The following is a 57,671-nucleotide window of genomic DNA, read 5'->3' as shown; positions in this document are numbered from 1 at the left end:
CGATTAAAACATGAGTTTAATGCAGCCTCCCAATTGCTTAGTGAAATGAGTAACATGCTACCCAATAGACAAAAACAGGGGCTTGTTGACAAACTAAAAAGTGCAATTACTTATTTTAAAAATCAAAGGCAACGAATGGATTATAACTTTTATCAAATGAACAATTTGCCCATTGGCTCGGGGGTTACCGAAGCGGCTTGCAAGACTCTCATTAAACAACGCCTCTGCCAATCAGGAATGAAGTGGAAAAATCAGGGTATTTCAATGGTTCTGCATTTAAGAGCGCTAATATCAACCAAAGGTCGGTGGGAACAATTTTGGGAGCGTATTAATCAAGCAGGTTTGATCGGTCTGGCAGAAATTTGCTAATTATTTATAAGAAACAAAACAGTACATTAATTCGAGGTCATACCCAACTGAGTTAAAATCTCATCTTCTGGAATCCACTGAAAGTCTCACTTTCAACCCCCTTTACAATTTGGCTTATCACATCAACGAAGGGGCGGCGATAATTTCTTTAGTTTCCTTCATTATTCTCATTTATGCCGAAAAAACGAAGGCAAAATGGACTCAGATCATCCCAGCACCCATTGTTGTGGTAGCAGCCGGCATTTTAATCAACGAAGTATTTTTACTCAGCAACTCTTCACTGGCACAGAACAATCCGCATTTGGTTAATATTCCTCAACATGATGGTTTTTCAGATTTCTTCAGCCAACTGCAATTTCCAAACTGGAGTGCCTGGCAAAATCCAAAAATTTATGTCTATGCCTTAATCATTGGCATCGTAGCCTCACTGGAGACCTTGCTGAATGTAAAGGCGGGTGAAAAATTAGATAAGAAACGCCGAATTTGTTCTAAAGACCGTGAGTTAATGGCTCAAGGTTTCGGTAATACCATCGCTGGCTTGATTGGCGGCATTCCCATCACCTCCGTTATCGTAAGGACCTCTGTTAACATTCAATCAGGGGCGAAAACAAAAATGTCGGCCGTTTTGCATGGTATCTATATCTTTCTTGCAGTTTTCCTTATAGCAAACTGGTTAAACAAGATTCCTCTCTCCACCTTGGCCAGCATATTGATTTTTACCGGTTATAAATTAACAAAACCTTCAATTTACAAAACGATCTATTCGCAGGGACTCGATCGCTTCATTCCCTTCCTGGCCACTGTAATCAGCATTGTAGCCTTTAATTTACTGGCAGGTATCCTCATTGGCCTCGCCATAAGCTTGTTCTATATTTTAAAATCCAATAGCCAATCTCGTCTGGATATTGTGAAAGAAATTTATCCCACTGGTGTGACTCAGCGCTTGATCCTTCCTCAGCAAATCACGTTTTTAAACAAAGCTTCCCTGATTGCTGAGCTGGATGCCATACCTAAACATTCACAATTGATTATTGATGCCCGTCACAGCACCTATATTGATAAAGAGATTATTGAACTGCTCAAAGAATTTAAAGACGAACAAGCTCCGTTAAAGCAAATTGCTTTAAATTTAATTGGCTTTAAAGAATCCTATGACATTCATAATTATATTGATTTTATCAATGTCACCACTTATGACGTCCTGGCAACTCTTGCCCCTTATCAGGTTTTAAGTTTATTAAAAGAGGGTAATCAGCGTTTCCTAGAAGACACCCGTATTCATCGAAGCTCGCAAATTGACATTAAATACACCTCGGAAACTCAACATCCGATCGCGGTGGTATTGGGCTGCATCGATTCGCGAGTTCCAGTTGAAACCATTTTTGACATGAGCTTTGGTGATTTATTCTGCGTTCGCATAGCCGGTAACGTAGTGAATGAAGACATTCTTGCCAGCATTGAATACGCTTGTAACGTGGTGGGGGCCAAACTCATTGTGGTTTTGGGACACACCCGTTGTGGAGCAATTCAAGCTGCTTGCGATGGTGTGGAGAAGGGCCATATTACTCAACTTCTTGAAAAAATTCAGCCAGCGATTCTGGCAGAAACCAAAACCGAAACCAATCGCAACAGTAAAAACAGTGATTTTGTGAAAAATGTCACCGAATTAAATGTAGTAAATACTTTGATTCAAATTTACCGAGGCAGCGAAATTCTGAGACAGATGATTGATCATGACAGCATTGGAATTGTGGGCGCGGTATATGATGTAACCAGCGGAAAAGTTAATTTTGATGACTACACCTCTGTACTTGAAAAACAGGAAGAGTTAACTCAAGGCAAGTTAAAGTTAAAGATGAAAAAGGTAGTGGAGCAGGCTAAAAGACTCCCTACTGTCGTAGTAAACGAATCCGTCTAGGATGGGGTGCTTGCTGGCTTAAACTACATGAAGGGTTTTAAGCCAGTACTCATTGCTTCTACCCACACCCGGATTTTCGGTTGCAAAAAGCGGGCAGGATGATAAAAAAGAAACAGTGGAATGATTGGCATGGGCAAATCTTTAAATAACTCCACCAATTCCCCCTTCGCCAGAGCATCAGCAACTTGATAATGATGCAAGGCTACAATACCTAATCCATGAATGGCACAACTTGCAAGTGTTGCTGCGTCATTAAGGTAGAGTGCTGGTTTTAAAACAACAACTTCTCCCGTCGGAAAAGTCCATTTGTCATTTGGGGAGCGCATGCTATGAGTTAAATAATTATGTTGTTGGAGATCCGTAGGTTTTTTGGGCATTCCAGCTTCTTGCAAATAGGCAGGCGAAGCACAAAATACATAGCGGGTCGTACTGATTTTTTTCTGAATGGAATTGGATGCAACCGACATGGACATTCCATACACGACATCGAGATTTTCTTCCAGTAAATGAGGGACTTCCTCTGCAATTGACAAATCCAGCTCCAATTTAGGGTACTTTTGCCTAAACATTAACATGCGCGGCAAAATTACATTTTCTGCAAAAAACCTTGAACTTTTTACCCTTAGCAATCCAGTTGGCTCAGCTTGAGCTGCAGCGACTACGGTTTTGGCATGTTCCAAAGCTTGAAGAACCTGCTCTATTTCTCGAAAATAGGCTTGGCCAATTGTTGTTAAACTCAACCTTCGCGTAGTTCGTTCTAGCAGACTAACTCCCAGCTCCATTTCCAAAGCACGCATTTGCTTGCTGACAGCAGCCACGGAAATCCCAAGTTGTTTGGCAGCGGCCGTAAAACTTCGTAATTGCACCACTTTGTAAAAGGTCTGAATATATGTCAATGTGTTCATGCGATTTGGCAAAGGCCCAGCTTTAACTCTTGTTTGTTCATCGCTGCAGTATATAATAATTGCTTTTGTATTTTTAGCAGGAGCAAGCATGCGTGCATCTCAGTGGTTAATGGCTACTCTCAAAGAAACTCCAAATGATGCTGAAATCGTATCGCATCAGCTGATGTTGAGAGCTGGAATGATTCGCAAACTTGGCTCAGGCTTATACAGCTGGTTGCCTTTGGGGCTCAAGGTCTTACGAAAAGTGGAGCAAATCGTTAGAGAAGAAATGAACCGTACAGGAGCTATGGAAGTGCTCATGCCAGCAGTTCAGCCTGCTGAGCTTTGGCAGGAAACAGGGCGTTGGGAAACGTTTGGCGGTTTACTATTAACCATGAAAGACAGCAATGGTCGCGATTATTGCTTTGGCCCTACCCATGAGGAAGTGATTACGGATTTAATGCGTAATGAGTTACAATCGTATAAACAGCTTCCTGTTAATTTATATCAAATTCAAACTAAATTCAGGGACGAGATTCGCCCCCGTTTTGGCGTTATGCGAGCCCGTGAATTTATTATGAAAGATTCTTACTCCTTTCATTTAAGTCAAGAATCCTTGCAGGCAACTTATGATGGGATGTATCAAGCATACTGCCGAATTTTCGATAGATTAGGTTTGCGTTATCGTGCTGTTGAAGCAGACAGCGGTGCCATAGGTGGTTCAGCATCTCATGAATTCCAGGTTTTGGCAGAATCTGGAGAAGATTTGATCTTCTATAGCGATGGAAGCAACTACGCAGCCAACATTGAGCAAGCCACCTCCATGCTGCCACCCAAAGCCGAATCGTTGCCAAAAGAGCAACTGGTGATGGTTAACACCCCTGGTCAGAAAACCATTGTGGATGTAGCCAATTTCTTGCAAGTGAATGCAGCAGACACGGTAAAAACCTTAATCGTTGTCGGCAAAGAACATCCCTTAATCGCTCTGGTGCTTAAAGGCGATGATGAACTCAATGAGATCAAGGCTTCCAAGCATCCTTTAGTTAAATCCCCCTTGGAATTTGCGGATGATGAGACTATCTTAAAACTATTGAAAGCTCCTGCCGGCTCCTTAGGACCTGTTAACCTGCAAATTCCCGTTATTGCTGACCATCATGCTTTGGCGATGACCTCTTTCATATGTGGAGCCAACCAAGCAGACAAACATTATCTGCATGCAGCCTGGGGACGAGATGCCCAGTATCAGGATGCATATGATTTGCGTAATGTGAAAGAAGGAGATCCAAGTCCCGATGGCCAGGGGAGACTCTCATCTTGTCGTGGGATTGAAGTGGGGCATGTATTCCAATTGGGTGATAAATACGCCAAATCCATGAATGCCCAGGTCATTAATGAGCAAGGCCAACTGCAAACCATGATCATGGGTTGTTATGGAATAGGCATTAGCCGTGTCGTTGCTGCTGCCATTGAACAACACCATGACGAGCGCGGGATTATGTGGCCGCAAAGCCTGGCTCCGTTTCAGGTGGTCATTATTCCAATCAATGGTCATCGTTCGGCCATTGTTAAACAAACTGCAGAATCCATATATACGCAACTCATTGAGCAAGGTTATGACGTGTTGCTCGACGATCGGAATGAACGCCCCGGAGTTTTGTTTGCTGATAGCGATTTAATAGGGATTCCACATCGTCTGGTGGTCAGCGAACGCAACTTGGAGCAAAACTTGATTGAATACAAAGCTCGCGATAAAGCTGAGATTAATTCTATCCCTTTAGCGGAAATCAATTGCTTTATTAAAAACTTATTCAATCAACCTAATTAGGTTGGATGAGGATTTTGAAGTCTCAAGGGCTGTTCATTAAATGAATAGCCCCACTGAAGCCAGTCGCAAACGCTCATACACGATTAGCAAACCCTGCAATCCCCAGGTTAATTTTAAATCTTAAGTGCTTCCTGATTTAACATGCATGCTTGCTGCTTTTACTGCTCACTAAGGTTTCAACCTTCTTAATTCAACAGTAATCCCTGAATGCTTTTGTTTGCTAATCAGGGCTTCTAGTGCTCAATTCGGTTGTGTATAATCAAGCGCTTAGTGCAATTAGCATTAACTCCTAACGCAACCAACAAGAAGAAACTATGTTCAGGAAAATGATTGTCGTAGGCATGATGATGATTTCATGTCTTGTGCAGGGAAAAGGCAACTCTCTTTACCAAATTGACCTTATTGTCTTTACGCATCAAAATGCTTCTTCGGTGAGCGACAATCTCCAGGGGGGATTACCCTCTTCCTTGCATGCGATGCCTCTTCGTAAGGAAGGAAAAGGAGCCTACCGTTTGCTGCCCGTATCCAATTCTAAATTACGCGCAGAATACTGGGCTTTGAATCGTAGCCCTAAATACCATGTATTACTTCATTACAGTTGGTTACAACCGGCAAACAATCAACAAGCTGTACTCATTCCCAAGCAAAATCGCGATGGCTGGCAAGTTGAGGGAACCATACGTGTGCGCCGTTCCAATTACTATTTATTAGACAGCAACCTGTTTTTCTCCACCGCAGATGGCAAAGGGGCTTTCCTCTTGGCCCAAAAACAACGATTGAAAGGCGGGGATGTCTATTATCTGGACCATCCACAAGCAGGCATTTTAATTAAAGTTCATCAAATTGCTTAAGTTTGCAAAAGTAAAGTGTTTTTATTAAGTACCTTTTTCATCTCGGATCTAATAAGCGCTGCTAAAGATTCCAAAAAATTCACCTTTGCCGTTCCAGGACGCCAGAATAATGCAATGCTTCGCGTGGGAACTGGCGAAGTAAAAGGGATTATTTCTAAACCTTGTTGGTTTCCATAGAGCGATAAAGCCGGTAACAACGTAACTCCCATCCCAGCTTGCACCATAAAACGAAGAGTTTCCAGGCTCGTGGCAGTAAAATCAGCCCGAGGCTTTCCTTTAGCCATTTTGCAAATGGCCATGGCTTGTTCGCGAAGGCAGTGCCCCTCTTCTAGAAGCATTACGTGCTCATCAGCCAAATCCTGAACGGACATCTGCTTTTTGCCTCCTTGAGCATTGGGGGCACAAACAAAATAGAACGGCTCTTCAAACAGCTCTTCATGAGCAAAATACCCTGCAACAGGTGTGGCCATAATGGCTGCATCCAATTGGCCTTTGGCTAATTTTTCCGCTAACTGTTCGGTTTTCTCCTCTACCAACCATACGCGCAATTTTGGAAATGCCTTTTGAACAGGTCGCATGATGTGAGGGAATAAATAAGGCGCCACGGTTGGAATGGCACCTAAACGCAACTCGCCCATATAAGGGTTTGAAAATTGACGGGCTAGCTCTTTCATTTCAGAAACTTCAGTTAAAATACCTTGGGCTCGGGAGAGAAGAGCCTTGCCAGCTTCCGTCAGCATAACCTGTTTATGCTGGCGTTCAAACAGTACAACCCCCAGCTCTTCTTCAAGTTTTTTAATTTGCATGCTTAAAGTGGGCTGACTAACATGGCAACGCTTGGCAGTTTCCCCAAAGTGCATGGCATCAGCAAGAGTGACAAAATAGTGGAGATCGCGTAGGTTCATTTTGCCTCACAGTAAAGATTAGTGCAGAGATATACCCAATTGGATTAAAGTTGTGTATAGTCAGGCACTTTTTATCCATAGACCAGAATTAATGGCTTCAATCAGCGTTCCCATGATCACTACAGTCAGGCGATATGGCATCTGGCTCATTAGCGTTTCCTTTGTATTGTTTCAATTTTTTTTGCAATTGTCATCCGGTGTCATTATTGGTGCAATTATGCAAGAACAGCATTTTTCTGCTCTTGCAGCCGGAATATTGAGCAGTTCGTTTTATTATGTTTATACCAGCATGCAAATCCCAGTAGGAATGCTATTTGATAGAAAAAATACACGTTATCTTTTGGCAATGAATGCTCTTATATGCAGCCTAGGTTGTTTTTATTTTGCCCACAGTAACAATCTTTTTTCCTTAATGATCGGCCGCATGATGATAGGCGCTGGCTCGGCCTTTGCTTTCGTAGGTCTTTCCCATTTGTTGCGTCAACATTTCCCATTAAAACATTTCGGGTTCATGATTGGCCTGTCAGAAACCTTAGGGTTTTTGGCCACCATGTTGGGCATGCTCAGCATGGGTTCTTTTATTGCCCATTGGGGATGGCGAAGCATAATGAATGCAGCAGTGGTGCTTGGGCTTCTCATCGCCCTGCTGAGTTGGCAATTCATCCCGTCCAGCAAAAATTCAAGACTTGGTTTTAATTATCGCCAGCAGTTGCTGCCCATCTTGTTAAACCGCCAGGCCTGGATCAATGGTATCTTCGTCGGCTTGAGTTTCACTGTCATCACTGTTTTTGGCGCCATGTGGGCTGTGCCTTTCATCCAAATTAAACTCGGCTGCAGTTTGAAAATGGCAAGCATCATTGATTCAATGATCTTCCTTGGAGCAGCAGTCAGCTGTCCCCTTTTTGGTTATTTGGCCAATTTGTTCCCTAAGCGCAAACCTTTGATGCTGGCTTCTTGTCTAGGCACCGCTTTGCTCATCGTTGCAATGCTTTATTTGCCTTTTACCCACCCTCTTCTTCTCGCCCTGTTTATGTTTATGATAGGAGCTGCTTGTGGTGCCTATATGCTTGCTTTTTCCATCGCGAACGAATTAGCACCTGCAGAGGCACTCTCCACCTGCACTGGATTTACAAATACCCTGGCGATGTTAAGTGCGCCTCTCATGCAGCCTTTAGTAGGTTTAATCCTCGATTATTTGGAAACCGATACAACCAGTTTAATCGCCTATCAAGTCGCATTGTTGGTTATTCCAGGTTGTTTGTTAATTGCCGCAGCCCTGGTGTTTTTGCTCCCAGAGAAGTAAGCCATTTGAGGTTTGCTGGCACGGTAAAATGACAGCAAAGGTTAAGTTGTTTTCTCAGGGCTTTCAATTTCTCCTTGCCCAATTCAACTGAGTACAATCAAGCGTGCTCAGTGATCGCAGTCGACTGCCCTATTTCAGCTGTACTGATGCTACAAAACCCCGGCCAAAGATGGCTGGTAACGCCGACAATTAACTGACTTTTCGCAACTTCTTTTGCCAAAGCATTTTCAAGAACCAATTCTACTTTCGGAGATGCGATGTTAATGTTCCAAAGCCCCTCTTTCGCTTCTTTAACAGTGACGAATTGCGACATGGACAATGGCACCCCTTGAGGGTCCCGCCAACCTGCTGTAGCCCCTCTTAAGGCATCCGTTTCTTGCAAATGAACTGCATAAAATCCGCTGCCGTCATTGAATTCACATAGAACACTGGTGAAGGGATGCAAACTATCTTGTTGCTTGCTTATCCAGATTTGTCTAAACCAGGCCTTTTGTCCAGTCACAAATTCATCTGCGCCAGTGCCGGTCTGGATGTGGCCATTAAGCCGACCTGTTTGGTTGACAAGAAGCTCCACTCCTGAGCGCAGATCCTGGGCATTAGCGTGATGTTCACTTGTACTTAACATATCGGCTTTGAAATTAAAGCCCTTTTTATCTTTTGTTTTCACGCCAAAAATCCAACTGTTATTGATTGGATTAAACTGCAGAAAGGCGTGGCCAACATGCCAGTTGTTTGGATCCGGCTTTTCAATCGTGGCGTTGCTTTCATCAAAAATGACAATGGATTTGCTTTGATAGTTAAGCAAAGTCGCGACAGCATGAAACTGTTGGTTATTACGATGAATTTGAAAGTAATAATTATAAAGCTCACCACTTTCATTGCTTACAATCCCCGAAAAAACCCAATCCCCCTGCAGGGCATCAAGCGAGACTTTTTTGCTTTCAAGTTCTAAGGAGGGAGGTTCGTTAGCGGCAAAGGCGAAAAAACTTCCTGTCAAGAATGCAAAGCCCAGAAAAAACTTCTGCAATTTTAATCTCATTGATGCTTGCCTTGTATTTGTTGATTGGAGAATTCAGAATTTCCAATTATCACGAACGGTTATTTATTAGCACAATGCACATTTACATTATTCCGTTCACCAATATTTTGTTCTAATCTCTGCATCAGTGCCGGGTGAGACCATAATGCCTCCCAAAACGATTCACTCAGTTTCGCCTCAATAGCCAAGTAATACCAGGAGTCGGATGCAAAAGGACGGCACTTCACTGCATCTTTTTCAGTCATAACCACTATTTTTTCATCAAATTGTAATTCTTGTGGTTGAAACTGGTGATGATCAGGGAATGGGTACTTTTTAAATGAAATTCCAAGATTATGCAAGGTCATAAAAAAACGTTTTGGATTGCCAATTCCTGCTACTGCAGCCAAAGGTTCACCAATATTAGTTGCATCAATTTCTTCATCCGTGAGAATACGCTTGATTTTTCCAGGAGCCATTTCCATGGAATAAGCCTGAGGCCATTCGCCACCATTCACGACGATAAAATCGACATTCTTCAACCGGCTTATCCCTTCTCTTAGCGGGCCTGCAGGCAAACATAGGCCATTGCCAAAATGGCGAATCCCATCGATGACTGCTATTTCGATTGCTCGCCCCATCGCATAGTGTTGCAGGCCATCATCACTTACGATCACTTGGCAACCCCTTTTTTCAACAAGGTATCGCACTGCATCAGCTCTTCTAGGCGCAATAACAACAGGGCACTTGGTTTTTTGAGCCATAAGCAAAGGCTCATCACCAACCCTATTCGCCGAATCCCCGGAAGAGACTTCATAAGGAAATTGCTTGATTTGAGCACCATAACCTCGGCTGACAATACCCACTCGCAGGCCTTTCATCTGGAGTTTCTTTGCCAAAGCAATAACCAGAGGCGTTTTACCCACTCCTCCAACGGTTAAATTACCTACCACAATTACCGGAATAGGAAAATTCTTTTGACAGAACAATTGAAGGTAAGAACGACGCAGGGGCAAGAGCGCCTTATAAATGAGCGAGAAAGGCCACAAAAGCCAGCGCAGTGGATGCTGGCCATACCATAGCTTTTCAGGGTTAATCATCATAGCAGTATTGGCTCGGCTTCCATCTCTACACCTGTTTTTTGCGCTTTATACAACTGTGCATAATAACCATCCAGGGCTAACAAGTCCTGATGAGTCCCTTGCTCGACAACACGGCCTTTGCTCATTACGATGATTTTATTGGCCCGCTTGATGGTTGATAACCGATGGGCAATCACGATGGTGGTGCGGTTTTGCATGACTTGCTCTAAAGCGGCCTGGATGTAACGCTCTGACTCATTATCCAAAGCCGAAGTGGCCTCATCAAGAATTAAAATGGGGGCATCTTTCAAAATGGCTCTGGCAATCGCTAAACGCTGTCTTTGACCGCCGGACAGCAACACACCATTTTCACCAATTTTGGTATCGTAACCTTGTGGCAGACAGCGAATGAACTCATCCGCAAACGCCATGCGAGCGGCTTCTATGATTTTCTCACGCGAGGCATCGAAACAACCATAAGCAATGTTGTTGGCTAAGCTGTCATTAAACAGCGTGACATGTTGGCTCACTAAAGCAATTTTTGAACGAAGACTGCTTAATGAAATATCGGCGATGGATTCACCGTCTAAGCGAATGCAGCCTTGCTGGACCTCATAAAACCGTGGCAGCAAACTGGCAATAGTCGTCTTGCCACTACCGGAATGGCCAACCAAAGCCACCGTTTCACCGGGAGCGATGTGAAAACTCACGTTATGCAATACCGTTTGCCCCTGGCGATAGGCATAGCTTACCTGTTCAAAATCAATGGCCCCCCTAATTCTTGCGGGTAAATTTTTACCTGCGCTGACTTCAATGGGTTTGTCCAATAAGGAGAAAATGCTTTCCGCTCCTGCCAAACCTCGCTGAATGGTTGCATTTAATGTGGTTAGGGTTTTCATGGGCTTAATCAGTTGAAGCATAGCTGCGATGATGGCGAGAAAAGAGCCGGCAGTAATGGTGATCACGGTGGCCAATTGAATGGCAGAAAAAATAATAACCGCAATGCCAATCGCAATCACAAATTGCACGCCTGAAACATTGATGGCCTTACTAATCGCCACTTTCATATCATTGCGCCGTGAAGCTTCTGTGGCTTGATTAAACTTATTAATCTCATAATCTGTACCGCCAAAAATGCGGACCACCTGATAACCTTCAATCGCTTCACCAGCAATCTCGGTTACCTCCCCCATGGTTTTCTGCACCTTATGGCTAATTCGACGCACGCGTTTATTGGTGTAATTAACGATTAGCCCGACAAAAGGGATGGTCAATAAAAACATTAAAGACAATTGCCAACTGATGACCATCATGACCATGAGCAAACCAATAACCAAGCATGTGTTTTGCACAAAATCAGTTAAGGCATCCGCACTCACTTGAGCTACTTGCTCCACATCGTAGAGTATTTTAGAGAGTAATTGCCCAGAGGTCGCTTCATCGTAATAATCAGCGGGGAGGCAGATGATGTGGGCAAATACTTTTTGGCGGAGCATTTTCACCACCGAGCGAGCCACCCAGGTCATGCAATAACTGCCAGCGGAGCTGACCAAACCTCGAATGGTAATTCCCAATAACACAATAATGGGTATTTTTTTTACAAATTCCATATCAATGTTGATGAAGCTTTTGTCCAAAAAGGGGCGCATCAGATAGGTAAAGCTCGCATCAATGGCGGAATATAAGATGTTAGCTGCTATTCCCAGCAATAAAATAGGCCAAAACGGCTTAGTATAAGACAGCAATCGTCGGTAAAGAGGCCCTGTTTTGCCATGGAATTTTGTTTTCATTCAAAGCGGTGGGTTGGATTGATTATCGGGAGGCCAATTGTACTCCGAAATGAGCAAGAGGCCAACTGTGAGCAGTTGGCCTAAGATCCCCATTGCACAGGATAACAAAAGGAGAATACCGCCTTAAGCGGCTGGGGAAGCAGCGCACGCAACCTCGCTCTGCAACTTATTAACTCGATTGGTGGAATCTGTGTTGAACTGAAATACTGAGTATCTCTTCAAGGCGCAGGCTGCAACTCCATAACCGACAAACGCGGTAGCAACTAACGCAATCAGATTAACGAGGACTTCAGCAATTTTTTTCGTTTTTAGATAACGAAACGTTTGCAGCTCATCCACGTCCGCTTGTTTAAACACACGTTCGCAGGCTTGTCTATAAGCTTCCCTCGTCAAGTTTCCATCAATGAACTGCTGGTTGACGGTTGAAATTCCTGTGTGTATAAATTGTAAGGCCTTCGCTGCATCCCCGTATTTATCGTCATTTAATTGTTCAATCTTTAGCTGCAGTTGCTCAAGTTGCCTAATAACCTTGGTTAACTGCATTTCCCGAACATGAGCCATATTATTTGGCTTCACCAATGTTTGGGATAACTCCTCGCCAAAAAGGGAAGAGCCGGTTACCAAGACCTGAGTTTCATTTTTGTCGTCTTTAGACATTGCACTTGGTTGTTGGCTTAAGTGAGGAACACTGTCTAGGCCTTGTGAAGGAATAGCAACTGGTGAGCTGACAGTAACTTCAGGTTCTGAGAGTTTTGTTGCTGCAGATAAATCTGCTCGTTTTTCCTCTAATTGAGCTTTAATTTCTTCTTCGACATTAAAAATTTGCTTACTGAATAGCCAATCACAATTATTTTTTATTTTTAACATTTCTTGCATGCAAGTGGAAGATAATGCTTCCAGTTCCTGTAAATTGCTTATCACCTGGAGCTGCATTCCGGTTTGAAATTTCACTCTTAATGCTTGAACCAGAGTGCTGATGTTCGCATCACGTTTTTTTACATCGGCTGGAAGTTCGAAGTTATTTGGCCAACGGATTTTAAGCTTATTGATTTCGCTTAAATGTTTTTCATAGATTTCTTCTAACCTGCTGAGCGCTTCGACCTTCGCCAATTGCTTTTCGGTAGTTTCTAAACGAGTGGTGTATGCGGTAACGTGTGGTTGTCCCTTATTTTTAGGCATGAAAATCCCCTTTATCAAGATAGGAGCTAAATCCTATCTCAGTTTATGATTGAAGAATGATAAGAATATGCAAAAAAGAATTGCATAATTGTAATTTTTTTTTCAGACTGCGTCCATTAAAACCTATTGAAAAGAAAATGATATTAAGGGCTGAGTAAAGAATGAATCAGTCGCGGACCTTCATAAATCAATCCGGTGTACACTTGCAATAACGAGGCACCAGCCTTAAGTTTTTCTTGCGCGGAAGCGTAATCGTCTATGCCTCCGACACCGATTAGGCTGACTTCATTGCCTACCCTTTCTTTTAATAACCGCAAACATTCCGTTGAACGGCTTCTCAGTGGTTTACCGCTTAAACCACCCTGTTCTGTGCCATAGGGAAATTGGCTCACGGCTTCTCGTGAACAAGTTGTATTGGTGGCGATAATGCCTGACAGTTTCTTTTGCACAACAATATCGGCAATTTGCTTCAAAGTCTCATCGCTTTCATCCGGGGAAATTTTAACAACCAAAGGAACCCAACGTTTAAATTCCTGAGACAACCGTTGTTGCTCATCGCATAATTGGCCTAACAGATCAGCAAAGAATTTATCCTGCTGCAACAAGCGCAAATCCGGGGTATTCGGTGAAGACACATTAATGGTGATGTAGGACGCGAAGGCATAAACCTTTTTTAGGCAATAAAGATAATCCTCCGCTGCTCGCGTTAAAGATGTTTCCTTATTTTTGCCGATGTTAATTCCCAAAATGCCCTGGTATTTCGCCTTCTTAACGTTTGCAATCAACGCATCCACACCCTGATTATTAAATCCCATCCGATTAATAATCGCCCTGGCTTTTGGCAAACGAAACAATCTTGGTTTTGGATTGCCCTGCTGGGCTCGCGGAGTGACTGTGCCAATTTCAATAAAGGAAAAACCAATTTTACTCAACGCATCTAAATATTCGCCATTTTTATCCAGTCCCGCTGCAAGCCCTACAGGATGGGGGAAATCAAGACCCATTGCTGAAACAGGCTGGGCCAGGGAGTGCTTAAAACAAATTTTTGGTATCCACTTTAGTGCTTTCAGGCTTAACTCATGGGCTTTCTCAGCGTCCATTTGAAATAAAATCGGACGAACAAGGGAATACATCAAATAACTCCTGAAAATGACAAGTAACCAGAAGCAAGCAAGCTCGAAGTCCCAATTAGGAAAGAATATATTTTGGACAGCAAAAGTCTATAAAACACATTCCCTTGCCCAAACTCTGAGCATGGCATTGCCGCTTGGCTGCAAATGATAACTGACTTCTTTCACTTCGACACCAAAATTTTTTTCTTGCAAGCCAAGGAGAACCGGCCCCAGGAAAGGCGAGGGTTGGTGGTAGCGATCAATGAGTGGGAAAATTCGGACTTCTTTGGCCACCCTTGCCAATTCCTGAATAACTTCAAGGTGATAGTCAACGTCCTGATCATCTAAGTCGGCAAATAAATAATGTGAGCTTAAAGCAAAATCAAAGGAAAAATTGTCAAAGGGCAAACTCAGGCTATTGATGGGGAGATAGCGCTTCTCCTGCTTGCCCTTTTCATAATCTGCAAAAAATTGGCCCATCCCCCCTCTTCTTTTCTCAATGAGGGCATCTGGAGTACCATAAAGACTGAAATCAAACTTGTCCTGCTCTTTGAGGACGCGTCTTTCCATATCGTGGAAAATCAGCTCTACCTTGCTAAATAAAGTGTCTTTGTCGAGATTAAACAAAGGGTCTACACTGACCACACGCGTTCCCTTTTGACTTAACTCAGCATTTACCGCGCTGGGACCGCAACAGTACTCAAGGATACTGCCTTGAAAATTGTCTTTAGCTAATGCAAACATTTCTTGGTATTCATCCGCATGATGTCCCCATAACACTAATTTTCGCATGAATACCTCCCTATTTTGTTTTTGCAGTCGCTTACAAATTGATATTGCAAGTTGAATCTGATTGGGTATAGTCTAGCCTATTTGCTTAAGTAACAGGAAGTCAATCCATGCATAGCCTACAATATCATCTGGGTGAAACTTACGATCTTTTACGAGACACGGTCTATCAATTTGCCAAAAAGGAAATTGCCCCCTTGGCCGCTCAAATTGATGCAGACAATAGCTTTCCCAATCATCTTTGGCAACAACTTGGAACAATGGGTTTATTGGGAATTACTGTGAGTGAAGAATACGGAGGGGCAAATATGGGCTATCTGGCCCATGTGATCGCCATGGAAGAAATTTCCCGTGCTTCAGCCTCAGTCGGGTTGAGTTATGGGGCCCATTCCAACTTATGCGTTAATCAAATTTATTTAAATGGCGATAAGAGGCAAAAACAACAATATTTGCCTAAACTAATAAGTGGTGAACACGTCGGTGCTTTGGCCATGAGTGAATCCAACTCGGGTTCTGATGTGGTCAGCATGCAACTTCAGGCCCGCGCTGAAGGCGACAACTATATTCTTGATGGAACCAAAATGTGGATCACCAATGGTCCGGACGCCGATGTATTAGTAGTGTATGCAAAAACGGATAAACAAGCTGGCAGCAAGGGAATCACCGCCTTTATCATTGAGAAAGGATTTAAGGGTTTTCGCAGCGCGCAAAAGCTTGATAAACTGGGAATGCGCGGTTCCAATACCTGTGAATTGGTCTTTGAGCATTGCGAAGTTCCCGCCGAAAATGTTTTGGGAGAAGTCAATCAAGGCGTGAAAGTATTGATGAGTGGATTGGATTATGAGCGGACAGTCCTTGCAGCAGGTCCGGTTGGAATCATGCAAGCCTGTCTGGATGTGGTACTTCCATACGTTCATGAACGTAAACAGTTCAACCAGCCCATTGGCGAATTTCAATTTATCCAGGGAAAACTAGCCGATATGTATACGGAATTAAGTGCTTGTAGGGCTTATCTATATGCTGTGGCTAAAGCGTGCGACATGGGAGGCATTAGCCGTAAAGATGCCGCTGGCGTGATTTTGCAAGCCTCCGAAAAAGCCACACAAATGGCATTGCAAGCCATACAAATATTGGGTGGCAATGGTTACATCAATGAGTATCCAACAGGTCGTCTGCTCAGGGACGCTAAATTATATGAAATTGGCGCAGGCACCTCTGAAATCAGACGTATGCTAATCGGACGTGAACTTTTTAATGAAACTGCATAAGGAAAACATATCATGGAACAGAATGACATTGTTATTGTAGCTGCGAAAAGGACGCCTATGGGCGGTTTGCTTGGCAGCTTATCGAGTTTATCCGCCCCTGAGCTGGGAGCCGTTGCTCATCGTGCGGCCATTGAACAAGCCGGACTTTCACCTTCAGACATCGATGAAGTCATTGGGGGCTGTGTATTACAGGCAGGTATTGGGCAAGCCCCTGCTAGGCAAGCAGCCATTGCAGCCGGCATTCCAAACTCTGCTGGAGCAACTACTGTAAACAAAATGTGTGGCTCCGGCATGAAAGCAGTCATGCTCGGCCACGATTTATTGAAAGCAGGATCAGCCAATGTGGTTTTGGCAGGGGGGATGGAGAGCATGAGTAATGCCCCTTATCTGCTTTCTAAAGCACGAGCAGGTTATCGTTTAGGGCATGGTGAACTTAAGGATCACATGTTTTTAGATGGTCTTGAGGATGCTTATGATCGGGGACAATTGATGGGCTGTTTTGCGGAAGCAACAGCCAGCCATTTCAATTTTGATCGCAAACAACAGGACGATTATGCCATCCGCTCAATGACTCGCGCTTTACGAGCCCAAGAAAATAACTCCTTTGCCGAGGAAATTGCAGCAGTCACCATTCCGGGTCGAAAAGGGGATATTGTCGTTGACAAAGATGAAGGACCTGATGAAAGCAAACTGTCTAAGGTACCCCAGCTTCGTCCAGCTTTTAAAGCAGATGGTACTGTTACTGCCGCAAATTCAAGCTCCATTTCAGACGGTGCAGCCAGTTTAATTCTGATGACTGCAGCCAATGCAAAAAAACGTGGGCTTACTCCTCTGGCTCGCATTGTCGCCCATGCCAGTCATGCTCAAGCACCACAATGGTTTACTACAGCCCCGGTTGATGCTATCCGCAAAGTATTAAATAAAGCTGGGTGGCATCCAGGCGATGTTGATCTGTATGAAATCAACGAAGCATTCGCAGTGGTAGCCATGGCGGCCATCCACCAGCTGGAACTCAATGAGGAGCTGGTTAATGTTCATGGCGGTGCTTGTGCTTTAGGACACCCAATTGGTGCTTCAGGTGCACGAATTTTAGTAACCCTAATGCATGCCCTGAAACAACGCCAAAAAACCCGCGGTGTAGCTGCTCTTTGCATCGGCGGTGGAGAAGCTACGGCGATGGCCATTGAGATGTTGTAATTGTCAGACTCTTTTTGTAACCTTGGTGCCTGGCACTAAGGTTACAATGCGAAACCGATAAATTTCCGAATCGCCATACAGCGAACAATAATTATAATCATGCGCGAAGGATGTACATGCTCAGACAAGCTCTCATTTACCTGGTTTTAAGTATACTGGTTGTTGTGTTCGCCCGTTTTGCTCACATGCTCATTGTTTATATTGATATGGTTTATGCCTTTATCAATATGAAATTAACTCCCATTTTTAGCCACACTGGTTTAGGACTGGCTATTAGAAAAATTATACTTCTAGTATGCATTCCGGTGATTATTGCAGCGATTCCCGGTTTAACTTATCGTCTGGTTAAGGGCAATGATATGCCCTATTTTTTTGAACTAACCTGGTGTCTTTGGTTGGTCATTGTTCTTAGTAATATTTTGATTCGTTGAGTATTTACCATGACCAAAATCATCAGCCGTTTAAATCCTGCCAGTAATGAATTCAAAGAAAATCAGGCAGCAATGACAGAATTAGTCAATCAGTTGCAACAAACCGTTGAAAAAATAGCACAAGGTGGCGATGAAAAGGCTCGGCAGAGGCACTTAAACCATGGCAAATTATTACCTCGTGAGCGTTTACAACAACTGTTAGATCCAGGCAGTCCTTTTCTCGAGCTCTCGCAACTTGCCGCTTATCAGGTTTATGAAGATCATGTACCTGCAGCAGGAATAATCACTGGCATTGGCCGAATTTCCGGAACCGAATGCATGGTTGTGGTCAATGATGCAACGGTTAAAGGAGGCACTTATTATCCTTTAACGGTTAAGAAACATTTGCGTGCCCAGGAAATTGCTGCAGCCAATCACTTGCCTTGCGTCTACTTAGTGGATTCGGGTGGTGCTTTTTTGCCGCAGCAAGATGAGGTTTTCCCCGATCGCGATCATTTCGGTCGTATTTTTTATAATCAGGCCAATTTATCAGCAGCCAACATTCCACAAATTGCCGTTGTCATGGGCTCTTGCACCGCAGGCGGTGCTTATGTTCCTGCCATGGCTGATGAATCCATTATGGTTCGCAACCAAGCCACTATTTTTTTAGGTGGTCCACCTTTAGTGAAAGCCGCCACAGGTGAAGTCATTAGTGCAGAAGAACTGGGCGGCGCTGAAGTGCATTGCCGCCATTCTGGGGTTGCTGATTATTATGCAGAAAATGATGCGCATGCCCTGCATTTGGCAAGAACTGCCATTGCGAATCTTAACCGTCAAAAATCATTGAACTTACAGCGCATCGAAAGCCGTGAACCTCTATATGATCCGAAGGAGATCAATGGCATTGTTCCGGTTGATCCGCGCAAACCCTTTGATATACGGGAAATCATTGCCCGCATTGTTGATGCCTCAGAATTGGATGAATTCAAGGCCTTGTACGGGACGAGTTTGGTTTGTGGTTTTGCCCATCTGTTTGGCTACCCCATTGGAGTCATTGCCAACAATGGCATTTTATTTAGCGAAAGTGCCTTAAAAGGGGCGCATTTTATTGAACTGTGTTGCCAAAGAAAAATACCATTGTTTTTCTTGCAAAATATTACTGGCTTTATGGTGGGCAGCAAGTATGAGGCCAGTGGCATCGCCAAACATGGAGCAAAGATGGTAACTGCGGTAGCGAATGCCCGGGTTCCCAAGTTCACAATGATAGTAGGCGGCAGCTTCGGAGCTGGTAACTATGCCATGTGTGGACGCGCTTATGGCCCCCGCTTTTTATGGTCATGGCCAAATTCAAGAATTTCAGTGATGGGTGGTGAGCAGGCGGCTAATGTGTTGGCACAAATCAATCGGGATAAGCACAGCAAGCAGGGAACCACTTGGCCTGCTGAACAAGAAGAAGCGTTTAAGGCTGAATTGCGGGCACAATACGAAACGCAAGGGAACCCTTATTATGCGAGTGCCAGATTGTGGGACGATGGTGTCATCGCCCCAGAAGACAGTCGTAAAATCCTGGGATTGAGTTTGTCTGCTGCATTAAATGCCCCAATTGAACCTACTCATTTTGGCGTATTTCGCATGTGATAAACTTTATAATCTCTTGTCCTAATGGTCTATAGACATAAGCATCAATGAGCCTGGCTCAAAGGAGATGGTCGTGAGCGACTTATTAACGGATATACAAGATCGAGTGTTCATCATTACATTAAATCGTGTCGACAAACATAATGCCTTTGATGATAAATTATTAGCCATCTTGCTTGATAATGTGGAACAAGCTCTTGCGGATGATGATGTGCGTGCCATTGTCTTGCGAGCCAATGGCCGCCACTTTTCAGCAGGCGCAGATTTGTCCTGGATGAAACGCATGGCTCTTTTTAGTGAAGAGGAGAATCAGGCGGATGCGTTAATTTTGGCTCGCGTAATGGCCATCTTGCATCTCAGTTCTAAACCCACAATAGCAGTCATTCAAGGCTCTGCCTTTGGTGGCGGTGCAGGTTTAGCCGCAGCCTGTGATATCAGCATAGCCGCTCAATCGGCTCGTTTTTGTTTTTCGGAAGTCAAGCTTGGCTTAATTCCCGCCGTGATTAGCCCCTATGTTGTTAAAGCAATTGGTGAGCGCGCAGCAAAATGGCTATTTATGAGCGCTGAATCCTTTGATGCAGCCCGCGCCAAAGAACTGGGACTTGTACATCACTGCGTCGCAGATGAAGGGCTTTGGGACTTTGCTTTAACTTATGCCAAGCAAATTACGCAATTAGCCCCGCAAGCCGTAAGGGAAAGCAAAGCCTTGGTGGAGCAAGTCAGCGGCAAAGCCATTACAGAAGAGATTCTGCAATATACTGCCTCCCTCATTGCCAAAAAACGCGTTTCCCCAGAGGGGCAACAAGGCTTGCATGCTTTTTTAAATAAAGAAACGCCTAACTGGAACTAGGATTGCCGATGTTCAACAAAATACTAATCGCCAATCGCGGCGAAATTGCCTGTCGAATTATAAGAACCTGTCGCAAGATGGGAATTGAAACGGTAGCAGTCTATTCCAGCGCCGATAAAGACAGCCTACACGTTCAGCAAGCTGATGCAGCCTACTACATCGGAGAAGCTCAGGCGAAGTCCAGTTACCTTAATATAGAAGCCATCATCGATGCGGCTAAACGAAGTCATGCCAAAGCCATTCATCCAGGCTATGGGTTTCTCTCGGAAAATCCACTATTTGCTAAAGCTTGTGAAGCAGCCGGCATTATTTTTGTCGGCCCCTCCGTCTCGGCGATGGAAGCGATGGCCTCAAAACAATTGGCTAAACAATTGCTGGAATCCACCTCCGTCCCTCTAACTCCCGGCTATCATGGCAAAGATCAGAGCGATGGACGATTGTTGCTTGAGGCACGCCAAATAGGCTTTCCTGTATTATTGAAGGCAGCAAGCGGCGGTGGCGGAAAAGGAATGCGCGCAGTCCATCATGAAGCTGATTTTTCGCAGGCCCTTGCAGGAGCACGCCGTGAAGCCATGGCAAGTTTTGCCGATGACACCATGCTGATTGAAAAATTAATTTTAAACCCTCGTCATGTGGAAGTACAAATTATGGCTGACAATCACGGCCAAGTTGTGCATTTGTTTGAAAGGGATTGCTCAATTCAGAGGCGACACCAAAAAATTATTGAAGAAGCCCCTGCCCCAAATTTATCAGCCTCAATGCGCCAAGGCTTAGCCAATGCCGCCTGTGAAGTGGCTCGCTCTATTGAATATCGAGGAGCAGGAACGGTCGAATTTTTGGTGAGCGGTGAACAATTTTATTTCATGGAGATGAACACTCGCCTTCAGGTTGAACATCCTGTGACGGAAATGATTACCGGTTTGGATTTAGTGGCCTGGCAGTTAAAAATTGCAGCCAATGAAGCACTCCCCTGCGGACAAGAGCAGATTCAATCCAATGGACATGCAATAGAATGCCGCATTTATGCCGAAGATCCAAACCAGGGATTCATTCCTTCCATCGGCCAACTGCATTTCCTTAAAGAACCCGAAGCGGATGGCATCCGCATTGACAGCGGGGTTAAGCTGAATTCAAGCATCACCATGCATTATGATCCCATGATTGCTAAATTAATTGCTTGGGGTTCTACTCGCGAACAAGCGCTGCAGCGTTTACAAAGAGCTCTTGAACGCTACGCCATTGGCGGGGTTAAAACCAATATTGCTTTTTTACAAGCCATTTGCAAACACCCCCGCTTTGCTAATGCCGATTTAAGCACCGATTTTTTAAACCAGGAAAAACTTTCCCTTCTATCCCCAGACAAAGAATGGGCCTTTTTGATGGCTGCCAGTCACGACTACCTGTCTTTGATTAACAATAACACTGACCCCTTATACCAATCTTGCTTTGCCTGGCAGATGAATTTATCCAGCCACTGGCATGTAAGATATTTAATTGAAGGCCGTGAAGAAGAAGCTAAAATTCATCCCATTGACAAACACAGCTTTTTCATTGAATTAAACCATAAAAAATTGCGATTAAACGTTCGCTTTGACAACAATCAACTGACCGTTGATGATGGGGAAAGGACGCAAGTAGCCTTCGTTGACAATCAAAGGCAAACCATTCACCTTTTCTTTAAAGAAGGGGCAATTTCGGTCGAGCGCTTTAATTGGCAAAACCTGGATCGACATGCCAGCAAAAAGGGGCAATTAACTGCCCCGATGCCTGCCACCATAGTAGCCATTTTAAAGAAAATTGGTGATAAGGTTAAAGAAGGTGATAGTCTTATTGTGCTGGAAGCAATGAAAATGGAGCACACCATCCACGCACCTGAAGACGGTATTTTGGCTGAACTGTTTTATGATGTTGGGGCTCAAGTGAATGAAGGGGCGGAGTTAATCGCCCTTAAGACGGACTAGGGAATAAGCATGAACTATCCTAAACAAGTTACGATAGTCGAGGTAGGCCCGCGCGATGGCTTACAAAACGAATCTTCTTTTGTAGCCACTCAGACAAAAATTGAATTGGTTGACCTTCTTGCCCAAAGCGGTTTGCAGCACATTGAAGTAACCAGTTTTGTTTCGGCCAAAGCCATCCCCCAATTGGCAGATAATGAAGAAGTCTTTAAGGGCATTCATAAAGCTGAGGGAGTTCATTTCTCTGCCTTAGTCCCCAACGAACGAGGCATGCTCAAGGCTCTGGAGGCTGGGATCCAAGAAATCGCCGTATTCACTGCAGCAAGCGAATCATTCAATCAGCGCAACATCAATTGTTCCATTGCCGAGAGCATCGCACGATTTGAACCGGTTCTGAAGCTGGCCAAATCGCACCGCATTCGAGTACGAGGCTATGTATCTTGTGCATTGGGATGCCCTTATGAAGGTGCAATCAGCCCGAAGCAAACGGCTCTCGTTTCAAAACAACTCCTGAGTTTAGGGGTCGATGAAATCTGCTTGGGTGATACTATTGGGGTTGGCACGGCGAAACAGACGCAAGCGGTATTGGATGAAGTGTTAGGTTTTTTGCCTTTATCGCAATTAGCGATGCACTTCCATGACACTTACGGTCAGGCAGTAAGTAATATATTTGCCTCCCTGCAATACGGTGTCGATAAATTTGATAGTTCTGTTGCTGGTCTGGGGGGCTGCCCTTATGCACGTGGTGCCAGCGGTAATGTAGCCACAGAGGACGTGTTGTATTTAATGCATGGTCTTGGGATCGAAACCGGTGTTGATATTTTTAAAATTGTCGCAGCAGGTGACATGATATGTAAGGCCTTGGGCAAAAAAAACCAGTCTAAGGTTGCCAATGCGCTGCTGGCCAATCCCAGTTAACGTCAACTTAAAACGCCTTCGCATCCAAAGCACTGCTTTCCTCGACAGCCTCAGAATTGCTGATTTCATCAATGTCAGCATCTAATTCACTGTTTAAACGATTATGCAACGTCTTTAACAGCACAGAATATCCTTCAATACAAACCTGATGATTCAACCTGATTTTTGTATAAGGATTTAATCTGCTAAAGTCTTCACCATGAACGAGCCAAACACCTGAACGTCGCTCCTTATCATGACCGTCGGCTTGAATAATTAAGCCTTGTTCTTGTTTAGGCGTGACTACTTGGCCAGGGTTTAATTCGCTTCGTTTCTTAAATCCCAGCGGCAGTGCCATGGAGCTTGAGGATATGATTTGGATGGCAGGCCCAAGTTCATCCTCGTTAAACTGGGGATATTGTTGTTGCAAATACTTGCCTAAGACGCCTTCGTAAGCATCAATGCAGACTGTCCCTGCAAAAGTGATGCCTTTGAATTGCTTCAGGTATGCCAATTTCATCAGCTCCTTATCCACTTTGGCATGATAGTAGCTGTTTCTTTCTGTTTCGCTAAATAGCAATTCTTCATCGGGGATATCCGCAGGCCCCTTGTTGAGTTTATAACTCATATAAACCACTGTGCCGTCTTTAAGGCCAAATAAGATATTCGTCTTTTGAATTTTGGGTCGATGCCCAATTTTCACCCCAAGATCATCAATCGCCTCATTAGCCGTTGTTGCCGTAATGTTAACCATAATAAGCAGGCCTGGGGTATCTTTGCTAACCAGGCAGTAGCGTGCCAATAAACTTTGTTGTGTAGAATGAGACATAAACAAGCGATTACTGCCTTGGTCTGAACAATGACTATAGAACTCAGGTAATACACAGATGGCCAGTTCATCCGGTAAGAAGGGCTTGTCTTTCATCATCATCCCATAGGCCGCTGTTACATGCTCACGAAACAACTCAGCTTGTTGCTCGACCGTTCTCGGGGAAAGCTTGGCAAAGCTGCCGGTAGGCATAGAGATGGTGCAAATTCTCAACACACGAGACTCGCTAAAAGTCAGAACTGGACTTAGTCGAGTTTTGCTTTGGCTTTTACCAAACTCCCATAAATCTTGAACCAAGGGCGCCATATTAATGCCAGAAAATACCACTCTTATAAAATTGGAGTGAACAAAAACCCTGCCTTGTTTACGTATCCCCTCAGGGAAATTCATTAGGTTTAACAGTTTATTTGCTTCGTACAGGGGGATATAAGCTACTGCATCCACACGATAATCCTCATGAACCCAACCAAAAAAATCCAAATTGCTCAAAGCACGTAACATTAACACTGCGCTGGTATAAGCCTTTTTCATACATGTAATTCTTTAAATCGACATGATGAAATTTTAATCAATTATTCTTAACAGAATCTTAATGGCCAATGAAAAACATCAGATTCATTCATTAACTTGGTTCAGTCGAAAATTTAAAGTATTTTCTCAAGTTCTCTTTTTGATTCCCAAGAAATGGTGTTATCTTTAAGCACATTTTTTAAACTGGGAATCGCCATGTCTGAGGACAAATTGAAGATAGGTCTGGTGCAGGAGAAATACTATCCTAACCCCAAAGAACATCAGGATAAATTAGCAGAGGGTATTCTGTCCGCTGCCAGGCAGGGAGCGCAAATCGTATGCTTGCAAGAGTTAACCCTTTCACCTTACTTCTGCACAAGACATGATGTTGACCCAAGTCCCTATCAAGAAGAGATTGACTCAGGGCCAACTGCCCAATTTGTAAAGGCTTTAGCCAAGAAAGCAAAAATTTGCATTACGGCATCCCTCTTTGAAAAGGCAGGTTATAACACGGCTATTGCAGTTAATGAGAAAGGGGAATTGGCCGCTGTAACCAGAAAGCAGCACATTCCCAGTGGTGAAAAATATCATGAGAATTACTACTTCAAACCAGGGGATTCAAATTATCCTGTTCATCAACTGCTCGGACATCGATTTGCTTTGCCTACCTGCTATGACCAATGGTTTCCTGAACTTTCGCGTATTTATGGCTTAAAAGGCGCGGAAGTATTGGTTTATCCTACTGCAATTGGTGGTGAACCAACCGCCCCAGGTTTCGACAGTCAGCCCATGTGGCAAAAGGTGATGGTTGCCCAAGGCATTATGGCTAATTCATTTATTGTTGCAGTCAATCGTGTTGGCTGTGAAGACGACCTTGAATTTTATGGAAGCAGCTTTATCAGCAATCCGTTAGGAGAAATACTGGTTCAAGCTCCCCGAAATGAACCGGCGGTTTTAGTCACAGAACTTGATTTCAGCCAACGTGCTTTGTGGGGGCGCTTATTCCCTTTTCCTGCCCAAAGACAGCCTGAAACTTATCAAGAATTGCTGGCCCCTCTTAAACCCTTTCTGGAAGAACCCTAATGCCACATAGAACATTAAATCGCGACAACTTATATAATATTGCTCATTGGGGTGAAGGATATTTCACTGTAAACCAGCAAGGCAACATTGAAGTCAGTAAAAATGCCGAAAGTCGCGGCGTCGAGTTGCAGGCCATTGTCAATGCAGCAAGCAGAGCAGGTTTACAATTGCCCTTGCTCATTCGCTTTACCGATATTCTTCGTGATCGTGTACTGAAAATTAATGAAGCCTTCAATGAAGCCATTGAAGAAAACAATTATCGTGGCCACTATAAATTAGTGTATCCGATTAAAGTAAACCAGGAATCAAGCGTCGCCAGAGAGTTATTAAAGGCAAAACATCCAATTGGCCTTGAGGCAGGAAGTAAACCTGAGCTAATGGCCGTAATTGGTTTATTGGGTGAAACCCCCTCCACTATTGTGTGTAACGGCTATAAGGACCGCTCCTACGTAAGGACAGCCCTCATTGCCCAGCAAATGGGTCACGAAGTGTTTATCGTTGTCGAAAAACGTTCTGAATTGGACATCATTTTAAAAGAATCAGCCCGACTTGAGATAAAACCTAAAATTGGCGTTCGTATTCGTTTAGTCACCAAAGGCGCCGGTAAGTGGGAAAACACAGGCGGTGCCAAATCTAAATTCGGCTTAAATGCTGAACAGGTTCTGGATTTGGTTAAATGTTTAAAAACCCATAATTCTTTGGATTGCTTACAACTGATGCATTGTCACTTAGGTTCGCAAATTGCCAACATTCATGACATCCGTCATTGTATGCAAGAAGTGGCTCGTTACTACGTTGAGCTTCGCAGTTTACAAGCCCCCATCACCACAGTCGATGTGGGAGGCGGATTAGGTGTTGATTATGAAGGCACCCATTCAACAACCGATTGCTCCATCAATTATTCAATCAAAGAATATGCGACCAACATCCTACTGGCTCTTCGCCCCCTTTGCGAAGAAGCCAATATGCCTGAGCCCAATATCATATCTGAATCAGGTCGTGCTTTAACTGCCCATCATGCAGTCTTGGTAACCAACATCACCGATGTCGAGCTGATTAAGCAAAGCCGGGAATTACCAAGCATTGAACCAGAGGAATCCCATGTGCTTCGTGACATTTTGGATACTTATCAATCCATGTCTGAAAACTCAGCCAATGAAATTTATAATTACGCCACTTTGGCCTTGGATGAAGCCCACTCAATGTTTAAACATGGGGTGCTCAGCCTAGAGGAAAAAGCAAAAGTTGAGAAATTTTTTACTGCCATTTGCTTTGGTATTCAACAACAACTGGATGACAATAATCCAGGGGATAGTGAATTACTAAAACAAATTAATGAACGAATGGCCGCAAAAATTTTTTGCAATTTGTCATTCTTCCAATCTCTTCCCGATGCCTGGGCAATCGGACAAATATTCCCCGTTGCACCCATTTCTCATTTGACTGAAATGCCGAAAATGCACAGCATATTGCAAGATTTAACTTGTGATTCAGACGGCACCATTAAAGAATATACGGGCAGCGACAGCATCAATACCACATTGCTTCTGCCCGCTTTTGACACTGAAAATCCATATGCTCTTGCTTTCTTTTTAGTGGGTGCTTATCAGGAGATCCTTGGAAATCTACATAATTTATTTGGCGACACCAACTCTCTTGACGTGAAATTGCTTGGAGATGGGCAATTTGAAATCACCGATTTGATTAGTGGCGACACGGTCACCAATGTCTTAAATTATGCTCACTTTGATACAAAACGATTGCTATTATCCTATGAAAAACAATTGATTCATGCCGATTTATCGACGGATCAAATCCAAATCTATCTCAATGAATTACGTAGTATTTTCAGTCAATTAACCTATTTAGGCAGCAACAAATAAAAGGACAACCATGACAACCGCTCAAAAAAATAACTTTAGAATGCCTCCTGAATGGCATCCTCATGCTGCCTGTTGGATGGCTTGGCCTTGCCACCAGGAAACCTGGAAACATATTGGCATGCAACGCGCTCGTGAAGCTTATGCCTTAGTGGCGAAAACCATCGCCCAATATGAACCGGTAAAGATGCTGGTTAATCCTGAAGATGAGACTTCGGCTAGGGAACTCTGCGGCCAGGGGATTGAACTCATTCCTTTATCTATTAATGACTCATGGACCAGGGACACAGGACCCAGTTTTCTGATTAATGATCAACAAGAACTTGCCGGTGTTGACTGGATCCATAATGCCTGGGGCGGTAATTACAGCGATTATGCTTTGGATAATGAAATTGCTGCAGCGATTATTCAAAGGGCCGGCGCCAGTCATTTTAAAGCGCCTCTGGTTATGGAAGGCGGTTCTTTCCACGTTGATGGAGAAGGCAGCATCCTCACCACTCGTGAATGCTTACTAAACCCAAACCGTAACCCTCATCTTTCTCAAAGCAAGATTGAAGATTACTTATGCAACTATCTAAATGCGAAAAAAGTAATTTGGCTAAACCAGGGCTTAGTGGGCGATGAAACCGATGGCCACATTGATGAAATCGCATGCTTCGTCGGTCCAGCCAAGGTTTTAGCCTTGATAACCCATGATAAGCAAGACGTCAATTATGCAAGATTGCATGAAAATTTGAATATCCTAAAGACATCAAAGGACGCGAAAGGCAGGCCTTTGGAAGTGATTACAGTTGAACAACCGCCGGCCACTTACCTCGATGGCGAGAGACTAACTCTGTCCTATATAAATTTTTACATGGCCAATAAAGGAATTGTTATGCCTGCGTTTGGCTATCCTGAATACGATAAAGCCGCTTATGAATTATTTAGCCGTTTATTTCCAGACTATGGGATTTCACAAATTAATGCGCTGGATGTTTTTGCTGGCGGGGGTGGTATACACTGCATTACACAGCAGCAACCTTTAGCCGGTTAGTAAACATCGCGCTAAGTATTCGACGGTCTATTTAAAACATTAAGAAGGAACTGCAATGACGACACGGGTATGGCAACCTACAGACCCCAAAGCGAGTAGAATGTGGGAGTTTATGGTTTTTGCGGGTGAAAAGCATCAGCAAAAATTTTCCCATTATCAGGAACTGTATCGGTGGTCAATTGAAAAACCACAAGAATTTTGGCCAAGTCTTTGCGATTATTTTCAGCTTCGATTCGACTGTGAAGCCGCTGAAATCATTAATCATTATGATCACATGATCAATGCCAAATGGTTTTCAGGGGCTCGTTTTAATTTTGCTGAAAAATTGCTCTCTCGTCGAGATGAAAAACCGGCCATTATTAGTCTCAATGAAAATGGCGATAAGGAAAGCATAAGTTATAAGCAATTGTACGAACAGGTCGCTCGTTGTGCTCAAGGTTTAAAAGAGATTGGCGTTGTTGCGGGGGATCGCGTAGCTGCCGTAATGCCTAATGTAGCTTTCACGATTATTGCCATGCTTGCGACGACATCCATTGGTGCCATTTGGTCCTCTTGTTCTTCGGATTTTGGTGCTCAGGCTGCGATTGATCGTTTGGGTCAAGTTGAACCTAAAGTGTTGTTTGCATGTGATGGCCATCAATATTTGGGTAAAATTCATGATGCCAGAGATAAAATTCAGGAAATCAGCAAGGCTATCCCTTCACTGCAAACGCTGGTAATTTGCCCAATTATTCATGGCAAGGAACACGCAAATCTTCTTCCTAAAGCCATTCACTGGGATGATTTTTTAAAATCAGCCACCGAGTGCCAATTTGAGAGCCTTCCTTTCGCACATCCTGTCTACATTCTTTTTTCTTCAGGAACCACTGGCAAGCCCAAATGCATCGTTCATGGGGCTGGCGGAACTTTATTACAGCATTTGAAAGAATTGGGTTTGCACAGTGACATCCGCAGTTACGACAATCTGTTCTTCTATACCACCTGCGGGTGGATGATGTGGAATTGGATGGTTTCCGTATTGGCTTTAGGAGCTACGCTAACCCTCTATGAAGGGGCGCCGACCTATCCCAATGCCAATCGCCTGTTCCATGTTATTGATGAAGAGAAAATCACCGTCTTTGGCACCAGTGCCAAATTCATTTCCAGCGTTGAGAAAGCCGGGGCAAGCCCACGTTATCAATATTCCTTAAGCAGTTTGCGCAGCATTTTATCGACTGGTTCTCCCCTACTCCCAAAGAATTACGATTACGTCTATCAACAAATTAAACCAGACGTTCAATTGAGCTCCATCTCGGGTGGAACTGATATCGTTTCCTGCTTCGCCCTAGGCAATCCGATTTTGCCAGTGTATCGAGGTGAGTTGCAGTGCCTTGGTCTAGGAATGGCTGTAGAAGTATTCAACGAACAAGGCCAATCAGTCATTGAAGAACGGGGGGAATTGGTTTGCACAAAAGCATTTCCTTCCATGCCGGTTGGTTTCTGGAATGACTCTGATCGTAAACTCTACAAACATGCCTATTTTGAGCGTTTCCCCGGTGTCTGGGCACATGGTGACTTTGCGGAAATTACCCCCCATCATGGCCTAATTATCTATGGCCGCTCCGATGCGGTCTTAAATCCAGGAGGTGTCAGGATTGGTACCGCTGAAATTTACCGTCAAGTGGAAAAAATTCCAGAAGTTCTGGACAGTGTGGTTATCGGACAAGACTGGCAAGATGACGTACGAGTCGTTTTATTTGTGAAACTCCGGGAAGGGCTGCAATTGAATGAGCAAATAGAGGTCAATATTCGCCAGACCATCAAACATCACGCCTCTCCTCGCCATGTTCCTGCGAAAATTCTTCAGGTGCCTGACATTCCGCGTACCATCAGTGGCAAAATCGTTGAAATTGCTGTTAGACAAGTTGTACATGGTCAAGATGTGCATAACCTGCAGTCTTTAGCCAATCCAGAAGCATTGGATCATTTTAAAAATCGGGAAGAGTTAAATGAATAAAACATTTAAACCTGAGGCAAACCAATGAAATGCCTAACCTTATTAATTGACTAGCATGAAATGAAAGTGCATTCCCTAGAGTTATTTTTTGACGTCATCCCATCTTTGTCTAGTGCGGAATTGGCGTCAGTACTCGTTATACCATTTAAACGATCATTTCATCTGGATTCCGGCTCAATTCAGTGACTTGAATTTTGCCCATATTTATTTGATTATTAACCCGAATTTTCATTTGTGTAAAAGATGATGCGAAATTTAAATATTATAATTGATGCCATTGATGTTGAGGTCAGCAAGGAATTAGCGCTGCGATTTAGTTCATTCAGTTACGCTGATTACAATATCAATTTCTCTGCTGTAAAATCGCTGCCGCAGCTAGAAAAATCTCTCCCTTTTTCCAAATCCATACCAGGTTATCAAATTATTATTTATTACTATTTTGATGAGGTTGGAGTAAATAGAACATCCATGCAGGATTATGCTGAACTGCAAACAATTGCTAATCAATTTAACAATTTTGTTAAGCAACAACTAAATTGTGATCAGAAATTGCGTGAGCTATTTACCCTTAATTCCTTAGACTCCCTGGACTCATTATTGCTTTTTGCGCAAACTGCAAATCAGGCAGATCCGCAATCCTCTTATCAACCAACGATGTTTTCCTCAAAGCTTAATAGCAATTATTACAATAGAAAAGCAAAAAAGGAGTTCATCGCTGGTGCTGTAGCTGGGTTATTCAGTATACCTTTGTTTTTTATTGAGCCGATAACTGCCACTCTTTTTGCCGTAGCAGCCATTCTCTTGATTGTTTCTGCTCTTCACCATCGTGGAAATGCCAAACAAGGCGATGAAGCTATTCTTCAAGCCCCTACGCAGGCCTCTATTTAATTCTCAAGTATAGGTAAGATATAGGGCGCTTGATAATTCCAATCTCTGCGCCAAAACTCTAACGCTTTGAAGTCTCAAAAAACCATCCAGCATTGTATAAATGCAAGTAAGATTATCTATAGAGGAATTTTTAGCACTTGTTGTTGAGGCCAATTGTTCTGCTCCCGCCAGGGAAAAAATAAACACTGATATAGGTCTGGCGTCATGCTGATAAATGCCCCATTGTTTTTTCGCTACAACTCAATAAATGGCAATTTGGCTAAACTTTATAATAAATTACTTAGAATTGTGGCATGGAATGAATTTAAAAACAGGTTGAAATAAGACCTTACTGCCACATTTCTTCATCTACCAAGAGTGCAACCATGGGATCTATGTTTAATTTTCGCGCCAGCAATCGGCTATTCACTCAATCGCTTAAATTCATGGCTAAAAATCCTCTTTTTTTTATGCTTCCCTTGTGCTCATTAGTATTGTCTTTCCTTCTTCTGCTGTTATTGGGATTTCTTATCCGCTGGGGAGCGCAAATAAACATTCAATATCTGAATCCACCTCATTATTACTGGTATTTTGAAGTAGTGGCATTTTTGCTTTTAACAGGCTTAATTGTGGTAGTGAACACGCTTAGCAATGCAATGCTGGTTTATATGGCTAAATTTAAATTAACAGGCCAGACCATTTCCTGGCAACAAACGATAAGGGCATGCTGGAGGCAACGCTATAACTTAATCTCTTGGGGAATATTTTTTACCTGTGCTGGATTTATTTTATCTTTACTGGAAAGGACGAGCGGGTTTAGTAGATTGGCGGCTACCGTCACGCAAGCTGCCTGGCATGTCTGTGCATTTTTAATGATGCCTTTCATTGTCATTGAGCAACGGTCGCCAAGCCTTGCTTTTGAAAAAGTACGCGATTATTTTACCAGCTCAGCCATTGTACAAGTAAATGTCTCCATTTTACTCGCTGTGTATCTATTGCCCATAGTCATTTTGATCCATTTATCTCCCAACATAGTCCCTCAGGATTATGTAGGAATCGTTAACCACTTTTGGCTTTATGCCTTATTGTTTTTATTTGTGGCTTGGTTAATTGTTGGGAATAGTGTAAATGCAATTTTAAAAACAGCTTTGTACTTAAAAATACAGGGGCAACATGATTTTTCAATTCTCAAACAAGAAGATATCAATAAGATAATGTGGGATAAGCCCAATTCAGCTTCATGGCGACGCTAAACAGGCATTTTTGGAGAAAGAGTTGGCCCCACTAAATAAAGCCCTGGGTTCCTCTAATACAAATCGGACAACATAGGCATTAAAGCCTATGCTGCCGCCCAGTTAATTCAAGGTTTTTGAAGTGCACTGAAGATCAGATTGGTCTTCGGTTTCCATGGGTTTAGAGGCAAAAAAACTGTGCGTTGAATTGTGACGCGTCGTGGTTTTTGCTTTTTTGATGGAGCCAACAGGCTGCAATTCATCTGACATCAGCTCTGTATAGGCTTCATCGTCAACCTTACGTTTACCTTCATGTTTGGCCTTTTTAGAAGACGAGGCATTCTTGCTCATCCCCTTTTTGCTCTCAGCAGTGGCTTGGTTTTGCTTAAGTAATTCAACATACATAATCCGACCGGCTTCTGCTTTGGCCATGGTATAATACAGCTCTTTTAACGCCCTTGTCAGAGAACCATTTTTACCTGCCATTTCGATGCTCTTTTTAAAGAGTGGGGCAAATTTTTTCTTGTCGGCTTCTCTTTCTTGCAAACGCTCTTCGAACTTAACTTCTTCTTCATCGGTTAAATTCTCAGGTTTTTTAAGTTCGGTTTGACTTTCCAATACACGCTTGAGATAGGCCAATTGCTGACCAAAGGAAATTTCTTTTTCAAATTGTTCCAAATGATTAGCCAATAAAGAATCTTTCCTTGAACCTATGGCTGCCTTGTATTCGGCACTTTCTTTTTGAAAACGAACTTGTTCTTGATCAACTAGAGCCTTTCGAATGAATTTAAGCTCAAGCATAATCTCCGCTAATACTTCGTTTTGCTCCGCAGCTAATGATCCTTGTCGATGCTTTACTTGCGATTCAGCTTCAAGTTTATTCAATTTCGTTTCAACAGCCCGAGCATGCTCTTCATAATGGGTTGAGGCCACTAAGGTTCGCTCCCGATATTTATTTAGGAAAGGGAGAATATTCACTGTAAAATCAAAACGCTCACTCACCTTCTGCTCAAATTCTGCTATGCGTTGAGCGAATCGACGCGGGGCTTTTTCTGCAGAATTAGCATGGTTTCCGGTTAGTCGACGAAGTCCGCCTTCCGTTCTCACGAAAGCCAATAATATGGTAGGGAGCTTTTCGGAGGCCTCAAAAATATCAGCTTGTTTAATAAAGTTAGGAAGGCGCTCAGGATCCTTGCCTAAAAGTCCTGCCAACGGTTTCAAAGCATTTAGGGGATTCATGACTTGCTGGACGAATCTTACTGTTAAATCGGTTGATGTCCTTATTGCTGCCAAGTCTTGAGTTCTTATCTCGGTTAAAAGTCTATTGTAATTTTTTTCAATACGCTTCAGTTCGGTTGCATATTCCGCTTCGAGTTTTTTTCGCTCGCTGGTTCTAATTTTTACAGCCATGATGTTCACCTACAACAATTCAATTTATAGACTATATCAGCTCTATATTAAGCGAAAATTAAGTTAAGGTGACAAATTTGTAAAGTTTTTTGACTAGCCTGATTCAACAAATTCAATTTTTACAAGAACTGTTTATTTCAAACTGAAATTGACGTATTATACTTTTGCGCCGATTTGAAATTCAGCTTGCGGGCGCTCAATGGTGTGAACTATTGTAAAACGGCTAAAGCGGGTAATTCCCTCCTCTTTGCCCCAGCTCGCTGTAACCCTCAAATTAAATGTAGATGTGATGATAGAATTAACAGGACTAAACAAATCCTATGCTGGCACTCTTGCTTTGCAAGATGTTGACCTATTCATTCAGGAAGGTGAAATTTTCGGCATCATTGGTCGCAGTGGAGCGGGTAAATCAACTTTGTTGCGTTGTATCAACTTACTGGAACAACCTGATCAAGGTGATGTGGTCATTGATAATGAAAGCATCACCACACTTTCCCCTAAAAAGCTTCGAGAAGCCCGCCATAAAATGGCCATGATCTTCCAGCACTTTAATCTTTTAAGTTCAAAAACAGTTTATGACAATATAGCCCTACCCATGCGAATACAGGGTATTGATGAAGCAACCATCCAGGCAAAAATTGAGGAGCTGCTTCCGCTGGTAGAACTGCAAGATAAAATTAATTTCTACCCTTCACAACTCAGTGGCGGCCAGAAACAACGCGTGGCCATTGCTCGCGCCCTAAGTTGCTCCCCTAAGATACTGCTTTGTGATGAGGCTACATCAGCCCTGGATCCAGAAACAACCAATGCAATTTTAGAATTGCTCAAGAAAATTAATCAATTATATGGCATTACCATCGTATTAATTACGCATGAAATGGATGTGGTTAAACGAATTTGCCATCGATTGGCACTTATGGAAAATGGCCAAATTCGAGAAGTGACCGCATTGGCCACCATTTTTAACAACCAAAACAGTCAAGCTCGCAGTATGCTTTATTCACAATTAAGTCCCGAATTGCCAGCTTGCCTTAAAAACTCCCTATCCCCGGTAGCAAACAATAAACCTCTCCTTCGTCTTTTTTTCCAAGGAGAAAATGCTACCGTGCCATTCATTAGTAAAACGAGTCGCGAACTGAATTTAGACATTAATATTTTATTAGCTAATATTGACCGTTTTGACCTGATCACTTGTGGCGTCCTGGTCGTTGAGTTAATCGCTGATGAATATTTACTGAATTCTTTTATTTCGCGTTGCGAAGAATCCAACTTAACTGTGGAGATTTTAGGCTATGTCACTGACGATGTTTTATGATTTATTGATCGCAAGTGCCGAAACACTCTACATGGTCATTGTAAGCACTTTTTTTGCCATTCTGCTTGGTTTGCCGCTGGGGACGCTTCTTTTTACAAGCAGCACCATTAAACCTAATGCCAAACTCAGCCGCAGCATTTCAGCGTTTATCAACTTCAGCCGTTCTATTCCCTTCATTATTTTATTGGTGGCCCTAATTCCTTTAACCCGCTTAATCGTAGGCACCTCCATTGGGATCCACGCCGCGATGGTACCTCTTAGCCTGGGGGCCACTCCTTTCTTTGCTCGTTTGGTGGACAATGTCTATCAAAATATTCCGCAGGGTTTAATTGAAGCTGGTTTCTCAATGGGAGCAAGCAGCATGCAGATGATTCGCTATATTTTATTACCAGAGGCATTTCCGGCACTGATTCAAGCCATTACTGTCACAGCCATTACTTTGGTTAATTATTCCGCAATGGCAGGCACAGTTGGCGGTGGCGGTTTGGGAGATTTGGCCATTCGTTACGGCTATCAACGCTTTAATGTAGTAATAATCCTAGCAACGGTTTTTGTGCTGGTGGTTATCGTGCAAGTGTTACAAATGATCGGTGATCGTTTAGCACGTCGCCTTACCCACAATTGAAAGCAAATTAATTATTTCGGTCAGGAGATTCGGTTCATGCGTATTATAGCTCTGGTTTTTCTAGCGTTTAGTTTACTGGCTTGCAACAAACCCTCACCCAACGTGCTCACGGTAGGCACGATTGCCGGTCCTGAAACCGATTTGGTGGAAGTGGCCAAAGAAGTGGCGATGAAACAGTACGGATTGGATATCAAAATTGTAGAATTTAACGATTACAATCTCCCCAATGAAGCTTTAGACGACGGCAGTCTTGATGCGAACGTCTATCAGCATTTACCCTACCTTCAATCCGCCATCAAGGCTCACGGCTACAATCTCGAAGCCATCGGAAAAACCTTTGTGTATCCTGCAGGCATATACTCTAATAAAATCAAATCACTGAACCAATTGCCTGATAAAGGCATCATTGCAATCCCCAATGATCCAAGCAACGAAGCACGAGCCCTTATTCTGTTGCAAAGAGCAGGATTAATTAAATTAAAAACTAATAATCCTTCTTCCATTGCTGACATTGCAAGCAATCCTAAGCATTTGTCGATCAAAGAATTGGATGCTGCGCAATTGCCCCGAATTTTAGCAGACGTTGATGCCGCAGTGATTAATACCACCTTTGCCATTCCTGCAGGACTGAGTCCCGCGCGCGATGCCATTTTTATTGAAGGCAAAGATTCACCCTATGCCAATTTAATTGTCATTCGTCGTGACAGCAGCAAGAGAGCGCAACTCGAACAATTCGTAAAGGCGATGAATTCACCGGAAGTCAAAGCAAAAGCCAAAGAGTTATTTGGTGACGGAGCCATCCCCGCGTGGTAGCTTTTACATAGCCCAGGAGTGTTTTCCGGCCCTCAAACCTAAGCTGCCTTGCTGAATGCTGTAAATTTTCTAATTTTTTGCAATTGCCCTGCTTGGCAGCTTAATTCTAAGTTAATAAATTAATGATATACTAAAAATTAATTTAGCCTTGCCGAGATTCGATCATGGGCCTGTTTACAAAACCATTTCTAAAGTATTTTAGTACCACGAAAGAATTGGATAAATCTTTTGGCCTGGATTCCAGAAGAAAATTTTTTGAACAATATTTGCAAAGTATTAACTTAAGCAATGGCCTTTCTGGGACCGATAGTTTTAATACTTATCAGTTAAGCTGTTTTTCTGAGTTAAAAGATTTCACAAGATATAAAGACGAAAAAGGCAACGCCCTTCTCAAAGGAACCTATTGGCAAAATTTGGAAGCCAATAACAATCATGCCAATGCTGCCAATGCTGCAATCAAAGCAGCCGTTGATGACCCGGGATTGCGCACTGATCTTGCCAACGCAGTCAATACATTTAATGCCGATATGGACATGATCAACAGTGAGTTGCAGAAAGTTCCACCAGGCATTGATCCAAGAAAGCTGCCTAACCTACTTCATGCCATAAAGGCAGAAGCTAAAACCGCCATTGAAGCTTATGAGTCGCAAGTTACCCAAAAGATAGAAGCGCTTCGACAGGATGCCAATTTCCGCAATGAATTTAAATCCGCCATGGGCTGGCCTTTGGATGCCACCAGCGATACCAAAGTGGATCAAGCCATTACCGAGCTAAAAGACACTTGGAAAAAGTCGCAAAAAAATGCTTTCAGCCAATTCGAAAAGACCTACAATGAGAGCATTAAAGATATCCAGGAAGCCATTCAACGGGAAAGAGATCGAATTGCTTACATCGGGGCCATGCGCGATCGCAATGATAAGGAATTCAGAGATGCCATTGACAAACTGATTCAGCAAAAAGGAGCTCAAGGAGCAGCTACTTTTTCTTCGAATCCAAATAGTGGCTCGGCCGATTTGAAAGGAATAAAAGTTGACGATCTTCCGCTGTTGAAAACCATAACCGGTAGAAACATACGCAAAGGAGAGGACGGTAGTTTTCACCTGGAATTGCCTTGGTATCACCGTGTGCAATATTGGTTCAGTCACCATCAAAAAATTGATTATGATATTCAAAGCATCGCTGAAGCCATTCGCGCCTGCGGTTATGACAAGATTACCATGGAAGTCTCTCACAATGATCCTGAGGAAGCTGAGGAATACGGTCGGAAGATGTATGAGGCTTGCATTAACGCCGGATTTGATCCAAAAAACATCACCATCAAAGTGAATGGTGAAGAAAGAAAACTCGAAAAAACCACAAAGGATGGCAAGGATACTCCCGGATTGTTTACAGGTTATGCCGGACGCCTTCAAAAAACCCATGAAACAGCTAAAAAGCTTAAAGAAGAACGCGAAAAGGCACTCAAAGATCCAACAGTCACTGATTTAGCCCAATATAAAGGGGAACTGCAAGCCTTACGGGATGCCCAAGCTCAACAGCAGCAGCAACAGCAACAACATATGCCTGCGCCAAACAACCCTTAATTTTTTAACCTAAAATTCCACTGTTTTTAACAGTGGAATTCTGTTATTTTTTCAGTAAGCCAAAAAAATTTAATGGAACTTGGCAGAGGGAGAATGCAATGACAATTCAACGGTTTGATGAGTTTGAGGCGGAAGTTGAAGATTTTAACAATTCTGAAGAAGTAGTAGAGTCCAATTTAAGCAAAAAGTTAGAAAGAAGGAGACGAATCGAAGAGCTTTTTGAGGAAAAGCGTTTACGACAAGAATTGGCGGAATTCGATTTAGTCTAATGGGCATAGGCAAGCACCATGCTTGCCATTTCAAGTCTTGATGTGGATTACTGAGTTAGCAATAAACATCAAATCTGACAGTTTTTCCCGGAATGCTGTAAGTTGGTTTGAAGAGGGTTGGTAAGGATTGCGGCCATTTCAGGACGACCCTATTTTTTACCCGGGATTTCGCCAGTTCTATTAATTCAAGGCTATCCGTATTGGGTTTAATAAACTCCTGCAAGGCTTGTAAGTCCTTTTTCACAAGTGCTGCTTTTTGACGTTCAGGATGCATGGGATCAATGTAGATGACGTCAGGATAGTTGTTTTCACTTAAACCATTCAGGTAATCAAATGCATCGGTTTTGATTAAACGCAGCTTCAACACGGCTTTTGAATGCTCATCTTGTCGCCTCAAAGCATCTTCCAACAAAGCGCCCATAATAGGTTCCCTTTCAAGCAGGATCACTTCAGCGCCGAAACTCGCAAGGACTGCCGCATCACGTCCCCAGCCTGCTGTGGCATCAATAATATGAATTCCAGGTCCAGGTTTGCAAGCTTTGACTAAACCCTGCTGTTTTCCTTCCTGCCGACGTTTTTGCCATATTCCGCTATTAAAGTCAGCGCACAAGGGTTTAAAGCCCTTCATCTTTAAGGCTATCTTATTGGACATGACCAGTAAACGGTGGTCCGCTTCATTGTCAATTTCAATATTTAGCGATGCGGCAAGCTCTTGGGCTCGCTCCAATTCAGCTGCAGTTTCATAGCCAATTTTAATGTCGTGGTTCATGTTCGGCTAGCAAATAATCAACGCATTCACTTAATGAATTAAAAACGGGAACAGAAGGATAGTCTTGCAAGCCAATGCGATCAGTCATTTGTGAAAGGACAATCATTGGAGTTGCCCCAGCAGCAAATGCGGCTTGAATATCGGAAACTCGATCGCCCACAAAGGGCACATTATCCAATGAAGAGCAATTTAAGCGTGTTGCTAACGCTTTGAGCATTCCAGGCTGAGGTTTTCGACAGCAACAACCGGCTTCGGGCAAATGGGTGCAATATTCAATGGCTTCAATTTCGCCCCCTGCCTCACGAACATCACTTAATAGCTTGTTATGGATTGCTGCTAAACCTTGTTCGTTATAAAGGCCGCGTGAAACACCTGATTGGTTGGTGGCAACACCGATACGATAGCCGGCTCGGTTCAGTCGAACGATTGCTTCGATGCTGCCTGGCAGAAAAATAAATTCGTCAACCGATTTTATATAATGGATTGAGTCCCGATTTATGACACCATCTCTGTCTAATAAAATTATTTTGCTCATGAATTCAGCTGCAACAAAGAGATATCAGCGACATTCTGCAATAATTGCTGTAAACGCAGCAGTAAATGCAAGCGATTCGTTTTAATCGCTGGCTCATCCACCATGACCATAACGTGCTCGAAAAAGGCATCCACGGGCTCACGCAAGCTGGCTAAGTTCTTAAGAATTATCCTGTAATCGGCTGTCTCATACAACGGCTCAAGTATTTGCTCCATAGCTTGTAGATGATCAAACAAAGCTTTTTCAGGCCCTTCCGTTAATAAATTCTCATTAAGACTTGCTGCTTCTTCATGAGAAAACTCAGCCTGCTGCAAAATGTTATTGACTCGTTTGCAGGCTGCAGCCAAAGAGCTTGCATCCGGTAAAGTGGTAAAATCTGCCAGTGCTTGAATTCGCTGATCAAAATCATAGAGCCATTCGTCTTGTCGAGCTCGAACGGCTTGAAACAGATCAATGCTTTTATTTTGGTTTTGATAATAGGATTGCATGCGCTCGAGAATGAAAATTTTCAATTCATCCAATGCCTCGGAATGGATTGGTAGTTGATAAATCTGCTTAGCTTCTTGAATCAAACTGGATAAGTTCAGTTTGGCGGGTATAGAAATAAGCATCCGGGCAACCGCTAAAGCATGTCGCCGGAGCTTAAACGGATCTTTCACACCCGAAGGCTTCTCACCGATTGCAAATATGCCCACCAAGGTATCTAGTCTGTCGGCTAAAGAAAGAGCTAAACCTAAGGAAGTTAGCGGTAATTCATCGGCAGCAAAACGCGGCATGTATTGTTCTTTGAGCGCAATAGCCACATCCAATGGTTCACCATCGTGCTGAGCATAATAAAACCCCATTAAACCCTGCAGTTCAGGAAATTCACCAACCATGCCAGTCATAAGATCACATTTTGATAACTCAGCCGCACGTTTAGCATGCTCTAAGGGCAGGTTTAATGCCGGGGCCAAGACCTTCATCAGTTGTTCAATTCGTTTCGCCTTGTCCCAAAGACTGCCAAGCTTGGCCTGGAAAACCACTTTTGTGGTAGCAGGAATTCGTTCGCTCAATGGCTGTTTTTTATCTTGTTCAAAAAAGAAAGCTGCGTCGCTTAATCTGGCGCGCATTACTTTTTCATTTCCCAGTGCGACTTGATTTGGATTTGAGCTTTGAATATTGGCCACAGTAATGAAATGAGGTAGCAAATTGCCAGCCTTATCTTGCAATGCAAAACATTTTTGATGCGATTGCATAGAGGCGATTAATGCTTCAGGGGGTACTTCTAAAAATTCTTCTTCAAAACTGGCCAATATAGCCTGAGGCCATTCCACAATGGAAGTAACTTCATCCACTAAGGATTCTGGCATAATGGCTTCAGCATTGTGCAAAGCTGCCAATTCAGTGACTTGTTGAATGATGTTTTCACGGCGAAGGTTAAAATCTGCAATGACAAAGGCATCCCTCAGCAAAGATTCATAAAACTGCGCTTGATTGATTGCTACAGGATGCGGGAAGTGGAAACGATGGCCATAGGTTAAACAGTTGGAGGAAACCCCCAGGATGGTTGCAGGAATAACTTCTTCGCCAAATAACAAAATTACCCAGTGCACAGGACGTGCAAATTCCTCATTTCCGTCACCCCAGCGCATGGGTTTAGCAATGGGTAAGCGCGCCAAAACTTCAGAAATCAGTGCTGGCAATAGTTTTGTTGTTGCTTGCCCCTCAACCGTCGTTTCATAAATCACCCACTCTCCTTTATCCGTTTTGCTGGTTGAGAGTTCAGAGGGCTCCACTTTGCAAGACTTGGCAAAACCTATTAAAGCTTGCGTCGGTTCGCCATTGCGATAAGCAGCATTCAAGGCTGGACCACGTCGAGAGATGATTTGACTCGGTTGTTGCTCCTCAAGATCCCGGATTAACACGGCCAGACGTCTGGGAGTAGCAAACAACTCTACTGGTCCATGCTTTAGTTGCGCTTTCTCCAAAGTGGCCAGTATGCCATCCTTCAACGATTCAGCTAAAGGGAATACAGAGGCCGAGGGCAATTCCTCGCATCCTAACTCAAACAAAAAATCATTGGTCATTACACACCTTTTGCATAGGGAAACCCAGAGCTTCGCGAGCATCATAGTAGGCTTGCGCAACCGCTCTTGATAATTGACGTACTCTAAGAATATAACGCTGCCTTTCCGTCACTGAAACGGCTTTTCTGGCGTCTAATAAATTAAATGTATGCGAAGCTTTCATCACCATTTCATAAGCTGGCAGAGCCAGGTTTAAACTCACCAGTTTCTGGGCTTCTGCTTCGTAGTTATCAAATTGCTTAAACAACAGTTCAATATTCGCGTGTTCGAAATTATATGCGGACATTTCAACTTCATTTTGATGAAATACATCCCCATAAGTCACAACACCCTGGGCAGTTTTACACCAGGGCAGGTCAAACAAATTGTCCACACCCAAAACAAACATGGCAATCCGCTCAAGTCCGTAGGTTAATTCACCAGTTACTGGCTTACATGGCAGTCCACCTACTTGTTGAAAATAGGTAAACTGAGAAATCTCCATGCCGTTTTGCCAGACTTCCCAACCCAAGCCCCAAGCTCCTAAAGTGGGTGATTCCCAGTTATCTTCGACAAATCGGATGTCATCCGTCAGGGGATCAACTCCCAGGGCACGTAAGGAATTTAGATATTTGTCCTGAATATCCAATGGAGAGGGTTTTAGCACAACCTGGAATTGATAATAATGTTGAACCCGATTGGGATTTTCGCCATAGCGTCCATCCGTGGGACGACGAGAGGGTTGTACATAAGCGGCAGCCCAGGGTTCAGGGCCGATGGCACGTAAAAAAGTGGCTGGATGGAAGGTTCCAGCCCCTACTTCCATATCTAAAGGTTGCAGCATTACACAGCCTTGGCTGGCCCAAAATTGCTGCAAAGTTAAAATAATGTCTTGAAAAGTACTAGGCTTGGTCATTTTCCGCCTCGATTACTGCCAGGTGGCCGATAGTAACATTTTTTTTGCCTGTGACAGAAGAACACCCACTATTTAAAGCTTCCTCTCTCAATGTCTAAGCTGCATTGCAAAAAGACTTAAGAGAATTCAATTCTTTGAATTCCGCGGCAAGCCGCGGAATAGAGATTCATTTCTTCAGTGATTTAAGCATTAGCTATTGCTGGACGCTTTTTTTATCATATCTTGCAATGCTTCTTCGCTGGCTGCCCCAGGGATAAAGGCTGGAGAGTTAGCGTCTTTGATTTGACCGCCAGGCGTGCCAAGAATGATGAAAGCGGGAGTCCCCATCAGATGCAATTTTTCAGCGAGTTGGCGATTTGCATTCAGGGCATCAGAAACAGCCTTGCTGTCCATATCCGTTTTTAGTTTCGTGAGATTCAAACCAAGTGCTTTCGCAGCATCCATCACAACTTGTTCATTCAAGCGTTTGTCTTGCTTGATTAAAGCGTCATGCATTTCCTGATACTTACCTTGCATTGCAGCCGCTAAAGCAGCTCTGGAAGCCAAATCCGAGCTCTTGCCGAATATGGGGAATTCTTTGTAGATGACTTTAAGATTGTTGTTTTTCTTAACCAAAGAACTAATGACCGGAGCCATTTTTTTGCAATGAATGCATTGGTAATCAAAAAATTCAACCAATGTGACATCACCTTTAGGATTGCCAACTACTGTCAAATTGTCGTTAAACAATTGGTTTGCATTTTGTTTAATGGCCGATTGTGCTTGCTCTTGCATGGCTTGCTGTTGCTTTTGCTGCAGAGCTTGCGAAGCTTCAAGCAGTACTTCAGGATTATTAACCAAATAATCGTGAATGATTTTTTCGACTTCCTTCTTCTGTGCCGCAGACATACTATCCGCAGTCTCTGCATTTGTAGCTGCTATGGCCACAGATGATGTCATTGCTGTTGCCAAAACACCAGCAGTTAATAGACTTGTAAATTTCACAGCCTTTCCCCTTGTTTAAAATGAACTATCGAATTAACGAAATTTAACGCGATTTTCGCCAACAGAAACCTAGCACCAGCTTGATTTAAATTCAATAACTTTTGCAATGAATATTCTGTGCCTGCCAGCATTTTGCTTGTTTCTGTAAAAAAAATCCAATCTGCAAAGATTTCTATAAAGCCAATAACGTCAAATGGCTGGATGATCTTCAAGCAGGGTTAAATTGGCATAAGCTAGAACAAGCCACTTGGTACCATGGTCGACAAACTTAATCTGCACTCTTGTATGCGCGCCACTACCTTCCACCGCAAGGACAACACCCAAGCCAAACTTGGAATGGCTCACATTTTGACCTAGTTTTAAACCAGCTTCTTGCGCTACGGCCGTCGACATATTCTTTTGGGAAAGAGGAGACTGAAAACGCGATTTTACACGAATCTCTTCCAGCAACTCTTCTGGTAACTCTCGAATAAAACGCGAGCGACGGTGATATTCCTCTCGTCCATATTGTCTTCGCACCTCGGCATAAGACAAAATTAATTTCTCCATGGCGCGCGTCATTCCCACATAGCAAAGTCGGCGCTCCTCCTCCAAACGACCCGGCTCCTCCAGACTTTGTTTGCTTGGGAAGACACCCTCCTCCATTCCCGTGAGGAAAACCAGAGGGAACTCCAAGCCTTTGGCGGAATGAAGAGTCATCAGATGCACCGAACGCTCGTGTTCTTGAGCCTGCATTTCACCCGCTTCCAGGGACGCATGGGATAAGAAGGCAACGAGCGTGGGGAGGTCTTCTTCGATTTCCTGTTCATAGCGAAATTGTTTGGCAGCATTCACCAATTCTTGCAAGTTATCAAGGCGTGATTCAGCCTTATCCCCCTTTATCTTGGCGAAATGTGCATATAAGCCACTACCCTCCAGCACTGCAGCAATTTGCTGATCCAATTCCTTATTTTCAATCTGCAGCTGCAACTGCTCCATCAGTTGAATGAACTTTGACAGGGAGCTCGCGGCCCTTTGCGGTAAGCGTTCTTCTTTTAATAGTTCATGTGCAGCTTGCCATAATGAAATGTCTTGTCCCTTGGCCAAATGACGCAGCTCTTCCAAAGTCTTTTCGCCTATTCCACGTGTGGGAAAATTCACAATCCGTTCAAAGGCGGTATCGTCATAGGGATTAGCCAGCATACGCAGATAAGCGAGGGTATCTTTGACCTCTGCTCGTTCAAAGAAGCGCACGCCACCGTATATACGGTAGGCAATGCCAGCACGCAAGAGCGCTTCCTCAATTACCCGAGACTGGGCGTTAGAGCGGTAAAGAATGGCAATGTCGTCTGCACTTCGCCCGTTGTTAATTTCCATTTGGATGCGTTCGCTTAAAAACCGAGCTTCATCGAGCTCATTGAAAGCGGTATAAACCATTATTTTTTCGCCACTTCCTCCAGCAGTCCATAAATTTTTACCCATGCGCGAATTATTGTGGTTAATTAAAACATTAGCTGCCTCTAAAATCGTAGCGGTTGAGCGGTAGTTTTGCTCCAGGCGCACCACCAAAGTGGAATTAAAATCTTGCGGGAACTGCTGGATGTTTTCCACTTTCGCTCCACGCCATCCGTAAATGGATTGATCATCATCCCCTACGGCCATGACTGCAGCCCCACCTCCGGCAAGAAGGCGTATCCAGGCATATTGAATGGTATTCGTATCCTGGAATTCATCCACTAAAATGGCTTGGAAACGCTGTTGATAATGCGCGAGGATATCCGGGTTATCTCTCAATAACTCCTGCGTGCGCAGCAGCAATTCGGCAAAATCAATTACGCCAGCCGTTTGGCATGCCTGTTCATAGGCTCGATAAATCTGAACCAGAGTTCGCGTGGGCCCATAAGGCAGGATATGAACATGATCGGGTCTTAAACCCTCATCCTTATTGCCATTAATAAACGCCTGCGCCTGTTTTACCGGCCACTGATCTTCATCCAGGTTTAAGGAGGCTAAAACGCGTTTTATTACTCTGGCTTGATCTTCACTGTCTAAAATATGAAATTGTTCCGGGAGATTGGCAACTTTATAATGGCGACGCAACAATCGATGACAAAGACTATGGAAAGTACCCACCCATAAACCCACTAAAGGTGCTGCCAACATGGCATTTAAACGGCTTTTCATTTCGCCAGCTGCTTTATTCGTGAAAGTCACAGCGAGTATTGAATGAGGCGGAATATGTTCTTGTTCAATTAACCAGGCAATGCGGCTAACCAGCACTCTCGTCTTGCCACTGCCAGCCCCTGCCAATACCAGGGTATTTCCCAAAGGTGCAGCAACGGCCTCGCGTTGCCTCTCGTTTAAGCCCTCAAGCAGTGCTGTCATTCACAAAACCTATAAACTAAAAAACTGTAATGCATTATCTTAAATTTAGCAGCCAAAGACAAAAAGTTTAGATTTATTCTTGTTTATTAGCTCTATGCCGGTGCAAACAAACTTTCCAACTCATGGAGGGAGGTATAAGATTATATAAAACAATACAAGGAGGTTTATGTATTCCCTTTATCCTGCCATTAAGCCCTATCAACGTCATGAATTCGCTGTTAGTGCCCCACACGTGCTGTATATCGAGGAAGTTGGCAATCCTAAGGGCAAACCGGTCGTGGTTTTGCATACGGGGCCAGGCGCTGGAGGCGATTCCTATTTACGGCGATTTTTTGATCCGGACCTCTACCGTATTATTCTTTTTGATCAACGCGGTTGTGGGCGGTCAACCCCCCATGCGGAATTAAAGCATAATACAACCCAGGATTTGGTAGAAGACATTGAAGCCATTCGCGAATACTTAGGAATCAGCAGATTCGTGCTTTTTGGCGGTGGCTGGGGTTCACTTCTCGCCCTGGTTTATGCCCAAACCTATCCAATGCATGTGGCTGCATTACTGTTGCACCAAATTTTTTTGGGACGTCGCAGGGACATAGATTGGTTTTATAAATCTGGCGCTAACGTTATTTTTCCAGATTACTGGCAAGATTTTATCAGCATTGTGCCCCCTGAAGAACAACACCATATCTGCAAATACTATGCGAATTGCCTTCAGGGAAATAATGAATTGGCCCGCATGGCTGCAGCCAAACACTGGGCTTTGTGGCAAGCACGTTGCGGCAGCTTACATCCGCATTTAAGTGTGATTGATCAATTTAGCTCACCGCATTTTGCCCTGGCCTTGGCCAAACTGGAATCGCACTACATCAACCATCATTTTTTTCTTTCAGACAATCAAATTATTAACAACGTCCATAAAATCCGCCACATCCCAAGCTTTCTCATTCATGGCCGTTACGATATGATTTGCCCTTTGGCAGGAGCTTGGGATTTACACCAGGTTTTGTCTGCCTCGTCATTGAGAATTGTTCGCGATGCCGGGCACTCAGCACGTGAGGCTGGGATTATTGATGCCTTGATCGCCGCAAGTCGAGAAATTGCTCGGCAGGATTTGGATGTATGTTAACTGTTCTACAGCGGGTTCTTGAGGCTCGTGTTGATGTTGCAGGCAAAACCATTGCCGCAATTACTCAAGGTTTGCTTATTCTTTGTGGGTTTGAGACCAAAGATGATGTTGAAACCTTAAACAGAATGTTGGAGAAATGCTTAAATTACCGCATTTTTAGTGATTCACAGGGCAAGCTGAATTTAAGTCTTAAAGACATTCAAGGGGGTCTTCTTTTAGTGCCTCAATTTACTTTAGTCGCAGATACTAAGAAAGGATTGCGACCAAGCTTTTCCTCTGGGGCTTCCCCCGCTAGAGGCCAGGCTTTATTTGAACAGCTCCTGCAACTTGCCAAGCAGAAGTACCCCTGGATAGCCCAGGGGCAATTTGGAGCAGACATGCAAGTGATTTTGTGCAATGACGGGCCGGTGACTTTTATCCTTGAGTTTTAGTGATCTCAAAGCCTTATTGGCTTAAGTGAAAAGCCCATAAGCTGAGTCATCATCAAAGTTAGGTTCTTTGAATGGGGTTATTGGTGGGTTTAGGAATTCACAGAGAAATTATCTTTTAAATATCTGAATCTCTTTAGTTTTCAATGATCCTAAACTCGTGTAACATCATTCCATGCCGCAATTTGAAAATAAACCATCATGCGCTTATTGAAGTCTACTGTTTTATCTGGCTTGACCATGCTTTCTGCTTGTGCAACTACAGGTTCAAATCCAAATGACCCTTATGAACCATTTAACCGAAGGGTATATGATTTCAATATGGCTGTAGACGCCACCTTGTTAAAACCGACGGCCAAAGTTTATAAGGCAATTCTGCCTCCCTTTGTGCGCAGTGGGGTTAATAATGCCTTCAATAACGTGGCCATGATTCCAACTGTGGCCAACGATGTCCTACAAGCCGATTGGCGTTATGTTATAAAAGACAGCTGGCGCTTTGTCATTAATTCAACATTTGGCGTAGCTGGTTTATTTGACGTGGCCAATAGCAATTTTGGCTTACCCCCCCATTACAATGACATGGGTTTAACGTTTGCAAAATGGGGTGATAAAAAATCACCCTATCTGGTGATCCCTCTCCTTGGACCAAGCACCATTCGTGATGGTATGGGCAGCTTATTTGATTACACCGTATTAAGTCCCTATGCCTATATTCCTGAAGGAGGTATTATTTGGGGATTGGCAGCCGTTCGCTACGTTGATTTACGTTCCCAATTATTTGAATCCGAAGCAATCATGGCTGAAGCATTGGATAAATACGCTTTCATGCGGGATGCTTACTTGCAGCACCGAAATTACCTCATTACTGGTGAACAGCAGGAAACAGGGTCTTTATATATAGAAGACGATGAGGGGCCAAGTGACTATGTGGATGATGAGCCCGCATCACCAGAACCCAAGAAAACTCAGTAAAGAAAATGCTGCACATTGCCCTGTACCAACCTGAAATTCCACCTAATACCGGCAATATCATACGGCTTTGCGCCAACAGTGGCGCCCAGTTGCACCTGGTTCATCCTTTGGGATTTACTTTAGACGATAAAAAAATGCGCCGGGCGGGCCTTGATTACCATGAATGGGCCAAGGTCATTCATTATGAGAACGAAGAACATTTTTTGGATGCCAATGCAAACCGCCGCATTTTTGCTTGTTCAACCAAAGGCCAAAAAAATTACAGTGATGTCGTTTATCAAGACAACGATCTCTTGCTGTTTGGCCCTGAAACGCGTGGATTGCCGCCCCCTCTTCGCGAGCGATTCGAAGCGATTCGCATCCCAATGTGTCCTCACAGCCGTAGTTTGAATTTATCCAATTCGGTTGCCATCATTCTTTTTGAAGCTTGGCGGCAATTGGGATTCCCTGGCAGTACTGAACATCCCTAATCATTATTTTTTTTCAGAAACCAGGGATTGCAAACAACGTAAATACTCTCCGGCAATATCTAAGCCAGTTTCCTTGGCTATTTCTTGCAAGCACGTTGGGCTGGTCACATTGATTTCTGTCAGATAATCGCCTATCACATCAATACCCACGAAATAAAGACCCCTCTCTTTAAACGTTGGACCGATTTGCTGGCAAATCCAGCGATCACGCTCATTAATTGCTATAACTTCACCACGCGCTCCTGCCGCAAGATTTCCACGTAGTTCCCCCTTTGCTGGAATTCGGGCCAATGCATGCGAAACGGGTTCGCCATTGATTAACAAAATCCGTTTATCCCCAGCTGTTTTGATTTCCGGAATGTATTTCTGGGCCATGATGCTGACCTTTTGGCCCTTTGTTAGTACTTCAAGAATTACTGAAAGGTTTTCCCCCTTTTCATTCACGTGGAAAACGGAATTTCCACCCATGCCTTCAAGAGGCTTAAAGATGACATTGCGATATTCCTCCCAAAACGATTTCAAGCGTACAATATCTCGACTTACCAGCGTTGGCGGGCAGCATTGGGGGAAATTCAAGGTGTAAAATTTTTCATTGGCATCCCTTAAGCTTTGTGGCTTATTGGCAATTAACACTCCTTCTTTTTCAGCCAGCTCCAGAGCATAAGTTGCATAAATGTATTCCATATCAAATGGAGGGTCTCGACGCATGAGAATGATGTCAAATTCTTTAAGCGCCTGTTCTCCTAAATCATGAGTTTTAAACCAATCCTTGCGGGATAAATCTTCAATCTGAATGGCATGCATGCGGGCATAAGCATGGCCTAAGCGACAATACAAATCGTCCTGGGTAAAAAACGCACATTCCCAACCCAATTCATGACCGGCATTAAGCATGGCAAGGGTTGTATCTTTGTAAGGTTTTAATTTCTCCAGAGGATCCATCAACACGGCAAGTTTCATGCACAACTCCTGGATTGTTTATTATTAAGCTTGCAATTTTGGCTAGCTCACGTTTGCCAATTCACGGGCAGCCGCCAAAGCCGCCAATCGAGCGATCACCCCGTAAGCATAAAAACGATTCGGACGATCCACCGCATCTAAATCTCGTCGCGGCGTATTACAAGCTTGAGCAAAAGCCAGGGGCTCAAAATGCATGCCTGGAGCATTGAGGTTTTCACTTGCACTTCTTCCCTGATGCACCCGATAAAACCCGCCTACCACAAATTGACCAATCATATAAACAACAGGTTCGGCTACTGCACCATTTGGCATGGTTTCAAAGGAGTAAACACCTTCTTGAATAATGACTCTATCCACTTTGCGTCCCCCCTTACTGGCGGACATTCGGGTACGCTGCTTGCGATTCAGTTGCTTTAATTCTTCACCATCGTGAACGGTCATTACACTCATTCCATAAGTCCCGCTGTCAGCTTTAATGGCCGCAAAGGGTTTTTCGGTAATCCCGTAAGTGGCATATTTATCTGCGATTTGGGCAAGCAAGTGATTTGTTTCATCCGCTAATTGATCAAGCCCCTCCTGGGCCATGAAATCGACTTCTCCCATTGCAGAAAAGAAAGGATTAATTAACCATGGATCCATGCCCACTAAGGCTGCAAATTCATCTGCTACCTCATTAAAAAAATTAAAATGGCTTGATTTTAAGCGATTTGACCAGCCTAATTTTGCAGTGGGTCGAATGGGTTGTTCCAACCCTTCTAAAATCTCAGGAACCCCTGAGGACAAATCATTATTTAACAAAAGAATGCAAGGATCAAAATCCTGTAATCCAACACGGTTGCCTCGGCGTATCAGAGGTTCAAGCAAAAAATTATGGCCATTTTCAAGCGTCACTTGCTGAGGCTCTTTCAAGTCAGGGTCGATGCTCCCTATGCGGACAACAAATCCCGCTTGACTGAAAATTTCCCGCAGGACAGCCAAGCTCTGCATGTAAAACAAATTCCTTGTATGACTTTCAGGAATAATCAATATCTTCATGCAAGTTGAGAGGGAATCCACCATTACCGATTGAATGGCCTGCACGCAAAGAGGTAAAAAATCACGGTTTAAATTGTTAAAACCAGCAGGAAATAAATTCGTATCCACCGGGGCCAATTTGAAGCCTGCATGCCGTAAGTCAACTGAAGAGGTAATAGGAGGAGGAGTTTCCAACCATTTTTCGCGAAACCAAGTTTCAATAGGAGCTACTTGATTTAAAATTATCTTTTCAACATGATGCAAGGGACCACAATGCGCAGTCGTTAAATGAGGTACTGGAACATCTTTTGAATGCATGTTCTCTCCTACAAAGAAGATTCAAGGAATGGCTAATTTGAATACGCTGTGTCTTAAGAAAATTCGAAAAAACATAGCCTAATTTCTACTTAGAAACTGATGGTAACTCAGGTTTGTTGATGAAGCAAAGCAAGAATGCTGCAAGCCTTTATCGAAAAAGATTGTATCGTGATAGCATAGTTCAATATCGTTTATCCGGGAAGAATCGTGTTTTATCCTCGCAAAACCCTTTATGCAGTGATGTTGCTCACGGCTTTAGGCTGCATTTGGGGCTCTGGTTATGTTTTGGCTAAGTACGCCATAATGAATGGAGTGCCTCCCTTAGGCTATGCTTTTTGGCAATCCTGCGGTCCAGCCATTTTACTGTCCTGTTTTTGCCTGTTATTCAATAAACAGCAAAGTGTGATGAAACGAACTCACTGGCCTTATTTTTTAGTCTGCGGCCTCATTGGCATCGCAATCCCTAATAGTAATATGTATTTTGTGGCCAATCATTTGTCAGCAGGGTTATTGGCGGTATTAGTCAACACGGTACCTTTGCTGGTTTATCCTTTAGCTCTCATAGCCAGGCAAGAGCAGTTTGATCCCTTAAGAGCATCTGCCCTGGTATTTGGCATGTCCGGAATTTTAATGATCATCAATCCGCCCATCCAGGGACTAACTTCCCCATGGTGCCTGCTGGCTTTAATCAGTCCTTTGGGGTTTGCTCTTTGCTCCATTTATATCGCAGCAAAACAACCTGAAGGCCTCAACCCAATAGAAGGAGCCACTGGAATGCTCATTGCCTCAACTCTATTGCTTATCCCATTAGTCGCACAGCAACATGCCTTTTATTCACTGACTGGAACCATAAATGGGGTGAAAGCCGTGGTTATTCTTGAGATTTTACTTTCAAGCCTTGGCTATTTGTTGTTTTTCAAACTGCTGACTTTGGCAGGCCCTGTTTTTTACAGCCTTACAGGAGGAATTGTGGCCTTGACGGGGTTATTCTGGGATTACGTAATCTTCGGTAATTTTCCTGATTCCACAAGGAGTTTGGCCAGTTTTTTAATTATTTTTGCCATTTTTTTGATATCATGGCGTCAACGGGGATCAACGGAGGAAGCTTTGTGAGTTTAACAGAAATCGCGCAGCAGTATCAGGGACAAATACAAAGTTTTGAATTACTGCTCTTGCTCATTAACGCCCTTCTTCATGTATTGTTTGCCGGGGCTGTAGCCCGAGATGCCGGCAACCTTTACAAGATAGGTCAAAGACCAGCTTTGGTTTCAGCCGCAACCTGGGCGTTTGCAACTCTACTCGGAGGAGTCATTACTGCTGCAATTTATTGGTTTATCCACCACTCCACTTTGACGAGACCGTCGCTGCGGGAAAATACCCTGAGAGAGAAAACCTATGACTGAAATAGCTACCATCAACGTTCATCAACTCAAACAGCTTATGGATGAAAACCCCAAGCTTTGCCTCATTGATGTCAGAGAATTGCCCGAGTGGCAGACTGTCAGGATTCCGGGAGCAAAACACATTCCCAAAGACCGCTTGACAACAGAGATTGAATCGATTGCCGCTGATCGTAAGCAAGCCATTTACTTGCATTGCAAAGGAGGGGTACGGTCTTTGTACGCTGCTAAAACTTTACTGGATTTAGGCTATAAAGAAGTGTATTCAGTAGACGGTGGCATTCTTGAATGGGCCATGTCTGGCTATTTAGTTGAGGAATGATAACCTTTCCTGAAACGCCATCCTACTGTTCAAAGAGGAATAGAAATACCCTGCGCTTGGCAGGGCATTGCCATCATTGATTTTGTGTACTTGGCACATACACTTCGTCGTTATCCTTAACAGGATTGGGAGAATTTGAAGACCATACTAGGGTTCCTTTTATTCTGGAAAGTAAGGAATAGGATGGGCCGCCTTCCCGGCTTTGTTTTTCCTCAGCCTCTAGTCGAGCCTTTTCCTCAGCCTCTAGCCTGGCTTTTTCATTAGCCTCTTTTCGAGCTTTTTCACCATTGATTACTACTGTTTCTTCAGCTGCGCTTCTCATCTTAATCGCCAATAACGTGAGAGGCACGGGCTCAAAATCTTTAATCCAACAAAAAGCATGATTATTGGAGATCTTTTGCAAGCTTTTATCCTCTTTAAAAAGCTCGGCAACTAATAGAGGAACAGCATTTTTAAGCATCATAAGCTCACTGAGCGCATCAAGTTCCTGCGGCATTCTCGGGCGAGGAGGTTTCTTTTCCTCGTCAGTGGGTTTAAGGCCAATCACTACTTCCAGAGATTGATACAGCACACCATTTTTATTCTCTGTCCTTGCAATGTGTGACATTATCAAATGGGCCATACCAGAGAATGTAGATGCTTGCCTCTTTTCATAGTGTAATTGAGTCTCATCTTTAAGCTTAGGCATTTCATCAATGATTGACATGGCGGTTTGCAAGAACTGTACTAAAATGCGGCGGTGGTCAGGTAAAGTATCGACAGTCACCTTTTTCCATTCACCCAGTAGAATATTCAATTTTTGATTAAATATTAATTTTTGTTGAGCATAGGACCTCAATTCAAAACCCATCTTATCTCTCCTTAACTCCATTAATAGGTTATTGGTGGAATCATTCACCGCAAATCAGTTTAAACTAATTCATTCGCCTCGTCATGAGTTTTCTTTAAACGAATTAACTAATTTACAATCGTTTGATATTTAAAACAAAAGCATCGCTCTAAAATCAGACAAGAAGGTCGCTATGACGGATCAAATTCTTTCTTCTGCAAAAATATTTACCAAAAACACAAACTACTTTAGGATGGCTGTTATTTATTTTTGCGAGAACAGCATGAAAAAAACAATCACTGCATTTTTTTTGCTTGGCTCCTGCCTTGCCTTTGCTGATGTCAAACCGCCAAAGCTGGTCGTGCAATTGGTGGTAGACCAGCTGCGTGGAGATTTGCTCAGCAAATATCAAAAAAAATTTGGCGAAAATGGATTTAACTATCTAATCCAACACGGTATTGATTATCATAACGCCCATCACCCTCACGCCAATACCGTCACTTGCGTTGGCCATGCGACCATTGCGACAGGCAGCTATCCTGCCTATCACGGTATTGTCAATAATGAGTGGTATGATCGCAAAACTAAAAAGCTCGTCGCTTGCGTTGAGGATGAGCAAAGCTCCATTTTACCCCATGGGAAAAACAGCAAAACTCTGGTTGGCCGCTCTCCTAAAAACCTGATTGCCTCAACATTAAGCGATGAAATTGTATTAGCGCAAACAGGTAAGGCTTTTGCTGTTTCTTTGAAAGATCGTTCTGCCATCACGCTGGCCGGACATGCAGGAAAAGCATTTTGGTTTGATCGCGAAAATGGCGGCTTTGTGAGCAGTCGGCACTATTATTCAAGCTACCCTAAATGGGTCGACTCCTGGAATGCGAGCTACGTCGCCAGTGATCAAACATGGGAGTTAAGTTATCCTAAGTCCAGCTACGCTTATGCTCAAGCAGCAAGATTTGAGCATCGATTTCCAGGTTTTGGGCAAATTTTTCCGCATCATTTAGGCTCCCCAAAGAGCGATACCTATCTTAAGTACTTGTCCATGACACCTATGGCTGATGAAATCACCACCGATTTTGCCATTTCCTTGTTACAACATGAGCAATTAGGAAAATCGCCGCAACGAACGGATTATTTGGCCATTAGCTTTTCTGCTGTTGATGCCATTGGCCATCAATTTGGCCCTAACAGTTTAGAATCAGAGGATAATCTGCTGAGGCTAGATAAGACATTGGCACGATTGCTGACCGCTTTGGATGAGCAGGTGGGATTGGAAAATACATTGATCGTATTAACAGCGGATCATGGGGTAAGCGATGCAAAAGTTTATCTCGCTTCGCACAATATTATTGAAAGCCCATCCGCTAATCCATCTCAAATCAAGCAAGTCCTTGAGAACGGTTTGAAGAAGCACTTCCATCTTCCAGCGCAAACTTTGGAAGCCATCTCCCTGCCTTACATCCACCTTGATCATCAGCTCATATTGGATAAGCAATTATCCGTCAGCCAGGTTAGCAATTACCTCGCAGAGCTGCTTCGCCAACAACCCGGTATTTTCCAGGCTTATCCTTTGCCTTTAGCCAGCACTGAACACGATTGGCTGAGCTCAAAAGTCGATAAAATGGCTTTTCCTGACCGCTCTGGCGATCTTTACGTAGTTGCCCCACCCTATCAAGCCCTGAGAGATGACAGTGATCACCGTGTAGGGCATGGCACTCCCTGGCGGTATGACAGCTACGTGCCATTACTCTTTGCCAATCCCAAATTTACACCTCAGCGCATCTTTAGACCTGTGGAAACCACTGATATTGCGCCCACCCTGGCGGCAATATTATTGATCAAAGCCCCATCTGCTGCTGTAGGTAAACCTTTAGAAGAAGTGAATCAGCAATTTGAAAACAAAACTTGAAATTCTAAACAGTTGCCCCTACTAATATAGTGGGGGTCACTTAAATGGAACAATCATGAATAATGTCAAAACCTTCATCTTGCTTGCAGCATTAACCGCTTTATTACTGGTTATTGGCAATGCTCTGGCCGGGAAAGCAGGGTTAATTATTGCCCTAATCTTTGCCCTGATTATGAATTTTAGCGCTTATTGGTTTTCCGATAGCATCGTATTGAGCATGTACAATGCTCAACCCCTGGATACAAGACATCCCGTCTATAGCATAGTTAACCAATTGGCCCATAAGGCTCAAATTCCCATGCCCAAAGTGTATGTGGTCGACAGTGCAGTTCCAAATGCCTTTGCAACCGGACGCAATCCTCAGCATGCCAGTATTGCGGTGACCACAGGCTTGTTAAATCAATTGTCTCAGGAAGAATTAATCGGGGTATTGGCCCATGAATTATCTCACGTCACGCACCGCGATACGCTAATTAGCGTTATTGCCGCAACATTGGCTGGAGCCATCAGCGGTATTGCCAATATGTTCATGTGGACTTCCATGTTTAGCAATTCAGAAGAAGACCGCCCACACCCTTTTGTGGGTTTGCTGTTAATGATTTTAGCCCCCCTGGCCGCAGCCTTGGTACAAATGGCGGTTTCCCGCTCCAGGGAATATGAAGCCGATGCAGGAGGTGCCAAATTATGTGGGGAGCCCTTGTGGCTAGCCAATGCTTTGGCCAAATTAGAAATGTCGAATCAGCAAGGGCAGTTTCAACAGGCCGAAGCCCATCCCACTACAGCTCATCTTTTTATTGTAAATCCATTGAGCGGTGAGGGTTTAACGCATCTTTTTGCAACTCACCCACCCATTGCTGATCGAATTCAACGACTGCAAGAGATGGCTAGAGGATTCAGAGGATATCGTTAATGGCTTGCTTTAGTCTCTCTTTCTGAGGATAATTCGCCAATTCATAGCTATACTTTGGGTGACTGATGGGGCAGCAACTAGGGCAATTTATTATTAATCATTGGGCACTTTGGCTCGCGTTTTTAATTCTTCTACTGTTAATCTTTATCAATGAATTACAAACGCAGAAAAAACGCGCCAAAGAAGTGTCGCCTCAAGCTGCAGTTGATTTAATCAATCATGAAGGAGCTGTAGTCATCGATTTGAGAGACGCGGAGTTATTTGGTAAAGGTCACATTATCGATTCCATTCGAGCCACTGCCGAGGATTTTGGGCAACAACGCATGGAAAAGTATAAAACGAAACCAATAATTCTGGTCTGCGCACGAGGTTTGCAAGCCGCACAATTGGCTGCAAAATTGCGCAACGAAGGGTTTTCACAACCCTTTGTTTTAGCGGGTGGCATAGCCGGCTGGCAAGCGGCAGATTTGCCTGTGGTTAAAGGAAAGTAAAGGACTAAGCTATGGCTGAAGTAATTATGTACAGCACTGCCTATTGCCCATATTGCACTAAGGCACGTGATTTACTTGATCGTAAGGGAATAACTTATACTGATATTCGCGTGGATGATCAGCCGGATAGACGCGATGAAATGATTACAAAAAGTGGACGGCGCACCGTACCGCAAATCTTTATCAACGGCCAACACATTGGCGGTTGTGATGAC

Annotated in this window: 52 protein-coding genes and 1 pseudogene (2 of these 53 running past the window's edge); 34 read left to right on the top strand and 19 right to left on the bottom strand. The window is 43.6% G+C overall.

Annotated features, from left to right (window positions below):
* Both EL203_RS03525 and EL203_RS03520 read left to right on the top strand, forming a co-directional pair.
* Window positions 1–369: the 3' end of an ISKra4 family transposase gene (locus tag EL203_RS03525; protein ID WP_058472089.1), read on the top strand. Its footprint begins 915 nt before the window's first position; the window shows 369 of its 1,284 coding nt (coding positions 916–1,284); the start codon falls outside the window, past its left edge; the stop codon is at window positions 367–369.
* 49 nt (window positions 370–418) lie between these two features.
* A pseudogene (locus tag EL203_RS03520) lies at window positions 419–2,287 on the top strand (bifunctional SulP family inorganic anion transporter/carbonic anhydrase); the annotation flags it as partial.
* Between the two features lie 23 nt (window positions 2,288–2,310).
* Here EL203_RS03520 and EL203_RS03515 read toward each other — a convergent pair.
* Entirely contained in the window at window positions 2,311–3,192 is an 882-nt protein-coding gene (locus EL203_RS03515) for a LysR family transcriptional regulator (protein ID WP_064108410.1), read from the bottom strand.
* An 88-nt stretch (window positions 3,193–3,280) separates the two neighbouring features.
* On the opposite strand from EL203_RS03515, the gene EL203_RS03510 reads away from it, so the two are divergent.
* Together EL203_RS03510 and EL203_RS03505 are read left to right on the top strand one after the other, a co-directional pair.
* Window positions 3,281–4,996 carry a proline--tRNA ligase gene (locus EL203_RS03510; protein ID WP_058470493.1) on the top strand — a complete coding sequence of 572 codons (1,716 nt, stop codon included), beginning with the start codon at window positions 3,281–3,283 and terminating at the stop codon, window positions 4,994–4,996.
* Window positions 4,997–5,310: 314 nt separating this feature from the next.
* Window positions 5,311–5,847: a CsiV family protein gene (locus EL203_RS03505; protein ID WP_064108406.1), complete on the top strand. Its 537-nt coding sequence runs from the start codon at window positions 5,311–5,313 to the stop codon at window positions 5,845–5,847.
* Here the strand turns inward: EL203_RS03505 and EL203_RS03500 are convergent.
* Window positions 5,844–6,752: a LysR substrate-binding domain-containing protein gene (locus EL203_RS03500; RefSeq protein WP_058470495.1), complete on the bottom strand. Its 909-nt coding sequence runs from the start codon at window positions 6,750–6,752 to the stop codon at window positions 5,844–5,846. The two genes, EL203_RS03505 and EL203_RS03500, sit on opposite strands and share 4 nt — an antisense overlap.
* Window positions 6,753–6,843: 91 nt before the next feature.
* On the opposite strand from EL203_RS03500, the gene EL203_RS03495 reads away from it, so the two are divergent.
* Window positions 6,844–8,055 carry an MFS transporter gene (locus EL203_RS03495; RefSeq protein ID WP_082647140.1) on the top strand — a complete coding sequence of 404 codons (1,212 nt, stop codon included), beginning with the start codon at window positions 6,844–6,846 and terminating at the stop codon, window positions 8,053–8,055.
* 97 nt (window positions 8,056–8,152) lie between these two features.
* Here the strand turns inward: EL203_RS03495 and EL203_RS03490 are convergent, their stop codons facing one another.
* From EL203_RS03490 to EL203_RS03465, 6 genes are all read right to left on the bottom strand, one after another.
* A complete protein-coding gene (locus EL203_RS03490; RefSeq protein ID WP_058470496.1) occupies window positions 8,153–9,094 on the bottom strand; it encodes a hypothetical protein in 942 nt (313 codons plus the stop codon).
* A gap of 59 nt (window positions 9,095–9,153) precedes the next feature.
* Entirely contained in the window at window positions 9,154–10,176 is a 1,023-nt protein-coding gene (gene lpxK / locus EL203_RS03485; RefSeq protein WP_065236340.1) for a tetraacyldisaccharide 4'-kinase, read from the bottom strand.
* The gene (msbA, locus tag EL203_RS03480; protein ID WP_058470497.1) at window positions 10,173–11,945 is read right to left on the bottom strand and encodes a lipid A export permease/ATP-binding protein MsbA; all 1,773 of its coding nucleotides are present in this window, start codon (window positions 11,943–11,945) and stop codon (window positions 10,173–10,175) included. Before msbA ends, lpxK begins: the two co-directional genes overlap by 4 nt.
* 123 nt (window positions 11,946–12,068) lie before the next feature.
* Window positions 12,069–13,124, bottom strand: a complete 1,056-nt coding sequence (locus EL203_RS03475; RefSeq protein WP_058470498.1) for a hypothetical protein — start codon at window positions 13,122–13,124, stop codon at window positions 12,069–12,071.
* Window positions 13,125–13,267: 143 nt separating this feature from the next.
* Window positions 13,268–14,257 (bottom strand): quinone-dependent dihydroorotate dehydrogenase, encoded by a 990-nt coding sequence (locus EL203_RS03470; RefSeq protein WP_058470499.1) that lies wholly within the window; start codon window positions 14,255–14,257, stop codon window positions 13,268–13,270.
* Window positions 14,258–14,344: 87 nt separating this feature from the next.
* Complete coding sequence (locus EL203_RS03465; protein ID WP_058470500.1) at window positions 14,345–15,028, bottom strand: hypothetical protein; 684 nt, start codon at window positions 15,026–15,028, stop codon at window positions 14,345–14,347.
* Window positions 15,029–15,135: 107 nt separating this feature from the next.
* On the opposite strand from EL203_RS03465, the gene EL203_RS03460 reads away from it, so the two are divergent.
* The 7 genes from EL203_RS03460 to EL203_RS03430 all read left to right on the top strand — a co-directional run bounded on the left by EL203_RS03460 (window position 15,136) and on the right by EL203_RS03430 (window position 23,264).
* Window positions 15,136–16,293 (top strand): isovaleryl-CoA dehydrogenase, encoded by a 1,158-nt coding sequence (locus EL203_RS03460; RefSeq protein WP_058470501.1) that lies wholly within the window; start codon window positions 15,136–15,138, stop codon window positions 16,291–16,293.
* Window positions 16,294–16,305: 12 nt separating this feature from the next.
* A complete protein-coding gene (locus tag EL203_RS03455; protein ID WP_058470502.1) occupies window positions 16,306–17,490 on the top strand; it encodes an acetyl-CoA C-acyltransferase in 1,185 nt (394 codons plus the stop codon).
* A gap of 116 nt (window positions 17,491–17,606) precedes the next feature.
* The gene (locus EL203_RS03450; protein WP_058470503.1) at window positions 17,607–17,921 is read left to right on the top strand and encodes a hypothetical protein; all 315 of its coding nucleotides are present in this window, start codon (window positions 17,607–17,609) and stop codon (window positions 17,919–17,921) included.
* A gap of 9 nt (window positions 17,922–17,930) precedes the next feature.
* Window positions 17,931–19,538: a carboxyl transferase domain-containing protein gene (locus EL203_RS03445; protein ID WP_058470504.1), complete on the top strand. Its 1,608-nt coding sequence runs from the start codon at window positions 17,931–17,933 to the stop codon at window positions 19,536–19,538.
* A 73-nt stretch (window positions 19,539–19,611) separates the two neighbouring features.
* Window positions 19,612–20,388: an enoyl-CoA hydratase-related protein gene (locus EL203_RS03440; RefSeq protein ID WP_058470505.1), complete on the top strand. Its 777-nt coding sequence runs from the start codon at window positions 19,612–19,614 to the stop codon at window positions 20,386–20,388.
* 8 nt (window positions 20,389–20,396) lie between these two features.
* The gene (locus tag EL203_RS03435; protein ID WP_058470506.1) at window positions 20,397–22,349 is read left to right on the top strand and encodes an acetyl/propionyl/methylcrotonyl-CoA carboxylase subunit alpha; all 1,953 of its coding nucleotides are present in this window, start codon (window positions 20,397–20,399) and stop codon (window positions 22,347–22,349) included.
* A 9-nt stretch (window positions 22,350–22,358) separates the two neighbouring features.
* On the top strand, window positions 22,359–23,264 hold the full coding sequence (locus EL203_RS03430) for a hydroxymethylglutaryl-CoA lyase (RefSeq protein WP_058470507.1): 906 nt from the start codon (window positions 22,359–22,361) through the stop codon (window positions 23,262–23,264).
* A 7-nt stretch (window positions 23,265–23,271) separates the two neighbouring features.
* Here EL203_RS03430 and EL203_RS03425 read toward each other — a convergent pair whose 3' ends face one another.
* A complete protein-coding gene (locus EL203_RS03425; RefSeq protein WP_058470508.1) occupies window positions 23,272–24,603 on the bottom strand; it encodes a hypothetical protein in 1,332 nt (443 codons plus the stop codon).
* Window positions 24,604–24,798: 195 nt separating this feature from the next.
* Here EL203_RS03425 and EL203_RS03420 point away from each other — a divergent pair, with 195 nt between their 5' ends.
* The 6 genes from EL203_RS03420 to EL203_RS03395 all read left to right on the top strand — a co-directional run bounded on the left by EL203_RS03420 (window position 24,799) and on the right by EL203_RS03395 (window position 32,697).
* Window positions 24,799–25,665, top strand: coding sequence for a carbon-nitrogen hydrolase (locus tag EL203_RS03420; protein ID WP_058472172.1), 867 nt, complete (start codon window positions 24,799–24,801; stop codon window positions 25,663–25,665).
* Window positions 25,665–27,548: a biosynthetic arginine decarboxylase gene (gene speA / locus EL203_RS03415; protein WP_058470509.1), complete on the top strand. Its 1,884-nt coding sequence runs from the start codon at window positions 25,665–25,667 to the stop codon at window positions 27,546–27,548. The genes EL203_RS03420 and speA overlap by 1 nt, the downstream gene beginning before the upstream one ends.
* Before the next feature lie 10 nt (window positions 27,549–27,558).
* The gene (locus tag EL203_RS03410) at window positions 27,559–28,581 is read left to right on the top strand and encodes an agmatine deiminase family protein (protein WP_058470510.1); all 1,023 of its coding nucleotides are present in this window, start codon (window positions 27,559–27,561) and stop codon (window positions 28,579–28,581) included.
* A 55-nt stretch (window positions 28,582–28,636) separates the two neighbouring features.
* Window positions 28,637–30,577, top strand: coding sequence for an acetoacetate--CoA ligase (locus EL203_RS03405; RefSeq protein ID WP_058470511.1), 1,941 nt, complete (start codon window positions 28,637–28,639; stop codon window positions 30,575–30,577).
* 243 nt (window positions 30,578–30,820) lie between these two features.
* Window positions 30,821–31,465, top strand: coding sequence for a hypothetical protein (locus EL203_RS03400; RefSeq protein WP_058470512.1), 645 nt, complete (start codon window positions 30,821–30,823; stop codon window positions 31,463–31,465).
* Between the two features lie 365 nt (window positions 31,466–31,830).
* Window positions 31,831–32,697 carry a DUF6159 family protein gene (locus EL203_RS03395; protein WP_126320085.1) on the top strand — a complete coding sequence of 289 codons (867 nt, stop codon included), beginning with the start codon at window positions 31,831–31,833 and terminating at the stop codon, window positions 32,695–32,697.
* 102 nt (window positions 32,698–32,799) lie between these two features.
* Here the strand turns inward: EL203_RS03395 and EL203_RS03390 are convergent, their stop codons facing one another.
* Window positions 32,800–34,086 carry a hypothetical protein gene (locus EL203_RS03390; protein ID WP_058470514.1) on the bottom strand — a complete coding sequence of 429 codons (1,287 nt, stop codon included), beginning with the start codon at window positions 34,084–34,086 and terminating at the stop codon, window positions 32,800–32,802.
* Between the two features lie 289 nt (window positions 34,087–34,375).
* Between EL203_RS03390 and EL203_RS03385 the strand changes: the two genes are divergently transcribed.
* The 5 genes from EL203_RS03385 to EL203_RS14290 all read left to right on the top strand — a co-directional run bounded on the left by EL203_RS03385 (window position 34,376) and on the right by EL203_RS14290 (window position 38,691).
* Window positions 34,376–35,401, top strand: coding sequence for a methionine ABC transporter ATP-binding protein (locus tag EL203_RS03385; RefSeq protein WP_058470515.1), 1,026 nt, complete (start codon window positions 34,376–34,378; stop codon window positions 35,399–35,401).
* Window positions 35,379–36,026: a methionine ABC transporter permease gene (locus EL203_RS03380; RefSeq protein WP_058470516.1), complete on the top strand. Its 648-nt coding sequence runs from the start codon at window positions 35,379–35,381 to the stop codon at window positions 36,024–36,026. Before EL203_RS03385 ends, EL203_RS03380 begins: the two co-directional genes overlap by 23 nt.
* 36 nt (window positions 36,027–36,062) lie before the next feature.
* Window positions 36,063–36,839, top strand: a complete 777-nt coding sequence (locus tag EL203_RS03375; RefSeq protein ID WP_058470517.1) for a MetQ/NlpA family ABC transporter substrate-binding protein — start codon at window positions 36,063–36,065, stop codon at window positions 36,837–36,839.
* Between the two features lie 164 nt (window positions 36,840–37,003).
* The gene (locus EL203_RS03370; RefSeq protein WP_058470518.1) at window positions 37,004–38,422 is read left to right on the top strand and encodes a hypothetical protein; all 1,419 of its coding nucleotides are present in this window, start codon (window positions 37,004–37,006) and stop codon (window positions 38,420–38,422) included.
* Window positions 38,423–38,520: 98 nt separating this feature from the next.
* Window positions 38,521–38,691: a PA3496 family putative envelope integrity protein gene (locus tag EL203_RS14290; protein ID WP_165481219.1), complete on the top strand. Its 171-nt coding sequence runs from the start codon at window positions 38,521–38,523 to the stop codon at window positions 38,689–38,691.
* Window positions 38,692–38,746: 55 nt separating this feature from the next.
* Here EL203_RS14290 and EL203_RS03365 read toward each other — a convergent pair whose 3' ends face one another.
* The 6 genes from EL203_RS03365 to uvrD form a co-directional block, all read right to left on the bottom strand.
* Window positions 38,747–39,460 carry a class I SAM-dependent methyltransferase gene (locus tag EL203_RS03365; protein ID WP_058470519.1) on the bottom strand — a complete coding sequence of 238 codons (714 nt, stop codon included), beginning with the start codon at window positions 39,458–39,460 and terminating at the stop codon, window positions 38,747–38,749.
* Window positions 39,444–39,995 carry a D-glycero-beta-D-manno-heptose 1,7-bisphosphate 7-phosphatase gene (gmhB, locus tag EL203_RS03360; RefSeq protein WP_058470520.1) on the bottom strand — a complete coding sequence of 184 codons (552 nt, stop codon included), beginning with the start codon at window positions 39,993–39,995 and terminating at the stop codon, window positions 39,444–39,446. Before gmhB ends, EL203_RS03365 begins: the two co-directional genes overlap by 17 nt.
* Window positions 39,992–42,064 carry a glycine--tRNA ligase subunit beta gene (gene glyS, locus EL203_RS03355; protein WP_058470521.1) on the bottom strand — a complete coding sequence of 691 codons (2,073 nt, stop codon included), beginning with the start codon at window positions 42,062–42,064 and terminating at the stop codon, window positions 39,992–39,994. The genes gmhB and glyS overlap by 4 nt, the downstream gene beginning before the upstream one ends.
* Window positions 42,054–42,959, bottom strand: coding sequence for a glycine--tRNA ligase subunit alpha (gene glyQ / locus EL203_RS03350; RefSeq protein WP_058470522.1), 906 nt, complete (start codon window positions 42,957–42,959; stop codon window positions 42,054–42,056). The genes glyS and glyQ overlap by 11 nt, the downstream gene beginning before the upstream one ends.
* A gap of 189 nt (window positions 42,960–43,148) precedes the next feature.
* Window positions 43,149–43,943 (bottom strand): DsbA family protein, encoded by a 795-nt coding sequence (locus EL203_RS03345; RefSeq protein WP_058470523.1) that lies wholly within the window; start codon window positions 43,941–43,943, stop codon window positions 43,149–43,151.
* 189 nt (window positions 43,944–44,132) lie between these two features.
* Window positions 44,133–46,307, bottom strand: a complete 2,175-nt coding sequence (gene uvrD, locus EL203_RS03340; RefSeq protein WP_122224909.1) for a DNA helicase II — start codon at window positions 46,305–46,307, stop codon at window positions 44,133–44,135.
* Window positions 46,308–46,473: 166 nt separating this feature from the next.
* Here uvrD and pip point away from each other — a divergent pair, with 166 nt between their 5' ends.
* From pip to trmL, 4 genes are all read left to right on the top strand, one after another.
* Window positions 46,474–47,433 carry a prolyl aminopeptidase gene (gene pip / locus EL203_RS03335; protein WP_058470525.1) on the top strand — a complete coding sequence of 320 codons (960 nt, stop codon included), beginning with the start codon at window positions 46,474–46,476 and terminating at the stop codon, window positions 47,431–47,433.
* The gene (gene dtd, locus EL203_RS03330; RefSeq protein WP_058470526.1) at window positions 47,427–47,864 is read left to right on the top strand and encodes a D-aminoacyl-tRNA deacylase; all 438 of its coding nucleotides are present in this window, start codon (window positions 47,427–47,429) and stop codon (window positions 47,862–47,864) included. Before pip ends, dtd begins: the two co-directional genes overlap by 7 nt.
* 198 nt (window positions 47,865–48,062) lie before the next feature.
* Entirely contained in the window at window positions 48,063–48,833 is a 771-nt protein-coding gene (locus EL203_RS03325) for an MlaA family lipoprotein (protein ID WP_058470527.1), read from the top strand.
* A 5-nt stretch (window positions 48,834–48,838) separates the two neighbouring features.
* Window positions 48,839–49,303 (top strand): tRNA (uridine(34)/cytosine(34)/5-carboxymethylaminomethyluridine(34)-2'-O)-methyltransferase TrmL, encoded by a 465-nt coding sequence (trmL, locus tag EL203_RS03320; protein ID WP_058470528.1) that lies wholly within the window; start codon window positions 48,839–48,841, stop codon window positions 49,301–49,303.
* Window positions 49,304–49,306: 3 nt separating this feature from the next.
* Here trmL and gshB read toward each other — a convergent pair whose 3' ends face one another.
* Together gshB and gshA are read right to left on the bottom strand one after the other, a co-directional pair.
* Window positions 49,307–50,263, bottom strand: coding sequence for a glutathione synthase (gene gshB, locus EL203_RS03315; protein WP_058470529.1), 957 nt, complete (start codon window positions 50,261–50,263; stop codon window positions 49,307–49,309).
* A 42-nt stretch (window positions 50,264–50,305) separates the two neighbouring features.
* Complete coding sequence (gshA, locus tag EL203_RS03310; RefSeq protein WP_058470530.1) at window positions 50,306–51,595, bottom strand: glutamate--cysteine ligase; 1,290 nt, start codon at window positions 51,593–51,595, stop codon at window positions 50,306–50,308.
* Between the two features lie 207 nt (window positions 51,596–51,802).
* Here gshA and EL203_RS03305 point away from each other — a divergent pair, with 207 nt between their 5' ends.
* The 3 genes from EL203_RS03305 to EL203_RS03295 are packed head-to-tail and all read left to right on the top strand — an operon-like array spanning window position 51,803 to window position 53,317.
* Complete coding sequence (locus tag EL203_RS03305) at window positions 51,803–52,708, top strand: DMT family transporter (RefSeq protein ID WP_232004009.1); 906 nt, start codon at window positions 51,803–51,805, stop codon at window positions 52,706–52,708.
* Complete coding sequence (locus EL203_RS03300) at window positions 52,705–52,998, top strand: hypothetical protein (RefSeq protein WP_232004006.1); 294 nt, start codon at window positions 52,705–52,707, stop codon at window positions 52,996–52,998. The genes EL203_RS03305 and EL203_RS03300 overlap by 4 nt, the downstream gene beginning before the upstream one ends.
* Window positions 52,991–53,317 carry a rhodanese-like domain-containing protein gene (locus tag EL203_RS03295; RefSeq protein WP_058470532.1) on the top strand — a complete coding sequence of 109 codons (327 nt, stop codon included), beginning with the start codon at window positions 52,991–52,993 and terminating at the stop codon, window positions 53,315–53,317. The genes EL203_RS03300 and EL203_RS03295 overlap by 8 nt, the downstream gene beginning before the upstream one ends.
* A 73-nt stretch (window positions 53,318–53,390) precedes the next feature.
* Here EL203_RS03295 and EL203_RS03290 read toward each other — a convergent pair whose 3' ends face one another.
* Window positions 53,391–54,167: a hypothetical protein gene (locus EL203_RS03290; RefSeq protein WP_058470533.1), complete on the bottom strand. Its 777-nt coding sequence runs from the start codon at window positions 54,165–54,167 to the stop codon at window positions 53,391–53,393.
* Between the two features lie 262 nt (window positions 54,168–54,429).
* Between EL203_RS03290 and EL203_RS03285 the strand changes: the two genes are divergently transcribed.
* The 4 genes from EL203_RS03285 to grxC form a co-directional block, all read left to right on the top strand.
* Window positions 54,430–56,055, top strand: a complete 1,626-nt coding sequence (locus EL203_RS03285) for an alkaline phosphatase family protein (RefSeq protein WP_058472174.1) — start codon at window positions 54,430–54,432, stop codon at window positions 56,053–56,055.
* 52 nt (window positions 56,056–56,107) lie between these two features.
* Window positions 56,108–56,965 carry a zinc metalloprotease HtpX gene (gene htpX / locus EL203_RS03280; protein ID WP_082647142.1) on the top strand — a complete coding sequence of 286 codons (858 nt, stop codon included), beginning with the start codon at window positions 56,108–56,110 and terminating at the stop codon, window positions 56,963–56,965.
* A gap of 65 nt (window positions 56,966–57,030) precedes the next feature.
* Window positions 57,031–57,456, top strand: a complete 426-nt coding sequence (locus tag EL203_RS03275; protein ID WP_058470535.1) for a rhodanese-like domain-containing protein — start codon at window positions 57,031–57,033, stop codon at window positions 57,454–57,456.
* 11 nt (window positions 57,457–57,467) lie between these two features.
* Window positions 57,468–57,671, top strand: the 5' portion of a protein-coding gene (grxC, locus tag EL203_RS03270) for a glutaredoxin 3 (protein WP_058470536.1). The gene runs 51 nt beyond the window's last position; 204 of the gene's 255 nt are visible here — the first part of the coding sequence; its start codon is at window positions 57,468–57,470; the stop codon falls past the right edge of the window.

Origin of the sequence: Legionella jordanis, from assembly GCF_900637635.1 — a bacterium.
GTDB classification, from domain to species: Bacteria; Pseudomonadota; Gammaproteobacteria; order Legionellales; family Legionellaceae; genus Tatlockia; species Tatlockia jordanis.
This window is presented reverse-complemented; position numbering and strand designations above follow the sequence as displayed.

Excerpts from the sequence above, each read along its gene's own strand:
- EL203_RS03445 (WP_058470504.1), top strand. The coding sequence starts at position 17,931 with ATGACCAAAATCATCAGCCGTTTAAATCCTGCCAGTAATGAATTCAAA.
- EL203_RS03515 (WP_064108410.1), bottom strand. The coding sequence starts at position 3,192 with ATGAACACATTGACATATATTCAGACCTTTTACAAAGTGGTGCAATTA.
- EL203_RS03410 (WP_058470510.1), top strand. The coding sequence starts at position 27,559 with ATGACAACCGCTCAAAAAAATAACTTTAGAATGCCTCCTGAATGGCAT.
- EL203_RS03460 (WP_058470501.1), top strand. The coding sequence starts at position 15,136 with ATGCATAGCCTACAATATCATCTGGGTGAAACTTACGATCTTTTACGA.
- gmhB (WP_058470520.1), bottom strand. The coding sequence starts at position 39,995 with ATGAGCAAAATAATTTTATTAGACAGAGATGGTGTCATAAATCGGGAC.
- EL203_RS03435 (WP_058470506.1), top strand. The coding sequence starts at position 20,397 with ATGTTCAACAAAATACTAATCGCCAATCGCGGCGAAATTGCCTGTCGA.
- EL203_RS03380 (WP_058470516.1), top strand. The coding sequence starts at position 35,379 with ATGTCACTGACGATGTTTTATGATTTATTGATCGCAAGTGCCGAAACA.
- EL203_RS03455 (WP_058470502.1), top strand. The coding sequence starts at position 16,306 with ATGGAACAGAATGACATTGTTATTGTAGCTGCGAAAAGGACGCCTATG.
- EL203_RS03295 (WP_058470532.1), top strand. The coding sequence starts at position 52,991 with ATGACTGAAATAGCTACCATCAACGTTCATCAACTCAAACAGCTTATG.
- EL203_RS03390 (WP_058470514.1), bottom strand. The coding sequence starts at position 34,086 with ATGGCTGTAAAAATTAGAACCAGCGAGCGAAAAAAACTCGAAGCGGAA.
- glyS (WP_058470521.1), bottom strand. The coding sequence starts at position 42,064 with ATGACCAATGATTTTTTGTTTGAGTTAGGATGCGAGGAATTGCCCTCG.
- EL203_RS03510 (WP_058470493.1), top strand. The coding sequence starts at position 3,281 with ATGCGTGCATCTCAGTGGTTAATGGCTACTCTCAAAGAAACTCCAAAT.
- EL203_RS03425 (WP_058470508.1), bottom strand. The coding sequence starts at position 24,603 with ATGAAAAAGGCTTATACCAGCGCAGTGTTAATGTTACGTGCTTTGAGC.
- dtd (WP_058470526.1), top strand. The coding sequence starts at position 47,427 with ATGTTAACTGTTCTACAGCGGGTTCTTGAGGCTCGTGTTGATGTTGCA.
- EL203_RS03395 (WP_126320085.1), top strand. The coding sequence starts at position 31,831 with ATGGGATCTATGTTTAATTTTCGCGCCAGCAATCGGCTATTCACTCAA.
- EL203_RS03275 (WP_058470535.1), top strand. The coding sequence starts at position 57,031 with ATGGGGCAGCAACTAGGGCAATTTATTATTAATCATTGGGCACTTTGG.
- EL203_RS03475 (WP_058470498.1), bottom strand. The coding sequence starts at position 13,124 with ATGCCTAAAAATAAGGGACAACCACACGTTACCGCATACACCACTCGT.
- EL203_RS03325 (WP_058470527.1), top strand. The coding sequence starts at position 48,063 with ATGCGCTTATTGAAGTCTACTGTTTTATCTGGCTTGACCATGCTTTCT.
- EL203_RS03405 (WP_058470511.1), top strand. The coding sequence starts at position 28,637 with ATGACGACACGGGTATGGCAACCTACAGACCCCAAAGCGAGTAGAATG.
- EL203_RS03505 (WP_064108406.1), top strand. The coding sequence starts at position 5,311 with ATGTTCAGGAAAATGATTGTCGTAGGCATGATGATGATTTCATGTCTT.
- uvrD (WP_122224909.1), bottom strand. The coding sequence starts at position 46,307 with ATGACAGCACTGCTTGAGGGCTTAAACGAGAGGCAACGCGAGGCCGTT.
- EL203_RS03365 (WP_058470519.1), bottom strand. The coding sequence starts at position 39,460 with ATGAACCACGACATTAAAATTGGCTATGAAACTGCAGCTGAATTGGAG.
- lpxK (WP_065236340.1), bottom strand. The coding sequence starts at position 10,176 with ATGATGATTAACCCTGAAAAGCTATGGTATGGCCAGCATCCACTGCGC.
- EL203_RS03500 (WP_058470495.1), bottom strand. The coding sequence starts at position 6,752 with ATGAACCTACGCGATCTCCACTATTTTGTCACTCTTGCTGATGCCATG.
- EL203_RS14290 (WP_165481219.1), top strand. The coding sequence starts at position 38,521 with ATGACAATTCAACGGTTTGATGAGTTTGAGGCGGAAGTTGAAGATTTT.
- gshA (WP_058470530.1), bottom strand. The coding sequence starts at position 51,595 with ATGCATTCAAAAGATGTTCCAGTACCTCATTTAACGACTGCGCATTGT.
- EL203_RS03470 (WP_058470499.1), bottom strand. The coding sequence starts at position 14,257 with ATGTATTCCCTTGTTCGTCCGATTTTATTTCAAATGGACGCTGAGAAA.
- EL203_RS03400 (WP_058470512.1), top strand. The coding sequence starts at position 30,821 with ATGATGCGAAATTTAAATATTATAATTGATGCCATTGATGTTGAGGTC.
- msbA (WP_058470497.1), bottom strand. The coding sequence starts at position 11,945 with ATGAAAACAAAATTCCATGGCAAAACAGGGCCTCTTTACCGACGATTG.
- gshB (WP_058470529.1), bottom strand. The coding sequence starts at position 50,263 with ATGAAACTTGCCGTGTTGATGGATCCTCTGGAGAAATTAAAACCTTAC.
- glyQ (WP_058470522.1), bottom strand. The coding sequence starts at position 42,959 with ATGACCAAGCCTAGTACTTTTCAAGACATTATTTTAACTTTGCAGCAA.
- speA (WP_058470509.1), top strand. The coding sequence starts at position 25,665 with ATGCCACATAGAACATTAAATCGCGACAACTTATATAATATTGCTCAT.
- trmL (WP_058470528.1), top strand. The coding sequence starts at position 48,839 with ATGCTGCACATTGCCCTGTACCAACCTGAAATTCCACCTAATACCGGC.
- EL203_RS03495 (WP_082647140.1), top strand. The coding sequence starts at position 6,844 with ATGGCTTCAATCAGCGTTCCCATGATCACTACAGTCAGGCGATATGGC.
- EL203_RS03465 (WP_058470500.1), bottom strand. The coding sequence starts at position 15,028 with ATGCGAAAATTAGTGTTATGGGGACATCATGCGGATGAATACCAAGAA.
- EL203_RS03370 (WP_058470518.1), top strand. The coding sequence starts at position 37,004 with ATGGGCCTGTTTACAAAACCATTTCTAAAGTATTTTAGTACCACGAAA.
- EL203_RS03375 (WP_058470517.1), top strand. The coding sequence starts at position 36,063 with ATGCGTATTATAGCTCTGGTTTTTCTAGCGTTTAGTTTACTGGCTTGC.
- EL203_RS03450 (WP_058470503.1), top strand. The coding sequence starts at position 17,607 with ATGCTCAGACAAGCTCTCATTTACCTGGTTTTAAGTATACTGGTTGTT.
- EL203_RS03430 (WP_058470507.1), top strand. The coding sequence starts at position 22,359 with ATGAACTATCCTAAACAAGTTACGATAGTCGAGGTAGGCCCGCGCGAT.
- EL203_RS03490 (WP_058470496.1), bottom strand. The coding sequence starts at position 9,094 with ATGAGATTAAAATTGCAGAAGTTTTTTCTGGGCTTTGCATTCTTGACA.
- EL203_RS03385 (WP_058470515.1), top strand. The coding sequence starts at position 34,376 with ATGATAGAATTAACAGGACTAAACAAATCCTATGCTGGCACTCTTGCT.
- pip (WP_058470525.1), top strand. The coding sequence starts at position 46,474 with ATGTATTCCCTTTATCCTGCCATTAAGCCCTATCAACGTCATGAATTC.
- EL203_RS03290 (WP_058470533.1), bottom strand. The coding sequence starts at position 54,167 with ATGGGTTTTGAATTGAGGTCCTATGCTCAACAAAAATTAATATTTAAT.
- EL203_RS03420 (WP_058472172.1), top strand. The coding sequence starts at position 24,799 with ATGTCTGAGGACAAATTGAAGATAGGTCTGGTGCAGGAGAAATACTAT.
- EL203_RS03285 (WP_058472174.1), top strand. The coding sequence starts at position 54,430 with ATGAAAAAAACAATCACTGCATTTTTTTTGCTTGGCTCCTGCCTTGCC.